Source organism: Pseudomonas sp. Kh14, assembly GCF_900291005.1.
Lineage (GTDB): Bacteria > Pseudomonadota > Gammaproteobacteria > Pseudomonadales > Pseudomonadaceae > Aquipseudomonas > Aquipseudomonas alloputida.
The window spans coordinates 114033-171703 of sequence record NZ_OLKJ01000034.1 but is presented as its reverse complement, the minus strand read 5'-3'; the positions used below and the strand labels follow the sequence as shown (position 1 = coordinate 171703).

Below are 57671 nucleotides of genomic sequence, written 5' to 3'. Positions count from 1 at the left end.
GCGAGGCCGAGTACTGGTTCTCGGGCATCAAGGTGGCAACCATCCTCGGCTTCATCGTCATTGGCCTGCTGGTGATTTTCGGTGCCATCCCCCTGAGCAGCGGGGCACCCGCACCGATGCTGAACAACCTGGTGGGCGAGTCGCTGTTCCCCCATGGCCTGTCGGCAGTGTTCGCGGTGATGATGACCGTGGTCTACGCCTTCCAGGGCTGCGAAATCATGGGGGTGGCGGCTGGCGAGACCGAGCACCCGGAAAAGAGCATCCCGCGGGCGGTGCGCAATGTGGTGTTCCGCGTGCTGATCTTCTATGTGCTGGCGATTGCCGTGCTGTCGGCGATTGTGCCGCACGAGCAGGCCGGGCTGATGGAAAGCCCGTTCGTGCAGGTGTTCGACATGGTCGGCATCCCTTACGCCGCCGACTTGATGAACTTCGTCATCCTCACGGCCATCCTCTCGGTGGGCAACTCCGGGTTGTATGCCTCCACGCGCATCCTCTGGGCCATGTCCAAGACTGGCATGGCACCGAAAAGCCTGTCGCCGCTGAGCAAGCGTGGCGTGCCGCTGCGGGCGCTGAGCATCACCCTGTGCTTTGCGCTGATCTCGCTGATGACCAGCTTCGTCGCGGCTGACACGCTGTTCATGGTGCTGATGGCGGTGAGCGGCATGTCCGGCACCGTGACCTGGATCGTCATCGCCCTGGCGCAGTACCGTTTCCGCAAGGCATGGCTGCGTGACGGCGGGCAACTGCAGGACCTGAAGTACAAGGCGCCGCTGTACCCCCTGGTGCCGCTGCTGTGCATCACCCTGTGCAGTTCGCTGTTTGTGTTCCTGGCGCTGGATGAAACCCAGCGGCCGTCGCTGTACTGGGGCTTTGGCTTCATTGCCCTGTGCTATGCGGCGTACTTCTTCGTCAACCGCCGCCGGCAGGGGGCCTTCGAGCCCAGCGCACCAGGGGTTTGACACCGCAGCTCGTCGTCGGCAGGTGTTGGTCGCTGCATTTTCAGCGCCTGTGAGGTCGAGCGCCGCCTGTGCGGTGCGCGATCTCACAGGCCATAAAGCCGTCAGGACGAACGCCCTTGTGTAACGCCAGACACCGAGTTGTGCGAAGTTGTAACAGCCCATCCCGCCTTGCTGAACACTCGTTTAGTATCTCCCTCGTCAAGCCCTCCAACACCATCACAACAACACCGAGGCCCCCCATGACCACCCCGTCGTCGTCACTGTTGAGCAAGGTCGAAGCCGGCGTTGCCTGGATCACCCTCAACCGCCCCGAGCAGCGCAACGCGCTGGACATTCCCACCCTCAAGCAACTGCACGCCTTGCTCGACAGCCATGCCGACGACCCCGCCGTACGCGTGGTGGTGCTGACCGGCAGCGGCCGCAGCTTCTGCGCTGGCGCCGACCTGGCCGAATGGGCAGCCGCCGAAGCGGCGGGCACCCTGGAAAGCTACGGCTGGACCGAAACTGCCCATGCCCTGATGTTGCGCCTGCACAGCCTCGACAAACCCACCATCGCCGCCATCAACGGCACCGCCGTGGGCGGTGGCATGGACCTCAGCCTGTGCTGCGACCTGCGCATCGCCGCCGCCTCGGCGCGCTTCAAGGCCGGCTACACCAGCATGGGCTACAGCCCCGATGCCGGCGCCAGCTGGCACCTGCCACGGCTGATCGGCAGCGAGCAGGCCAAGCGCCTGCTGTTCCTGGACGAATTGTGGGGCGCCGATCGCGCCCTGGCCGCCGGGTTGGTCAGCGAAGTCTGCGCCGACGAGCAGTTGCCTGCCGTTGCCGCCGAACTGGCCGGGCGCCTGGCCAATGGCCCGACCTTCGCCTATGCGCAGACCAAGCGGCTGATACGCGACGGTGCCCGGCGCACGCTGGCTGAACAGCTGGAAGCCGAGCGCCACGCCGGCCTGCTGTGTGGCCGCAGCCAGGATGGCGCCGAGGCCCTGCAAGCTTCGGTGGAACGTCGCGCCCCCCGTTTTACCGGCCAGTAATCCGATACCCGACCCTCATCAGGACCTTCGCAGATGAATTTCCAACTGACCCAAGAACAAGAAATGTTGGTGGAAGCGGTACGCAGCTTTGTTGCCAAAGAACTGCTGCCCCATGAGGAAGCGGTGGACCGCGCCGACGCCGTGTCACCCGAACTGGCCGCGCAGATCCGTGGCAAGGCCATCGCTGCAGGGTTCTATGCCTTCAACATGCCCGAGGAAGTGGGAGGGGGCGGCCTGGACTACCTGTCCCAGGCGCTGATCGAACGTGAGCTGTCCAAGGTGTCCTGGGCGCTGCATGTCTTCGTTGCACGGCCGTCGAAAATCCTCATGGCCTGCAAGGACGAGCAGATCAACGACTACCTGTTGCCGTGCGTGCAGGGCGAGAAGATCGACTGCTTCGCCCTCACCGAACCGGGCGCCGGCTCTGATGCCAATGCCATCAAGACCCGCGCCGTACGTCAGGGCGATGACTTTGTCATCAACGGTAGCAAGCACTTCATCAGCCACGCAGGCCACGCCGATTTCGCCATCGTCTTCGCTGTCACCGACACCTACGAGCACAACGGGCGCAAGCGCAATGCGGTCACCGCCTTGCTGGTCGACCGGGGTACGCCGGGCATGACCATCCGCCGTGGTCCCAAGTGCGTGAGCAACCGTGGTTATCACACCTACGAGCTGTTTTTCGACGACTGCCGGGTGCCGGCCAGCAAGGTACTGGGCGAAGTCGGCAAGGGCTGGGAAGTGGCCAACGCCTGGCTTACCGCCGGTCGGGTGATGGTCGCCGCCAACTGCGTGGGCCAGGCCCAGCGCGCCCTCGACCTGTCGCTGCAATGGGCCGCCGACCGCAAGCAGTTCGGCCAGGCCATCGGCAGCTATCAGGGGGTGTCGTTCAAGCTGGCCGACATGGCCACGCAGATCCGCGCGGCCGAGATGCTCACCCTGCACACCGCCTGGAAGATGGACCAGGGCAACATGACCGACGGTGAGGCCGGCATGGCCAAGCTGTTTGCAAGCGAGGTGCTGGGCAAGGTCGCCGACCAAACCGTGCAGATCTTCGGTGGCATGGGCCTGATGGATGAAGGGCCGGTTGAGCGCATCTGGCGCAATGCGCGTATCGAGCGCATCTGGGAGGGCACTTCGGAAATCCAGCGGCATATCATCGCCCGCGAACTGCTGCGCCCGTTGCTGCGCTGAGCGCCAGGAGAACACCCATGTCGCAATCGATTCGTGACAACCTCAAGCGCCTGCTGGCGCCCCGACACCTGGCCTTTGTCGGCGGGCGCAGCATGGCGCGGGCGCTCAAGCGCTGCGCCGAAGGTGGCTTTGCCGGTGAGCTGTGGCTGGTCAACCCGCAGCATGAAAGCCTCGAAGGCATCCCCTGCGTGGCCCGGGTGGCCGACTTGCCCTACGCCCCGGACGCGGTGTTCATCGCCACCAACCGTGAGCTGACCCTGCAGTGCGTTGCCGAGCTGGCAGCACGTGGCGCCGGTGGCGCCATCTGCTACGCCTCGGGCTTTGCCGAAAGCGGCGAGGAGGGCTGCCAGTTGCAGCAACGCCTGCTCGACGTCGCCGGCAACATGGCCTTGCTCGGCCCTAACTGCTATGGCCTGCTCGACTACCTGCACGGTGCCGCCCTGTGGCCGGTGGCGCATGGTGGCCAGCAAGTGGAGAAGGGGGTGGCGATCCTCACGCAAAGTGGCAACTTCGCCTACAACCTGTCCATGAGCGACCGCTCCCTGCCGGTGGCCTACATGGCCTCGGTCGGCAACCAGGCACAACTGGGTGTGGCCGAGCTGATGGACGTGCTGCTCGACGACCCACGGGTAACGGCCATCGGGCTGCACCTGGAAGGCTTGAAGAACGTGCCGGGCTTTGCACGCGCCGCCTACAAGGCATTGCAGCAGGGTACGCCGATCATTGCCCTGAAGACTGGCGTTTCGCAGATCGGCGCTGAACTGGCGCTCAGCCACACCAGCTCGTTGTCCGGCTCCGATGCGTTGTACGACAGCCTGTTCCAGCGCCTGGGCGTAATCCGCGTCAGCGGCCCGGTGAGCTTTGTCGAAACGCTCAAGGCCGCAGCCTGCGGACGCTTGCCGGCAGATGGCGAGCTGATTGCGCTGGCCTGCTCAGGCGGCGATGCCGGCCTGATTGCCGACTATGCCGAACGCAACCAGTTGCAACTGCCGAAGCTCGCGCAAGGGCAGGTGGCGGCACTGGCCGAGGTGTTGCCGGGCTATGCCAACCTGGTCAACCCACTGGACTTCACCACTGCCATCTGGGGCGATGAAGCCGCCCTGCAACGCATGCTCGACAGCACCCTGAGCGGCGCCGCGGGCGCGGCGATGCTGGTGCTGGACTATCCGGCGGCGTTCACCGGCGAGCGCAAGGAATGCGACCTGCTGCTGGGGCTGTACTGCGATGCCGTTGAACGCCACGGCAAGATCGGCTTCGTCACCTCGGCTTTCCCGGAACTGTTGCCTGCCAGTGCGCGTGAGCGCCTGCATGCGCGGGGTATCGCTGCCCTGCAGGGCGTGGAAGACGGCCTGGCGGCCTGGGGCCGTATCGTCGCTTACCAAAGGAACCGCCAGCGGTTGCTGGACCAGGGCGAGGCTGCGCGGGTACCGCTGTGCCCGCAGGCCGTCACGGGCGAAAGCCGACTGTTGGACGAATGGCAATCCAAGCAGGCCCTGCGCGCCTTCGGTCTGCCCGTGCCTGCGGGCGTGCTGAGTACGCCCGAACGCGCCGTGGCAGACGCTGCCCATGTCGGTTACCCCTTGGTACTGAAGGCGGTCAGCGCGCAGCTGCCGCACAAGACCGAAGCTGGCGCTGTGGCGTTGAACCTGCGCGATGCCCGCGCCCTGGAAGCTGCACTGGTGCAGATGCGCCAGTGCATCGCTGCCTACGCCCCCCAGGTTGCGTTTGATCAGGTGCTGCTCGAGCCCATGGCCGAGCAGCCCTTGGCCGAGCTCATAGTGGGCATCAAGCGTGAACACGACTTTGCCCTGGCCTTGGTGATCGGTGCCGGCGGCGTGCTGGTCGAACTGCTCAAGGACAGTGTCAGCCTGTTGCTGCCCACTACCGACAGCGCCATCCGGGCAGCGCTGCTGAACCTGCGCAGTGCCAGCCTGCTGCAAGGCTTCCGTGGCCGTCCGGCCGCCAACCTCGATGCCTTGGTCTTGGCCATCCGCGCAGTCGCCGATTACGCCTGCGAAAACGCCGGGCAGTTGCTGGAGCTGGATGTGAACCCATTGATGGTCGGTGCCAATGGCACCACCGCAGTCGACGCGCTGATCCGCCTCGGCCAGACGCAAGGAGAACGACATGAATGACCTTACCCTGACGGCCGGCCAGGCCCTGGTGCGGTTGTTGGCCAACTACGGCGTTGAGACTGTGTTCGGCATCCCCGGCGTGCACACCCTGGAGCTTTACCGTGGCCTGCCGGGCAGCGGCATTCGCCATGTATTGACCCGCCACGAGCAAGGCGCCGGCTTCATGGCCGACGGTTACGCGCGGGTCAGTGGCAAGCCCGGAGTGTGCTTCGTCATTACCGGCCCAGGCGTAACCAACGTCGCCACCCCCATCGGCCAAGCCTATGCCGACTCGGTGCCGATGCTGGTGATCTCCAGCGTCAACCACACCGCCAGCCTGGGCAAGGGCTGGGGCTGCCTGCACGAAACCCAGGACCAGCGCGCCATGACTGCGCCGATCACCGCGTTCTCGGCCGTGGCGTTGCGCGGCGATGACCTGCCCGAGCTGATCGCCCGCGCCTGGGCCGTGTTCGACAGCGAACGACCGCGCCCGGTGCATATTTCGGTGCCCCTGGACGTGCTGGCGGCACCGGTCAGCCGGGACTGGAGCGGTGAGGTGGTACGCCGTCCCGGGCGTGGCCAGCCGCGCCGCGAAACCCTCGAGCAGGCTGCCCTGAAGCTTGCCGCCGCCCAGCGGCCGATGATCATTGCCGGGGGGGGCGCGTTGCACGCGGCTGAGCAGTTGCAGCAACTTAGTACACGGCTGGCAGCGCCTCTGTTCACCAGCGTGGCCGGCAAGGGCTTGCTGCCGCCAGACGCGCCACTCAATGCCGGCGCCAGCCTGTGCGTCGAACCCGGCTGGCAGTTGATCAGCCAGGCTGATGTGGTGCTTGCTGTAGGCACCGAAATGGCCGACACCGACTTCTGGCGCGAACGTCTGCCGATCCGCGGCGAGCTGCTGCGCGTCGACATCGACCCGCGCAAGTTCAACGATTTCTACCCCTGTGCCATTGCCCTGCAGGGCGATGCCCGGCAAACCGTGGACGGTTTGCTCGAACACCTGCCCGCACTTCAGCGTGACCCGGCCCAGGCCAGCGCGGCGGTGGCCACCCTGCGCCAGGCCATCCGCAATGGGCATGCCCCGTTGCAGGCCACGCACCAGGCCATTCTGGACCGTATCGCCGCCGTACTGCCCGACGATGCCTTCATCAGCAGCGACATGACCCAGCTGGCCTATACCGGCAACTACGCCTTCTCCAGCCGGGCACCACGTAGCTGGCTGCACCCCACCGGCTACGGCACCCTCGGCTACGGCCTGCCGGCTGGCATCGGTGGTATGTTCGCCAGCGACCACCGCCCCGGCCTGGTACTTGTGGGTGATGGCGGCTTCCTGTACACCGCCCAGGAACTGGCAACTGCCGTCGAGGAGCTGCACCGGCCGCTGGTGGTGTTGCTTTGGAACAATGACGCCCTCGGCCAGATCCGCGACGATATGCTCGGTCTGGATATCGAGCCGGTCGGCGTGCTGCCGCGCAACCCGGATTTCATCGGCCTGGCCCGCGCCTTCGGCTGCACCGTGCACCAGCCACGCGACCTGGACGCATTGCAGGCCGACCTGGCCAGCGGCTTCGCCACCCCCGGCGTGACGTTCATCGAACTCAAACACACCTGCGTCTGTTAAGGCGCGCACAACGACAAGAACACGAGTAACCACCATGCCCTTTCGCCGTACCCTTCTGGCTGCATCCCTGGCACTTCTGATCACCGGACAGGCCCCCCTGTATGCGGCCCCCCCGTTGTCGATGGACAACGGCACCAACACCCTGACCGTGCAGAACAGCAACGCCTGGGTTGAGGTCAGTGCCAGCGCTCTGCAACACAATATCCGCACCCTGCAGGCCGAGCTGGCCGGCAAGTCCAAGCTGTGCGCTGTGCTCAAGGCCGATGCCTATGGCCACGGTATCGGCCTGGTAATGCCATCGATCATCGCCCAGGGCGTGCCCTGCGTGGCGGTGGCCAGCAACGAGGAGGCCCGCGTGGTCCGCGCCAGTGGCTTCACCGGGCAACTGGTGCGGGTACGCCTGGCCAGCCTCAGCGAGCTGGAAGATGGCTTGCAGTACGACATGGAGGAGCTGGTGGGCAGCGCGGAATTCGCCCGCCAGGCCGATGCCATCGCCGCGCGCCATGGCAAGACCCTGCGCATTCACATGGCGCTCAACTCCAGCGGCATGAGCCGCAACGGAGTGGAGATGGCCACCTGGTCCGGCCGTGGCGAAGCGCTGCAGATCACCGATCAGAAGCACCTCAAGCTGGTCGCGCTGATGACCCACTTCGCCGTGGAGGACAAGGACGATGTCCGCAAGGGCCTGGCAGCCTTCAACGAGCAGACCGACTGGTTGATCAAGCACGCGAAGCTCGACCGCAGCAAGCTCACCCTGCACGCCGCCAACTCGTTCGCTACGCTGGAGGTGCCGGAAGCGCGCCTGGACATGGTGCGAACGGGGGGCGCGCTGTTCGGCGACACCGTGCCGGGGCGCACTGAGTACAAGCGTGCGATGCAGTTCAAATCGCATGTGGCGGCGGTGCACAGCTATCCGGCTGGCAACACCGTGGGCTATGACCGCACCTTCACCCTGGCCCGTGATTCGCGTCTGGCCAACATTACGGTCGGGTACTCCGATGGCTACCGCCGGGTATTCACCAACAAGGGCCATGTGCTGATCAACGGCCACCGTGTGCCGGTTGTGGGCAAGGTGTCGATGAACACGCTGATGGTCGATGTCACCGACTTCCCTGATGTGAAGGGGGGCAACGAAGTGGTGCTGTTTGGCAAGCAGGCCGGGGGCGAAATCACCCAGGCCGAGATGGAAGAAATCAACGGCGCGTTGCTCGCCGATTTGTACACCGTATGGGGCAGTTCCAACCCGAAGATGCTCGTCGACTGAAATTGCCATTGAAAGGAGATTGCCATGCGCTACGCCAAGCTCACCCAACGCATCGCCGGCGACGGCGCTGCGGCCTGGGACATCCACTACCGCGCCCTGGCGCTGCAGGCCGAGGGCAAGGACATCCTGCTGCTGTCGGTGGGGGACCCGGACTTCGACACTCCCGCGCCTATCGTCGAGGCGGCCATCGACAGCCTGCGCGCTGGCCATACTCATTACGCCGATGTACGCGGCAAGCTGGCGCTGCGCCAGGCCATCGCCAACCGTCACCGGCAGCGCAGTGGCCAGGCGGTGAGCGTCGACCAGGTGACCGTGCTGGCGGGTGCCCAGTGCGCGCTGTTCTGCGTAGCCCAGTGCATACTCGACCCAGGCGATGAGGTGATCGTTGCCGAACCGATGTATGTCACCTACGAGGCTGTGTTCGGTGCCTGCGGCGCCAAGGTGGTGCCGGTACCGGTCAAGCCCGAGAATGGCTTTCGCGTGTGCCCGCGTGACGTCGCCGAGCGCATTACCCCGCGCACCCGCGCGCTGGCCCTGAACAGCCCGCACAACCCTTCAGGGGCGAGCCTGCCGCGCGCCACCTGGGAGGCGCTGGCCGAACTGTGCGTTGCCCATGATCTGTGGCTGATCTCTGACGAGGTCTACAGCGAGCTGCTGTATGAAGGTGAGCATGTCAGCCCCGGCAGCCTGCCGGGTATGGCCGAGCGGACTGCAACGCTGAACAGCCTGTCCAAATCGCATGCCATGACTGGCTGGCGCATGGGGTGGGTGGTCGGCTCGACAGCACTGGCCACGCATCTGGAAAACCTCGCCCTGTGCATGCTCTACGGCTTGCCGGACTTCGTCCAGGATGCCGCCGTGGTGGCGCTGGAGCACCCGTTGCCCGAACTGGACGCCATGCGCGAAGCCTACCGCCAGCGGCGCGATCTGGTGTGCGAGCAGCTGGCCGGCTGCCCGGGTTTGAAGGCGTTGAAGCCCGATGGTGGCATGTTCGTGATGGTCGACATCCGTGAAACCGGCCATAGCGCCCAGGCTTTCGCCGACTACCTGTTGGATAGCCAAGGCGTGTCGGTGCTCGCTGGCGAGGCATTCGGCCCTAGCGCTGCCGGGCATATCCGCCTGGGCCTGGTGCTGGGCAACGAGGCGCTGGTCGATGCCTGCCAGCGCATTGCCCGCTGCGCCGGCGAACTGATGCGCGGGCAGACGGATGCGTGAACACACCGTCCAGCGTACGCGTTGCCCGGGCCAGGAGGACGGCGCGCGCTGCTGAACCACTGCGGCAAGATAACCTGTTTTGTGTGAGGAGAATGTTTGTGAATGTACTGATCGTCCACGCTCACCCCGAGCCGCAATCGTTCACGGCAGCCCTGCGTGACCAGGCTGTGGAAACCTTCCGCGCCCAAGGCCATCAGGTGCAGGTCAGTGACTTGTACGCCATGGGCTGGAACCCGGTGGCCAGTGCCGATGACTTTACCCAGCGCGAGAACCCCGAGTACCTCGTGTATGCGCTGGAGCAGCGTCAGGGCGTCAAGCGTGGCGCCATTGCCGCGGATATCCAGCAGGAGCTGGACAAGTTGTTGTGGGCCGACTTGCTGGTGCTGAACTTCCCGATCTTCTGGTTCTCGGCCCCGGCCATGCTCAAGGGCTGGATCGACCGGGTGCTGGTGTCGGGGGTGTGCTATGGCGGCAAGCGCTTCTACGACCAGGGCGGGTTGGCCGGCAAGAGGGCGCTGGTGACCGTGACCCTGGGCGGGCGAGAGCACATGTTTGGCGACGGCGCGATTCACGGGCCGCTGGAAGACATGCTGCGGCCGATCCTGCGGGGCACGCTGGCCTATGTCGGGTTCGAGGTGCTGCCGCCGTTCGTGGCGTGGCATGTGCCGTACATCAGTGCTGATGCGCGACAGGACTTTCTGCAGCAATACCGGCAGCGTCTGGAGCAGCTCTCGGACGACCAGCCACTGGTGTTCCCGCGCCTGGCGCAGTTCGATGAAGCGTTGTACCCGCTGACGTGACCTTTCTCCTGTACTGAACACTGGGGCCGCGTTGCGGCCCTTTCGCGACACAAGGCCGCTCCCAGGATTACCGTCAGCTTCGAAGGCTGCGCCGTCCTTGTGGGAGCAGCCTTGTGTCGCGAAAGGGCTGCAAACCTTCCAGCGCCACCTGCCAAAAAACGACCACCCACACATTCGGGGTATGTCACCCCTGGACCAATCCACCGATAGTGAACCCATCGGCTCGATCCGGAGCACTCACACGATGGAGTTGCCATGCGCAAGGTACTGAAGGTGATTGGCGGTCTGCTGCTGGCGTCTGGCGCCAGCCTGGCCCAGGCGGCAGAGGTGGACAGCGGTAACACGTTACGGTTGTACAACTGGACCGACTACATCGGTGAAACCACCCTGGCCGACTTCGAGAAGGCCACCGGCATCAAGGTCATCTACGACACCTTCGATGGCTACGAAACCGTGCAGACCAAGCTGCTCACCGGCCGTTCCGGCTACGATCTGGTCATGCTCAACGCCTCGCTGGTACCCCCGCTGATCAGCGCCGGTGTGTTCCAGGCCCTGGACAAGCAGCAACTGCCCAGTTGGCACAACCTCGACCAGCAGGTGGTGAACGACCTGCAGGGCTACGACCCTGGCCTGAAGTATTCGGCGCCCTACACCTGGGGCAGCTCGGGGGTCACCTACAACGTCGACAAGATCACCGCGCGCATGCCCGACGCGCCGATCGGTTCGCTGGCCATGCTGTTCGACCCCAAGATCGTCTCGCGCTTCGCCGACTGCGGTGTCACCCTGATGGACGCGCCCACCGAGGTCATCCCGCTGGCCTTGCAGTACCTGGGCAAGGACCCACGCAGCGCGTCGCCGGCCGACCTCAAGGCGGCCGAACAACTGTTACTGGGCATCCGCCCCTACATACGCAAGTTCGATTCGGTGAATTACCTCACCAGCCTGCCCAATGGTGATGTCTGCCTGGCGCTGACCTGGTCCGGTGACTATGCCACCGCCCAGGCCCGCGCAGTGGAAGCGAAGAAGGACATCAAACTGTCGTTCTTCATCCCCAGGGAAGGTTCGCTGATCTGGTTCGACAACCTGTACATCCCCAAGGATGCGCCGCACGCGGCCAACGCGCACCGTTTCATCGAGTTCTTGTTGCAGCCGCAGACCATGGCCAAGGTCACCGACTACATCCACTACGCCAACAGCAACGCTGCCGCTACCGCGCTGGTGCGTGATGACATCCGCCAGGACCCGGCCATCTACCCCGACGCACAAACCCGTGAGCGCCTCTTCGCGCAGAAAACCCAGAGCCCCAAGGACATGCGCGCCATCACCCGGGTCTGGAGCACGGTCAAGACCGGTTTCTGAACACTGCCCAAAAATTCCCGCCAAGGAGCTGCCCATGGCCACCCCAAGCAAAGCATTCGCCATTGCCCACGACCCGCTGGTGGACGCCGACAAGGCCCACTACATGCACGGCTACCATGTGTTCGACGAACACCGCGAGCAAGGTGCGTTGAACATCGTCGCCGGTGAAGGCGCCTACATTCGCGACACCCACGGCAACCGTTTCCTCGATGCCGTCGGCGGCATGTGGTGCACCAACATTGGTCTGGGCCGTGAGGAAATGGCCGTGGCCATCGCCGACCAGGTACGCCAGCTGGCCTATTCCAACCCGTTCTCCGACATGGCCAACGACGTCGCCATCGAACTGTGCCAGAAGCTCGCGCAGCTGGCGCCGGGTGACCTGAACCATGTGTTCCTCACCACGGGCGGCTCGACCGCGGTCGATACGGCTTACCGGCTGATCCAGTACTACCAGAACTGCCGAGGCAAGCCGCACAAGAAGCACATCATCGCCCGTTACAACGCTTACCATGGCTCCACCACCCTGACCATGTCGATTGGCAACAAGGCCGCCGACCGGGTGCCGGAGTTCGATTACCACCACGACCTGATCCACCACGTCTCCAATCCCAACCCGTACCGCGCGCCAGATGACATGGACGAGGCGGAGTTCCTCGACTTCCTGGTGGCCGAGTTCGAGGACAAGATCCTCTCGCTGGGTGCCGATAACGTGGCGGCATTCTTCGCCGAGCCGATCATGGGCTCGGGCGGGGTGATCATTCCGCCCGAGGGGTACCTCCAGCGCATGTGGCAGCTGTGCCAGACCTACGACATCCTGTTCGTCGCCGACGAAGTGGTGACCTCGTTCGGGCGCCTGGGCACCTTCTTCGCCAGCGAGGAACTGTTTGGCGTCATCCCTGACATCATCACCACCGCCAAAGGCCTGACCTCGGCGTACCTGCCGCTGGGTGCGTGTATTTTTTCCGAGCGTATCTGGCAAGTGATTGCCGAGCCAGGCAAGGGCCGTTGCTTCACCCACGGTTTTACCTACAGCGGCCACCCGGTGTGCTGCACGGCGGCGCTGAAGAACATCGAGATCATCGAGCGCGAGCAACTGCTCGATCATGTCAAGGACGTGGGGGGTTACCTTGAGCAACGCTTGCAGAGCCTGCGCGATCTGCCGCTGGTGGGGGATGTGCGCTGCATGAAGCTGATGGCCTGTGTCGAGTTCGTCGCCAACAAGGCCAGCAAGGCACTGTTCGCCGATGAGGTGAACATCGGCGAGCGCATCCACAGCAAAGCGCAGGAAAAAGGGTTGCTGGTGCGCCCGATCATGCACCTGAACGTGATGTCGCCACCATTGATCATCACCCATGCGCAGGTGGACGAGATCGTCGAGACCCTGCGCCAGTGCATCCTCGAAACCGCGCGTGAACTCACAGCGCTTGGCCTGTACCAAGGCCGATGAACCTGGCGCAAAGGGCTGTGCGCGGGCGTGCCTGGCAGGCTAGACTGCCGGGCATGACCCAAGCCTCCCCCGATACCCCGCTTACCCTCACAATGGGCGCGCTGCAGCAGTGGCACGCGGCGTTGCAGCGCGCCCTGGCCCATGGCGAAACCGCCGAGGCGCTGGAGTATGTGGCCGCAGCCATCGGCCAGTTGGTGCGGGTGGAGTCGATGATGATCAGCCTTGAGTGCCAGGGGCGGGCGCCGCAGTTGCTGTACCAGCAAGGCATTCCCGAACGGCATCGGGCTGCCGTGCTGGAGCGCTATTTCAGCGCCGGCTACCTGCTGGACCCTTTCTGCCTTGCCGTGCAAAGCGGCCTGGCCGAAGGCTTTTACCACCTGCAGGAAATCGCCCCCGACAACTTCTTCGACAGCGACTACTACAAGGCCTATTACCTGGGTACAGGTTGCAGTGAAGACAGCTACTACATCGTCGACATCAGCGCAGGCCGCAAGCTGTCGCTGAGCCTGTTCCAATGCTGCAGCGGCACGCGTCTGAACGCCGGGCAGGTCGACCTGTTGCGTGCGCTGGAGCCGATGGTGCGCGAACTGCTGGTGCGCTATGCCCGGCACAACCTGGAACCGGGCACTGCATCAACCGAGCGCGGCAGCCTGCAGGCAGCGTTCGACAGCTTTGGCTGCCAGGTGCTGACCGACCGCGAGCGGGAAGTGGCGCACATGATCCTGCGCGGGCACTCGGTGAAATCTACTGCGCAGGAGCTGGGTATCTCGCCGGAGACCGTGCGCATGCACCGCAAGAACCTGTACATGAAGCTTGGTATCAACTCGCAATCGGAGTTGTTTGCACGGTTTATCGACTGGTTACGCGGTGATCAGCTGGAAATCCATAGCGTAACGCGGTGAACAATACCCAATGGCTGACGTACATGCCGTCGGGCGTTTCCCAAGGCGCACCGGCAGCGACTGCACAGCACCAACCCGCTCGAAGGACAATGGCATCTTCTGCGCTGCTCAGCCCTCGCGGAACAATGTCCGGCTGAGGGCCTTTCTTGGCTACTTGGAGTCACTCGTCGCCTGCCCTGGCTAGTGGCGCTATAGTGGCTAAGCTGAGCGTTTAGCACTCTGCTCAACTGAGCAATCTGGTGCGCAATTACAAGGACGAAGTCATGGACGCTGAAAGGGATAGCAGAAACATTACCGGTGTCATTCGGGCCTACGGCGGGAGCGCGTTGTCGTTGTCTCCCGGTCAAAATGCCGGGGTACAAAGCCCGGGCATCTATGTGATCTATTTTGTCACGGACAGCAGGCAGGGCACTTGTCTCCCCTTCTACTGCGGGTTCACTTCGCGCTCAATCAGGCAAAGGCTTTATGAACACTCCCAGCCTGGTGGCCAGATCTACAAAATGCGTACTCTTGGCGGGGTCGAGACTAACAACGGCCTAGAGATTGCGACTGCTGGAGGCGAGGTCTATGTTGGCTACATCGAATGCCAAGGCATGCTTGGGAAATTGATCGAAAGCAGCTTGCTCCTAAACTACGACTTCTTACTCAACGCGTCGGAAAATGGGCAACGGCGCCTACTCGATGTCACCGGGCTTCTGGATACCGAGTCCACCTGGGCTGCGCTCACGGATACCGATGTTGCCAGAGCTGCGATTGGTGATGACTGGAATGACGGTGTTGAGAATACTGTCAACGAAGCTATCGATGATGCGAGGATGATGAGGCTTTACCTGGAACAATTCAGGGGCCTTGCGTGAGTGTGCGAGACCCGATTGCGAAATATGGTGTGCTCCGGCACCTCCCGCAGAGCTGCTCGCAGGAGGCGATATCGGTCCGACTGGCGGAGGGCTGTAGCCTCTGCGACCAGGGGGATTATGAGGCCGCTGAGACCTGCTTTCGCGCCATTGTGCAGCAGATCCCTGACTCGGCTGCTGGCCACAACAATCTTGGTTGGGCCTTACAGCAGTTGGGGCGCAATGAGGATGCGATTTCGAGCTACAAAGTTGCGATCAGCCTGCAGCCAACGTTCAACCTGGCCAGGGCTAACTTGGCTTTTCTACTTGCAACACTATATGGCTACATAGGGCAGCATGACTCGGCCCGAGCAATGTGGAGGATGCTCGAAGAACTGTACCCGCGCGATCCAGAAATCCTGGATAACCTCGTCAGCACCTCATTGCGGGCTCACGATCTTGTCGACGCGGGTGTGTGGGCCGCGCACTATGCCACTGCAACTCGCGGGGTTGAGCGGACGTTATCTCAACCCGACACTTCCCAGCGTTCTGATGTTCCTCCTAGGGCTTCGCGGGCGAAGCTGGCCCACGACCTCGAGCAGTTACGCTATTTGCGAGACCATGGGCTGATTGGTCCGCAGCTTGTGGCGGAAATTGGCGCGTATGAGGCAGTTCTCCAACGATACGATCAAGCTGACAATTCTTTGAGGCCACCGGTCGTGGACGCGCCACTGCCAGCGTCCTACGGGCGGAATGTCCACCAACTGAACGCGCCGCGCCTGCCCGAAGGGGCCTTGAACCTGAGCCCGGCTCTGCTCCAGGCAGAGCGGGATTACCAGGAAAGCCCGCTGGGCCTTGTCGTGATCGATGACTTTCTGTCAGTAGATGCGCTGGCGCTCCTGCAGGCGTTCTGTTTGCAATCCACCATCTGGCACACCGACCGCTATGCACATGGTCGACTAGGGGCGTTCTTCAGGGATGGCTTCAACTGCCCGCTATTGCTGCAGGTCGCAGAGGAAATTCGGCGTTTCTTCCCCGAACTGATAGGCGTGCATCACCCACTCCTGCAGATGTGGGGATTCAAGTACCAGCATGATCAGCCAGCGACAAACCCACACGCTGACTTCGCCGCGGTGAACGTGAACTTTTGGATTACACCTGACGAGGCCAATCTTGATCACGATTCTGGAGGGCTTGTGATCTACGACGTCCAAGCGCCCCCGGACTGGGACTTCGAAACCTACAATCGGCACGGTGACCGGATTGTGGCGTTCCTGGAAGAGTCTGGGGCTCGCCCAGCGTTCATTCCCTACCGTTGCAATAGAGCGATCATCTTCAATTCCGACCTGTTCCACGCGACCGCGCCACTGGCTTTTCGCACGGGCTACGTCAACCAACGGGTGAATGTGACCCTGCTCTATGGCGAGCGTGACCGATCATTGGGGCACTGAGACTGCCGAGCCCGGTTGGGGAGGGCACCGGGCTGGCAGTTTCGGTCATTCGCTTTGTGTCTCGATCTTCACCTGCAGACTACCCTGGTTGTCTTTTAGGCCTGCCCCATAAATCCCGTTGATGTCATCGTTGATACACAGCAGCAATGGACCAGACTGTCCTGCCGGCACTTTGATCTGCGGTCCAACCAAGAACGGAGCGTTGGTCCCGAGGCGACCGATCAACGCCCCCTCGAATGCACCGGGCAACGTGTAGCCTTCTTTTGCGCGGTAGCTAGTGTTGCCAGCGGGGCCTACCTTCCCTGTGGCAGGGTTGGCCGTCCAGGAGCCCTGCGCAGTTATCAGGGTGACTTGACGACCTGTCAATGTGACTCCAGTTTCCTGCCAGGCTTGGTTAGCCTGGATGGTCACGGCGACCGGGTACAGGATGTTGACCGCATCGCTGACGCTCTCTGCGCTGAAGCCTGCTTTCGTGAGTGCTTCAGTCATCTCAGTAGCCGGAGTGGCTGGCAAAACCTTTGGGCTGAGAATGGTCGTCCCGACCTCAAGTGCGGTCATGGCGGGATAGAGCGAATGCAGGATGGTTGCCAGCTGAGTCGCGGTCAGGGGGGAGAAGACTTCAATCACGGCTTCAGCCACGGTGGTACTGTCCTCGGTTGATCCAAGGGCCCGAGACTGCGACTGGGGCTGGGAAAGAGCGGTTCTTATCGCATCTAAAGGGCTCAGGCCTTGCTGTTTCAACGACTGCAGGATGCTGATCAAAGACTCGATGCTCATGTTGGATTCCTTTCGTAGACACTGACTGGGTGAGTGATGCATGTGAACGGGTAGATCCTGTTGCTCGTTGTAGCGATACAGCGGTGCGCATGAATGCTCAGGAGCGTCAAAAGCTCCCGCCTTTACCGATATGCGCTGACTAGCGCAGTTGATAGCTCCGCGGGCGAGATGTCGCTGAAGGCAGCCCTGAGTCCGGTTGCCGTGTCTGTCACGAGGTAGCCTGCTTTTGCCATAGCGCTTGCCAGTTCTGCAGCGCCAAGGTGGGGGAATGCTTTCAACAGATTGACTGCACACGCTTCACCCATGATGCCTTGGGCATACTGAGAGGCTGCAAACTGCACCGGGTCCGGGTACGCCAGGGCAAGCGCAGCTGCCAACTCAAGCGGGGGGGTGCCCGGCCATACAGCGAGCAGTGCCTTACTGGTTTCTAAGGATGTGTATCCACCTTGGGCCAGGGCATTGGCCAATGAACTCAGCGTGAGGGATTTGAACCTCTGCACCAGCTGACTCGCGCACTCAGTAGCTGGAACACCCTGGGCGAACATGCGTCGCGCCCAGTCCACTGGGCCGGAGTATGCGAAGGCCAATGCCGCGGCAAGGTCCGAGGGTGAAGTCTTTGGCCAGACGGCAATCAGGCCCTGGCTCGTGTCTTGCGCAGCGTAACCGCCTTGTGCCATTGCGCTGGCCAAAGTGTTCGGGGTGAGCGCCGGGAACGCCGCGAGCAACCGAGTGCCGCATTGGCTGCCTTCGATATGGAGGGCGTTGAGCGCTGCCGCCATTTCTGCTGCGGTCGAATAAGACGTGATCGTCACGTCGACTACAGCCGATGGCACACCCGCGACGTAGTCGACCTGGCCGGCGCCGGGCAGGGCCTGGACCTGCAGATGATAGACAACAGGGGTGTTCGACACACTGGCCAAGGCGAACTCGGCATGCACTACGCCACCTTCGTCGCGGGTTTGCAGATCGATGACCAGAAGAGAAGATCCCTCCCTCTTGGCCAAAACCTGGTAGCGGAATACTTGGGCCACGGCGCGCCAGCGCAACACTACGCTGCTGCCGGCACTGCTGGCTTGCAGCTCCTGAGGCTGATCTGGACGAACCAGTGTCAGCGTCTGGCTGTCAGGGCTGTCTACGGACGTATTCCCGCCTTGTGCCGCAACGCTGAAACCGTAATCACCTGCCGGCGAAGCCTCGTTGAAAATGAACGCGTATGTCGTGGGCGGAAGGGGCTGTTGCTGGTCAGGCCTGATTGGTTCTTTTTCGATTCCGCTTCCTGGTTGGGTAATTGAAAGCTCGTAGGACGAGGCACCCGCAACGGCAGGCCAGTTCAGTTGCACGCCGTAATCCGGCGCATTGACGGCTGGGTTTTGTTGAGCGCGTGGTTGGTCTGGCGCAGTCAGTCGATTGAATGGGGCCCCCGCCCAATCGGTGGCTGATTCACCACGAACACCTTGGACCTGTGCTTTGTAGGGGCCGGACGGCCACTGCACGTCAAACTCGAACGCACTATTGCGGGTGGCGCCATCTAGGCCCGGTCTATCGAGCAGGACCTTCGCAGCGCTGTCGAGCAATTGCGCGTGATAGCCTGCGTTGCCTTGGCCTCCACCCCAGGTCAGGGTAACGACGCGATTGCTGATGCTGACTCGCGGATTGTCGGGTGGGCTCTGTGTCGCGGTACCGGTACCGGTACCGGTGCCAGTCCCAGTCCCAGTCCCAGTGCCAGTGCCAGTGCCAGTGCCAGTGCCAGTCCCACCGAAGAAACTGGTGACAGCGGCTACAGCGCCGGCCACCAATGCTCCGGCTGCGGCGCCGCCGGCCTCGGCGGCCGTGGCCGCTGCAAATGCCTCGGCTGCGGTCGCAACAACGGCATCTGCTGCTGCGCCGTCTATCAATGACTGGCATGCAAGGGTGGCCGCATAGGACGCTGCGGCCTTGCCCGCCGTCAGGCCGATGACGGCAGCAATGGCCTCACGGTTCTTCAGCAGGCCTCGGACAAATGACTCTGCTGCTGACGCAAGCGCGCGCTCTATGTAGTCGCCAAGTTCCGAGAACTCAATTGTGTTTGGTAGGGGGAAGCTCACGATCTCAGGAAAGGGTATTGCCACGGCGGTGAGTGAGGTATCCGCGACGGAAAGGGTGTAGGTCCCGTTGAGTAGCAGGTTCACGCCCTTATCATTCTCCTGAGTACTGAACGAGACACTCATCTTGAATTTTGACTGCAGCAACTTCTCGAATGCGAATCCGACCAGCTTGCCGCAACCGGGGCTGCCTTCCTTGGACAGTTCTTGTAAGGTCTTGATGAAGTCGATGGCTTTGGTCAGGTACTCGAAGCTCGGCCAGTTCGTGACCTGGAAACCTCCGTCCTTGCTGTATCGAAGCCCTAGGGAAGTGCCCTTGGGCAGAAACGGCGAATGATCGGACAGGGCCGTGAGCGCGCAGTCGATCTGTGAGTTGCCCTTGGCATTCTTGATGGTCTTCACACTGACGTCGACACCGAATGGCGCCTGCATGAACCAGATGCTGCCGACGAACCCCATCGATGACTTACCCTCGACTGTGGACAGCTCGAAGGCCGGCCCGCCGCTGGGTTCGCTGGCGTGTGCGGCAGCGATGGTGACGATGAAGAGGTTGATGGGCTTCCCTAGGCCGATGTCGGCAGTGACGCCATCCTTACCAATCTGGATAGTGCCGATCACTTCCAGGGTCTCGACCAGCTTCAGTTCGAACAACGCTCTGATGTTGAACCCGTTCTGATAGTCAATGCTGCTCGCGAGGGGGGCTGAGGGAAGTTCACCTGTGGCAGGGCAGGCGAATGTCTCCAGCCTTTCAGGCTGCTTGTCGCTTGCTAAGCGGTAGTACAGCTCGGTGCCCGCCATGAATGTGATGTCGATGAGGGAAGTGGGCCACAGCGCTCCGGGGATGCATTGGTTGAACACATCGCCGATCGACAGGGTCTTGTCGACCTTGACGCTGGCCACCTGGGGTTTGCCGTTCTGTAGGTAGATGTACCCGGTAAGCTGGGCGGAGCCGACCTGAACTGTACCCTGCACCTGGATGCTTCTCTGCGCGTCGGTGCTGCCATACTTGGCGAACACCCCGAAGACCAGGCGCCGGAACGAAATACCGCGCATCTGGCCATCGAAAAGCCGGGGGACGCTTTCGTCTGGCTCGACGCTCTGCAGGCAGGCCGAGAACGTCTTATTGACATCGTCTGAAATCAGCGCCCCTTGGAACAGATACTCCTTCTGATCGAAAAGTGATACACGCAGCAAACCTTTGACAGCGAGCTGTCTGGCAGTGCTGAAGCGGTAACGGACCTCGACGTTCTCGAAGCCGAAAATCTTGAACAGGCGGATGTTGGGCAAACTTGCCGAATAGATGGCCTCTTTGACTGCGGTGCCGGCAACGGTCCCTTTGGACAGCACCGCCGACAGTGAAAGCTTGTCCCCCGCGCCTGCTGGCGAGTCGTAGCCGATTTCAATCAGACTACCGAATAGCTCGATGTCCTTTAGGCTAACCGTCAGCCAAAAGCCCGCGGTATTGTCCATCGGCGCGGTGGTCCCGGATACGCTGGATGGGACCGGTGACTGCGGGAAAATACTATCCAGGTAGGTTTTAGGGGGGGGCGATCCTTCGCCGAAGTGGCTGAAGGTAAAAAAACCGGCATCGTTGACCCGTAGATGCCCGGTGGGAAGGTCAGTTTTGAAGGCTCTGTTTATTACGGCCAAAACATCCCATCCCTCTGCTAACCCTGTTCCCAAGTCTGCATAGATCAGGCTGTACTGACGTGACAGGTCAAGCTGGCACTTGCTCTGGGTGGCAAACATGCCACCAAAAATCTCCGACCAGGCAAAGTGCGCCGTAATGCGGATATCCATGGGCAAGGTGCCCTCCCGCAGGCTGGTGAATCAAAGCGGTGGGGCACAGAAGTATGCCCCACCGAGAAGGGTCAAGGCGTGACGACGAATTTCCCGTCTTTGTAGGTGCCTTCGGAGACTTCCACGTTCAGCGCCTGAACGACCTTGGCGTCACCGCCAATGGCATCAGAGATGAGGTCCATTGGTGGTGCAACTGCAACGTATACCTGGTTAGTGGCACCCACAGCGACTTCGAGAAGCTTCTGCTCTACCGCCCCTGCTTCAGGGCCCTTCGAGGTAACAGTGAAAGTGAACGGCTTATCGGCAGTGGGTGCGGAGTCAGGGATGGTGAGCGAAGCCTCGTAGGTCTTCTTGTCGATCAAAAATTCAGCGTTAACTTTGGCACTGATAGCCATTCTGAGAACTCCATTCTGCATTGATTGGCGGGTATGAGGGGCCACCTTCCTGGTGACACGATGGCGGCGCTCAAAGAATCTAGTAGGCATTGGGAGATGTAGCAAATGGCCATGTTCATTTTGACAATGATTGCAAGCTCATTGGCCCCAAAACCTCATTGACCGCCGAAGCCTTGAAATTGCGCTGCCCGTGTTCGCGGGCGCGCCCGCGAGGGGCATGGTGTGTTCATATGGCCTGTTGCCCGATCAACGCCAGGCACCGCTGCACGATCGGGCTTACATCACCCTTGCGCCGGCTGAGGATGATGGGGCTGACGGCGCCGCTATCAAGCAGGCCGACATACTCGATATCGGTACGGTGCTGCTGCTGTACCGATGCTGGCACCAGGGTCACCCCGACGCCAACCGCTACCAGGCCGATGGCGGTCTGCAGTTCGTTGGCCCATTGGCTGACACGAATGCTCATGCCGTGGTGGGCGAACAGCGCCAGCACGTGGTCGGCATAGCTGGGCCGGGGATTGGCTGGGTAGAGGATGAACGCTTCGCCAGCCAGCTGGGCCAGAGTGAGGGGGCTGCCCGCCAGGGGGTGGCCCTTGGGCAGCACGGCCACCAGCGGGTCCTCGCACAGCACCTGCTGGTGAATCACCGGGTCGTCGATGCGAATGCGCCCGAAGCCAATGTCGATACGCCCGCTTTTCAGCGCCTCCACCTGTTGCAAGGTGGTCATCTCGTTCAGGCCCAGTTCCAGCTCGCTGTCCTGGCGCAGTTCGCGGATCAGCTCCGGCAGCACGGTGTACAGGGTAGAGGGCGCAAAGCCGATGCCCAGCCACTGGCGTTGGCCCTGGCCGATGCGGCGGGTGTTGTCGCTGATGTTCTGCAACTGCTGCAGCACGGTGCAGGTCTGCTCGTAGAAGAAGCGGCCGGCTTCGGTCAGCCGCAGCGGACGTTCGCGCACCACCAGCAGGGTGCCGAGCTGGTCCTCCAGCTGGCTGATCTGCCGGCTCAGGGGTGGCTGGGCGATGTGCAGCAGCTCGGCGGCGCGGGTGAAGTTCAGGGTCTCGGCCAAGACTTTGAAGTAACGCAGGTGGCGCAGCTCCATCAGACCTCCAGGGTATGGTGGGAGATTCATTTGATATTGGACGGTCGTCAGGGTCTCGCGCAATCCTTCAACAATCAAGTAAACGCATCACACGGGCCTGCGACTGGAAGCCCGACCTGACGGGACCTGGCAACAATGACAAGCGCGCTGATTGAACACATAGATGCAATTATCGTCGATCTCCCGACCATTCGCCCGCACAAGCTGGCGATGCACACCATGCAGCAGCAGACCCTGGTGGTATTGCGACTGCGCTGCAGTGATGGCGTGGAAGGCATCGGTGAAGCCACCACCATCGGTGGCCTGGCGTATGGCTACGAAAGCCCCGAAGGCATCAAGGCCAACATCGACGCGTACCTCGCCCCGGCGCTGATCGGCCTGCCGGCAGACAACATCAATGCCGCCATGCTCAAGCTGGACAAGCTGGCCAAGGGCAACACCTTCGCCAAGTCCGGCCTCGAAAGCGCCTTGCTCGACGCCCAGGGCAAACGCCTGGGCCTGCCGGTCAGCGAACTGCTGGGTGGCCGCGTACGTGACAGCCTGGAGGTGGCCTGGACCCTGGCCAGCGGCGACACCGCCCGCGACATCGCCGAAGCTCAGCACATGCTGGACATTCGCCGGCACCGGGTGTTCAAGCTGAAAATCGGCGCCAACCCGGTGGCGCAGGACCTCAAGCACGTGGTCGCGATCAAGCGCGAGCTGGGTGACAGCGCCAGCGTGCGGGTCGACGTCAACCAGTACTGGGACGAGTCCCAGGCCATCCGCGCCTGCCAGGTATTGGGCGACAATGGCATCGACCTGATCGAGCAGCCGATTTCGCGTATCAACCGCGGTGGCCAGGTCCGCCTGAACCAGCGCAGCCCGGCACCGATCATGGCCGATGAGTCGATCGAAAGCGTCGAGGACGCCTTCAGCCTGGCCGCCGACGGCGCCGCCAGCATCTTCGCCCTGAAAATCGCCAAGAATGGTGGCCCGCGCGCGGTGCTGCGCACTGCACAGATCGCCGAGGCCGCTGGCATCGCCTTGTACGGCGGCACCATGCTCGAAGGCTCGATCGGCACCCTGGCTTCGGCCCATGCATTCCTAACCCTGCGCCAGCTCACCTGGGGTACGGAGTTGTTCGGGCCGCTGCTGCTGACCGAGGAGATCGTCAACGAACCGCCGCAATACCGCGACTTCCAGCTGCACATCCCCCACACCCCAGGCCTGGGCCTGACGTTGGACGAACAGCGCCTGGCGCGCTTCGCCCGTCGCTGATCAGCAAGCAAGGAGATAACCATGTTGTTCCACGTGAAGATGACCGTAAAGCTGCCGGTCGACATGGACCCGGCCAAGGCCGCCCAGCTCAAGGCCGACGAAAAGGAACTGGCCCAGCGCCTGCAGCGCGAAGGCACCTGGCGCCACCTGTGGCGCATTGCCGGGCATTACGCCAACTACAGCGTGTTCGATGTGCCCAGCGTCGAGGCATTGCATGACACGCTGATGCAGCTGCCGCTGTTCCCGTACATGGACATCGAGGTCGACGGCCTGTGTCGGCATCCCTCGTCTATTCACAGCGACGATCGCTGATTCGCACCTGTATGCCTGACAAGAACAATACGAGGTAAGCACGATGACCGTGAAAATTTCCCACACTGCCGACATTCAAGCCTTCTTCAACCGGGTAGCTGGCCTGGACCATGCCGAAGGAAACCCGCGCTTCAAGCAGATCATTCTGCGCGTGCTGCAGGACACCGCCCGCCTGATCGAAGACCTGGAGATTACCGAGGACGAGTTCTGGCACGCCGTCCACTACCTCAACCGCCTGGGCGGCCGTAACGAGGCAGGCCTGCTGGCTGCTGGCCTGGGTATCGAGCACTTCCTCGACCTGCTGCAGGATGCCAAGGATGCCGAAGCCGGCCTTGGCGGCGGCACCCCGCGCACCATCGAAGGCCCGTTGTACGTTGCCGGGGCGCCGCTGGCCCAAGGCGAAGCGCGCATGGACGACGGCACTGACCCAGGCGTGGTGATGTTCCTTCAGGGCCAGGTGTTCGATGCCGACGGCAAGCCGTTGGCCGGTGCCACCGTCGACCTGTGGCACGCCAATACCCAGGGCACCTATTCGTACTTCGATTCGACCCAGTCCGAGTTCAACCTGCGCCGGCGTATCATCACCGATGCCGAGGGCCGTTACCGCGCGCGCTCGATCGTGCCATCGGGGTATGGCTGCGACCCGCAGGGCCCAACCCAGGAATGCCTGGACCTGCTCGGCCGCCATGGCCAGCGCCCGGCGCACGTGCACTTCTTCATCTCGGCACCGGGGCACCGCCACCTGACCACGCAGATCAACTTTGCGGGCGACAAGTACCTGTGGGACGACTTTGCCTATGCCACCCGCGACGGCCTGATCGGCGAACTGCGTTTTGTCGAGGATGCGGCGGCGGCACGCGACCGCGACGTGCAGGGCGAGCGCTTTGCCGAGTTGTCATTCGACTTCCGCTTACAGGGTGCCCAGTCGCCTGACGCCGAAGAGCGAAGCCACCGGCCGCGGGCGTTGCAGGAGGGCTGAGTCCGAGGTTTTGTCACTGTGATTTTGCCTGGGGCTTTCCGTGCGGGGAGGTCCCGGGCTTTTTGCTGCAAGGGCCTGGTGATCTAGAATCGTCTTTTTGCTCAGGCCCCACACCATGCTCCCCCTCGCGCTGCTGCCAACCACCATCGACCAGGCTCCGCTGATCCGCAACCTCTACCAGTTCTATTGCTACGAGTCCTCCGACTGGGAGCAGGAAGACGTCGAGGCGGACGGCCGTTTCTACATCCACGAGGAGCACCTGCACCGCTACTGGCAGGACGACGGCTGGGGCGCGTATCTGGTGCTGGTGGACGGATTCATCGCCGGCTTCGTGCTGGTCGAGCGCAGCGAACTGCCTGGCATCGATGCGCACGAGCTTGCCGACCTGTTCATCTTGAAGAAGTACCGTCGCCAGGGCATCGGCCGAGCGGTGGCGTTGCAGTTGCTGGGGGGGGAGGGTGACTGGCTGCTGCGTTGCTACGCACAGGATCTGCCCGCCGTGGCTTTCTGCAATGCCGTGCTGGCGAGCCTGCCGCGGCCGGCGCAGGCTATCGCCTTGGGGGATGAGCCGGACTTGCTCAATTTTCTGGTGACCGGCACCCGCCATTGAGGGGGGGCGCCTTTTCGTGGGGTGGATAAGGGATAGCGCCATTTTTGTGATGTGCTTCACAAAACGCTCGTGAGCGGCATAATGCCACCATCGCTTTCCAAGACCCGGCCGCCGCGTGCCGGGGTCCGTTTTCATGCGCTTCGAAGGTTCAGGTAAAGTTCATGTCGCTCGCAGCAAACCCCGACATCATGTACCGGCTGTTGATCCAGAGCGTGGTGGATTATGCCATCTACCTGCTCACCCCTGAAGGTATCGTCGCCAACTGGAACCCCGGCGCCCAGCGCGCCAAGGGGTACCGTGCCGAGGAAATCGTCGGTCAGCATTACTCGTTGTTCTACACCGATGCCGAGCGCGTAGCCGGGTTGCCGGCGTTAAACCTGGAGCAGGCGCGCAGCACCGGACGCTTTGAAGAAACGGGCGCACGCCTGCGCAAGGACGGGACGGTCTTCCACGCCCATGTGGTCATCGAAGCGGTTTACGACGATGCCGGGCAACTGGTGGGTTTCGCCAAGGTCACCCGCGACATTTCCGAACGTCACCGCCAGGAGCTCGAACTGCTGCAGGCCAAAGAGCTGGCCGAGCAGTACAGCCAGGAAATGGCCAAGCTTTCGCAGTTTCTCGATTCGGTGATTGCCAACATTCCCGCGAGCGTCATCGTCCAGGACCTGGAAACCCAGCGCATCCTGTTGGCCAATCAGCAGGCCGAACGTCTGTTCGGCGGGCCTCAGCGCAGCATGATCGGCCAGTTGCCCAGGGAATGCCTGGCACCGGCTGCCGGTGACTACCTGGAACAGCAACTTGTGCGTGGTGCCCGCAGTACCAAAGGGCACGCCGCCGAAACGCGCGTCGACACCGCCCGTGGCCCTCGCACCCTGCGCAGCCGTACCCTGCTCAGCCAGAGCCGCGAGGGGCAGGCCGATTACGTGTTGTTCGTGGCTGAAGATGCCACCGAAGAGCTGGCCGCCCATGCGCAGATCCATCACATGGCGCACCATGACGCGCTCACCGGGCTGCCCAACCGTACGCTGTTCCACGAACGGCTACGCCAGGCCCTGTTGCGCGGCAGCGAAAACGCCAAGCTGACGGCTGCCCTGTGCCTGGACCTGGACAACTTCAAGAACATCAACGACTCCCTGGGCCATGCCTTTGGTGACAAGCTGCTACGCGAGTTGGGCAAGCGTCTGCGCCGCGAACTGCGTGAGCACGACACCTTGGCCCGCCTGGGTGGCGACGAGTTCGCCGTGGTGCTGACGGGCCTGGAGGGGCGGGATGCCGCGTGTAATACCGCCCAGCGCCTGATCAAGGCCATCAGCCCGCCATTCCAGATCGAAGGGCATCAGTTCGTGGTGGGGGTGAGCATCGGCATCGCCATCGCGCCTGATGACAATGACCAGGCAGAGCAACTGTTGGGTTACGCCGACATGGCCCTGTACCAGGCCAAGCGTAACGGCCGTAATCGTTATGAATGCTTTGATGTCGAACTGGACGTTGCTGCCCGTCAGCGCCGCCTGGTGGAAACCGACCTGCGCACAGCGTTGCACCTGGGGCAGTTGCAGCTGCACTACCAGCCGGTAGTCGATCATCAGACCAGCAGCGTTACCGGTTATGAGGCGCTGCTGCGCTGGGAACACCCGACCCGTGGCATGGTCATGCCGATGGACTTCATCCCCATTGCCGAAGAAACCGGGTTGATCCACGAGCTGGGCAACCGTGCGCTGAATCTGGCTTGCCAGGAGGCGGCCAGTTGGGACAGTGAGCAGACGGTGTCGGTCAACCTGTCGGCGGTGCAGTTCAAGAACGGCGACCTGGTGCATTCCGTCGCCCTCGCGCTGGCCGACTCGGGCCTGCCGCCGCAGCGGCTGGAGCTGGAAATTACCGAGTCGGTACTGCTGGGCAACAGCGAGGAAAACGTGCGTACCTTGCGCGCACTGAAAGACCTGGGCGTGTCCATTTCACTGGATGACTTTGGTACCGGCTACTCATCGCTGGGCTACCTGCGTTCATTCCCGTTCGACCGGATCAAGATCGACAAGTCGTTCGTGCATGACATGTGCGACAGCCGCGAGGCCATGTCGATCATTCGCGCCATTACCGAGCTGTCCAACAGCCTGATGATCAAGACCACGGCCGAAGGCGTGGAGTCGGAGGAGCAGATGCGCCGGCTCGCGGCGGAAGGCTGTTCGCACTTCCAGGGCTACTTTTACGGGCGGCCGGCACCGGCGGGCGAGCGGTTGAAGCAGGTCATCACCCAAGAACAATGACTAGCGCGGCGGCCTCAGCTGTTCCAGTCCGGGGCAAACGGCGGGCTAACCACGCGTTGGTCTTTCGGCAGCCCGGCAATGGCTGCGCGGTCTTCGTCATCCAGCTGCACGGTCAACGCGGCCAGGTTGGCCAGCTGGTTATCGCGGCTGCTGGCTTTGGGGATCGCCGCCACGCCGTCCTGGTCCAGCAGCCATTTCAGCGCCACCTGGCTGGGCAGCACACCATGCTTGCGGGCAATTGCCTGGATCACCGGCTGGGCCGCTGCCTGGCCGCGTGCCAGCGGGGTGTAGGCGGTGAGCAACAGGTCATGGCTGCGGGCGAAGTCGAGTAGCGGTTGCTGGCTGAGCAGAACATGGTATTCCACCTGAATCGCCGACAACGGCGCGCCCAGGGTTTCCACCACCTGGCGCAGTAACCCCAACGGGAAGTTGGCCACGCCAATGTGGCGCGCCTTGCCTTCGTCACGCAGCGCTACCAGGGTGTCGATGCTGCGGGCCAGGTCCCAGTCCGTGCCTGGCCAGTGGATATGGAACAGATCGACCTGTTCGGTACCCAGCGCGCGCAGGCTGTCTTCCAGCGACTGACGCATGGCGTTGGGCTCCAGGCGGTCCCACCAGACCTTGGTGGTCAGGTGGATCTGCTCGCGTGGCACGTCGCTGTCACGCAGCGCCTGGCCAACGGCCGCTTCGTTTTCGTAGGCGGTGGCAGTGTCGATGTGCCGGTAACCCACGTCCAGTGCCTGGCGCACGGCCTGGGTGCATTCACTGCCGGTCATTGGCCAGGTGCCCAGGCCGATGGCGGGCAGGTCCAGGCCGGTGCGGGTGCTGAGCCTTTGCATGTAAATTCCTTGTAGGGTGTGCAGGGTCGGTCGATGGTCGGCGATCAACCGTGCACGGACCATGCAGACAACGTGGAAAGTGGTCGATCAGCGAACAGAAATTGCACTTGGCCGGGTCAAGCGGCAAATGAACTTCCTTATTCTGCGCCATCTCTTCTAGAATCCCAGCTGTTACATCCGCCAGGCAATGCCTGCGCGGCCTTCCTTGGGCGGGGCATGCTGCCGCGCCGTCATCGAGAGAGCCATGAGTTCCAGCACACCGCTGTCCGGCGTCAACCAACCTCTGCGCGGCATCGCGTTGGTGGTGGTGGCGACGTTCCTGTTCGCCAGCCACGATGCCTTGTCCAAATTCCTGGGTGGCCTGTACCCGATAGTCATGGTGGTGTGGGCGCGTTATGTGGTGCACACGCTGCTGATGGCCGGTATCTTCCTGCCCAAGTCTGGGCTCAATGTATTGCGCACACGCCGGCCGGTATTGCAGACCTTGCGGGCCCTGAGCCTGCTGAGCACCAGCCTGCTGTTCACGACCGGTTTGCAATACCTGCCACTGGCCGAGGCCACGGCCGTCAACTTCCTTGCCCCGGTGCTGGTCACCGCGCTGTCGGCGCCGCTGCTGAAAGAGCGAGTGACAGTGGGGCAGTGGGTGGCGGTGGTGATGGGCTTTATCGGCGTGCTGGTGGTGGTGCACCCTGGTGGGGCGATGTTTACCCCGGCCATTCTGTATCCGTTCGGTTCGGCATTGGGCTTCTGCTTCTATCAGTTGCTGACGCGGATTCTGGCGGCGCATGACAGCCCGACCACCAGCAACTTCTATGCGGGTTTGTGCAACACCTTGGCAATGAGTGCCCTGGTGCCGTTCTTCTGGGAGGTGCCGCGCTGGGACCATGCCCTGTTGATGCTGGCACTGGGCGGCTTTGGCATGACTGCGCATCTGCTGTTGACCCAGGCCTTCCGCCATGCAGCGCCGGCGTTGCTGGCGCCGTTCAGCTATTGCCAGATCGTCTTTGCCGGGTTGCTTGGCTTCGTGGTGTACAGCCAGGTGCCGGATACCCTGAGTCTGGTGGGGATTTCGGTGATCTGCCTCAGCGGGCTTGGCGCCGCGTGGATGCAGCGGAGCAAATAGCAGCCGCGTACTTCAGGCCGTACGACCCGCAGGAGCAGCGTTGCGCTGCGAGAGGGCATCACTGCGTGGCCATGAACTGCAGGATGCGTTCGCGCAGCCAGCGCTCGGCGGGGTCGTTGTCCTGGGCGCCGCTCCAGACCATCGACAGCTCGGCCTCGGTGATGTCGAACGGCGCCGGGTCGGCGCGCAGGCTGCCGTCGTCGGCGAGGGCACAAGCGGCATAGTCCGGCACCGTGGCGATCAGCTCGGTGTTGCGCAGCAGGGCGCGCAGGCTACCGAACTGCGGCACCGCCAGCACCACCTTGCGGCAACGCCCGATGCGTGCCAGGTCGAGGTCGATGTTGCCGCTCATGTCACCGGAGAACGACACCATCACGTGCGGGCGGGCGCAGTATTCGTCGAGGGTCAGCGGCCCCGGGCGGTCGTCGGCGCGCAGCACCCGTACACCGATGTCGCGCAGCTTGCGGCGCTTGGCGGTGGCCGGCAGGTCGGTGGTATAGCTCACACCTACCGAGATCTCGCCGCTGGCCAGCAGGCCAGGCATCAGCAGAAAATTGGCCCGCCGCACGACCACGCTAATGTCCGGGGCCTCTTCACGCAGGGCCTGTAGCAGGGCCGGAAACAGGCCGAACTCGGCATCGTCGGAAAGGCCCAGGCGGAACACGTTGCAGCTGTTGGCCGGGTCGAACTCGCGGGCGCGGCTGATGGCGGCGGAAATCACGTCCATGGCCGGGCCAAGCTCAGCAAAGATCTGCATGGCCCGTGGGGTGGGTTCCATGGCCCGGCCGCTGCGGATCAGCAGCGGGTCGTCGAACAGCTCGCGCAGGCGGGCGAGGGCGGCGCTGACGGTGGATTGGGTGATAAACAGTTTTTCACCCACTCGGGTCAGGTTGCGTTCGATCATCAGGGCTTCGAACAGCACCAGCAGGTTCATGTCGACGCGGCGCAAGTCGTTGCGGTTCATGAGGGCTCGGCGTCCTGGGCAAAGGGTATGGCTGTGTATTGAAGCATGGTGCAGGGCCTTGTGCCTTGTATGGATGTGCCGGCCTCATCGCGGGCCTGACCACGATGCGGCCAATACAGGCCTGCGCCTGACAGAGTCAGCCTATCAGGCACCAACAGCCACTCTATTAGAACTCTGCCCAAGCTCGGCTAGTCTTTCTCGTGGCCCCGCGAATTCCGCGACAGGGCAGCGCGTCAGCACCTGCGTGCAAGACCGTGCCCCCCCGCCGTGACAGCTTCGCAAGCCCCGTGTACACCTGATGAGGGGTAGTACGAGCCCACCCGCTCGGCTGAAAGAACACTGGCATAGACCGGAAATCTGGATAACCGACCCAAAGGTACCCGCAGATGTCGAACGAATCGAAATGCCCGTTCCATCAAACCGCAGGTGGCGGCACCACCAACCGTGACTGGTGGCCTGACCAGCTCAACCTGAGAATTCTTCACCAGCATTCCTCCAAGTCCAGCCCCGACCCGGACTTCGACTATGCCAAGGCGTTCAAGAGCCTCGACTTCCAGGCCCTGAAGAAAGACCTGACCGCCCTGATGACCGACTCGCAGGATTGGTGGCCGGCCGACTTCGGCCACTACGGCCCGCTGTTCATCCGCATGGCCTGGCATAGCGCCGGCACCTACCGCATTGGTGATGGCCGCGGTGGTGCGGGCTCTGGCCAGCAACGCTTCGCCCCGCTCAACAGCTGGCCGGACAACGTCAGCCTGGACAAGGCCCGGCGCCTGCTGTGGCCGATAAAGCAGAAGTACGGCAACAAGATTTCCTGGGCCGACCTGATCGTACTCACCGGTAATGTTGCCCTTGAGTCCATGGGCTTCAAAACCTTCGGCTTCTCCGGCGGGCGTGCCGATGTGTGGGAGCCGGACGAAGACGTGTACTGGGGGTCGGAAAAGGTCTGGCTGGGCGGCGATACCCGTTACGGCAAGGACCAGGTCAAGGCGCAGCCGCCGGGGCAGGGTGACCTGGTGGCCGAGCCGGCCAAGCATGGTGAAGAGCAGAATCGCGACCTGTCGGCCGAGCGTAACCTGGAAAACCCGCTGGCCGCCGTGCAGATGGGCCTGATCTACGTGAACCCGGAAGGCCCGGAAGGTAACCCCGACCCCGTGGCCTCGGGCAAGGACATCCGTGAAACCTTTGGCCGCATGGCCATGAACGATGAAGAAACCGTGGCCTTGATCGCCGGTGGCCACGCGTTCGGCAAGACCCATGGTGCCGGCCCCGCCGACAACGTCGGCCCCGAGCCGGAAGCGGCAGGCCTGGAGATGCAGGGCCTGGGCTGGCACAACACGTTTGGCTCCGGCAAAGGCGGGGATACCATCACCAGTGGCCTGGAAGTGACCTGGACCTCCACCCCGACCCGTTGGAGCAACGAGTACCTGAATAACCTGTTCGACTTTGAGTGGGAGCTGACCAAAAGCCCGGCCGGCGCGCACCAGTGGCGGCCGAAAGATGGCAAAGGCGCAGGCATGGTGCCCGATGCACATGATCCCGGTAAAAGGCACGCACCGTCGATGTTGACCTCCGACCTGGCATTGCGCTTCGACCCCATCTACGAGCCGATCGCCCGCCGTTTCAAAGAAAACCCTGAGCAGCTGGCGGATGCTTTTGCCCGTGCATGGTACAAGCTGATCCACCGCGACATGGGCCCGCTGGCGCGCTATCTGGGCCCGGAAATGCCCAATGAAGAGTTGCTGTGGCAAGACCCGTTGCCCAAAGCCGACCCATCCACGATCAGCGAGCAAGACATCGAGGCCCTCAAATCCAGGGTCCTGGCCTCGGGTTTGAGCGTGGGCGAACTGGTCTCCACCGCCTGGGCATCCGCGTCGACCTTCCGCGGCTCCGACAAACGCGGTGGTGCCAACGGCGCACGTTTGCGCTTGGCGCCACAGAAGGACTGGGCTGCAAACCAGGGCGTGGACAAGGTGCTGGCGGCATTGGAAAAGATCCAGGGCGAGTTCAACAACGGCGGCAAAAAGGTTTCCCTGGCCGACCTGATCGTGCTGGCCGGTACCGCGGCAGTCGAAAAAGCTGCCAAGGATGCGGGTTACAGCGGCAGCGTAGGGTTCCGCCCGGGACGAGTTGATGCGTCCCAGGAGCAGACCGACGTCGAGTCGTTCGCCGTGCTGGAACCACTGGCCGATGGCTTCCGCAACTTCACCAAGGCACGCTACAGCATCAAGGCCGAGAAACTGTTGTTGGACAAGGCGCAGTTGCTGACCTTGACCGCGCCGGAGCTGACCGTGCTGATCGGTGGCCTGCGGGTGCTCGGTGCCAACCATGGTGGCAGCAAACTCGGCGTGTTCACCGACAAGCCGGGGACGCTGAGCAACGACTTCTTCCGCAACTTGCTGGATATGAGCGTGGAGTGGAAACCGACCTCGGCGGACAACGAGACCTTTGAAGGCCGCGACCGCAAGACCGGGCAGGTGAAGTGGAGCGGTAGCCGGGTAGATCTGGTGTTTGGTTCGCATGCCCAGTTGCGGGCGTTGAGCGAGGTGTATGCCAGCAGTGATGGCGGTGACAAGTTTGTCCGCGACTTTGTGGCCGCCTGGCAGAAGGTCATGGAGCTGGACCGCTTTGATTTGAAATAGCGTTACCTGGCGGGGGGCGCATAGCGTCCCCTTGGCCAGTGGTTATCCCGCCAATTCCAGGTCGGATAGATACAAAAGTGTCCTCGTCGGTTCTGTTGCAATGCTTCTCAGGCGGCCGGCCTGAACAGCGTGCTCACAACGACAAGGAACCCCGACCATGCAAATGCCCAAGACCCTGAAAATCCGCAATGGCGACAAGGTACAGCCAACCTTCTCCGCTCAGGAATACGCTGCTCGCCACGCCCGGTTGCGGGCCTATATGGCCGAGCAGGACATCGAGGCGGCAATCTTCACCTCGTATCACAACGTCAACTATTACAGCGATTTCCTCTACTGCTCGTTCGGCCGCCCTTATGCGCTGGTGATTACCCAGGACAAGGTAGTCTCGATCAGCGCCAATATCGACGGCGGGCAACCCTGGCGGCGCACGGTGGGCACTGACAACATCGTCTACACCGACTGGCAGCGCGACAACTATTTCGTCGCCATCCAGCAGGCGTTGCCGCTGGCCTCGCGCATCGGCGTGGAATACGACCACCTGAACCTGCAGAACCACGGCAAATTCGCCGCCTGCTACCCCAAGGCCGAGCTGGTGGACATCGCTGCGCCGTGCATGCGTATGCGCATGATCAAGTCGGCCGAGGAGCAGTCGCTTATCCGTCACGGTGCACAGGTGGCCGACATCGGCGGAGCGGCAGTGGTCGAGGCCCTGCGTGAGCAGGTGCCCGAGTACGAGGTGGCATTGCACGCCACCCAGGCGATGGTGCGCGAAATTGCCAAACGCTTCCCCGACGCCGAGCTGATGGACACCTGGACCTGGTTCCAGTCCGGGCTCAACACCGATGGCGCACACAACCCGGTCACCAGCCGCCGTGTGGGCAAGGGCGAGATCCTCAGCCTCAACTGTTTCCCCATGATCGCCGGCTACTACACCGCGCTGGAGCGCACCCTGTTCCTTGACCACTGCCCGGACGAGTACCTGCGTCTGTGGCAGGCCAACGTCGAAGTGCACGAAGCCGGGCTGCAACTGGTGCGCCCAGGCATGCGCTGCAGCGATATCGCCCGCGAACTGAACGAGATCTTCCTGCGCCACGACCTGCTGCAGTACCGCACCTTCGGATATGGCCATTCGTTCGGCACGCTCAGCCATTACTACGGCCGCGAGGCGGGGCTGGAGCTGCGCGAGGACATCGATACCGTGCTGGAGCCGGGCATGGTGGTGTCGATCGAGCCGATGATCATGCTGCCTGAAGGGCGACCGGGGGCGGGCGGTTATCGCGAGCATGACATTCTGATCGTCAACGACAGCGGCGCCGAGAACATCACCAGGTTCCCGTATGGGCCGGAGCACAACATCATTCGCAAATAAGCATCGGCGTCGGCTGCTTCGCGGGCAAGCCCGCTCCTACAAAGATTTCACCGTTGTCGTAGGAGCGGGCTCACCCGCGAAAAGGCTGGCCCAGACAACAACAAGATCCCTGTATGACCACCAGACCCTGCCTCCAATTAAAAGAACCAGAGGGTACCCGTCATGTCCAGCACCACCCTAGACCCATCCGCCATCGCCGGCCCCGCGCACAACGCCGAACGCCAGGCGCTGCGCAAGGCCGCCCGGGCCAGCTTCATGGGCAACTTCGTCGAGTGGTTCGACTACGCTGCCTACGGCTATCTGGCCACCATCATCGCCGCCACCTTCTTCCCGCAAACTGACAAGACCACCGGCCTGCTGGCTACCTTCGCGGTATTCGCGTTGTCTTTCCTGGTACGCCCGCTGGGCGGCATTGTCTGGGGCCATTTCGGCGACCGACACGGCCGGCGCAACGCGTTGTCGTGGTCGATCCTGATCATGTCGGTATCTACCTTTTGCATCGGCTTGTTGCCGGGCTATGCGCAGATCGGGCTGTGGGCACCGGCCTTGCTGTTGCTGATCCGCCTGGTACAGGGGTTTTCCGCCTCGGGTGAGTACGCCGGGGCCGCTGCGTTCCTGGCCGAGTACGCGCCGCCTGGGCGGCGTGGCTTGTACACCAGCATCGTGCCGGCCAGCACGGCGGCGGGGTTGTTGTTCGGTGCGGCGTTCGTTGCGGTGCTGCATGAGCTGCTCAGCAGTGAAGCCCTGCATGAGTGGGGCTGGCGCCTGCCGTTCCTGCTGGCGGCGCCGTTCGGCCTGGTAGGGCGCTATATCCGCATGAGCCTGCAGGACACGCCCAAGTTCCTGGAGATGGAGCAGCGCCTGGAAACCAAGGCCGGCATGGCCACGACGCCGCTGCGCGAACTGCTGGGCCAGCACCGGCGCAGCCTGGCGATCGGCATGGGTGTCACCTGCCTGAATGCGGTTGCGTTCTACCTGTTGCTCAGTTACATGCCGACCTACCTGTCCAGTGAAATGGGCATGAGCGAGCGGGACTCGTTCATCGCCTCGACGGTGTCGCTGGCCACCTATATCGGCTTGATCTTCCTGATGGGGCGGCTGTCCGACCAGTTTGGTCGCAAGACCATGCTGGTGGTGGCCTCGCTGTTGTTCCTGGGGTTGACCGTGCCGTTGTTTCGCCTGCTGGACGGCCAGCCGCTGCTGGTGATTCTGGCAATCCAGATCCTTTTCGGTGCGATGCTGGCGATGAACGACGGGACCTTGCCGTGCCTGCTGGCCGAAATCTTTCCGACCCGGGTGCGCTTCAGCGGGTTTGCCTTGAGCTTCAATGTGGCCAATGCGCTGTTTGGCGGGACTGCGCCGTTCATTGCCACCTGGCTGATTCAGGTGACGGGCAGCAAGCTGGCCCCGGCAGGATACTTGCTGGCGGCAGCACTGGTGGCGCTTGTGGCCATGCTGATGTGTCGGGAGACGGCGCACGCGGCCCTTGAAGATTAGTTGACCTGCACTGCCCTCTTCGCGGGCAACCCCGCGCCTACGACGGCCTGTGCCGGACCACCGATGTGCATCCATTGTAGGAGCGGGCTTGCCCGCGAAGAGGCCAGCCAAGCCAGTACAGGACCCCATTCAATGGAGAGAGGCCTGCCGCCGCTCCCCTAAAGGCGACAGCCCGAAGAACCGGCTATAACTCTTGGAAAAATGCGCAGGCGAACTGAAGCCGCAGGCCAGCGCTACCTCACGCACTTGCACGTCGCTGCGCAGCAGTAACTCCCGCGCCCGCGACAGCCGCAGCTCCAGGTAATACTGGCTGGGCGTGCGCTGCAGGTACTTGTGGAACAACCGCTCCAATTGGCGCACGGTCACGTCGTTGAGGCTGGCCAGTTCCTCCAGCCCCAGCGGTTCCTCCAGATTGGCCTCCATGATCGCCACCACCTGGCTCAGTTTGGGCTGAGCGCTGCCGAGCAGGGTGCGCAGCGGTACACGCTGGCGCTCACGCTCACCGCGTACGCGGTCGCACAGCAACAGCTCGGCGGCCTTGGCCGCGATGTCCTGGCCGCCAGTATCCCGGGCCACCAGTTGCAGCATCATGTCCATGGCTGCCACGCCGCCTGAGCAGGTGTAACGGTCGCGGTCCAGTTCGAACAGCTGGCTTGAGATCACGATACCGGGGAAGTGTGCCTGCAACGTCGGCAGGTCTTCCCAGTGGATGGTGCAGCGGTAACCCTTGAGCAATTCGGCCTTGGCCAGCAGGTAGCTACCGGTGCAGATACCGCCCAGTGGCAAGCGCTGGCGGGCCAGTTGGCGCAACCAGTCGATCAATGGGCGGTTGCTACGGCTTCGGTCAATCGGGTTGGCGCCGACCACCAGCAAGGCATCCAGCGCGGGGGCGTTGGCGATGTTGTAGTCGGGCAGTACGCGCATGCCGTTGCTGGCTACCACCGGCGCGTCGTCTGCAGCGATCAGCACACTGCGATACAGCGGCTTGCGCGCGGCCAGGTTGGCCATGCGCAGGGTCTCCACCGCCGACGCAAGGCCGATGGTGGTGAAATTGGGCAAAATAAGGAAGCCAAAGGTCTTTGCCGAACAATTCTTTACACTAGACGGCGATAGGTTTGCAGAAGCGGGGTGGACCATTGCGCTGTTCCTGTGCAAGCTGAGGCCTGGTTGGTCAGGGGCAGTGAGAAAGCAGAGCCTCGCGTGGTTCTTGTTGTTATGGGTCGTTGCCGGGTCGATCATACACCCCGGATGCAGCGGCCAGGAATGGCCCCGCCGGCTGGCTGGGCCGACAGTGATTGACAGAGAAGGTGAGCGTCAGTGAACCCCGAAACCATGCTGGCGGGCTTGCCAGGCTACGCCATGGCCCCCGAAGCGATCCAGGTGCTGCCCGATGCCAGGGCTTACCGCGCCTGCCTGTTCGAGCGCATCCGTACGGCGACTCGGCGCATCGTTATCGTTGCGCTGTACCTGCAGGAGGACGAGGCCGGTCAGGAAGTGCTGGATGCCTTGTACCAGGCCAAGGCCGCGCGGCCAGGCCTGGAGATCACCATCGTGGTCGACTGGTTCCGCGCCAGGCGCGGGCTGCTGGGGGCCGGGCGTCAGCCGGGCAATGCCGCCTGGTATCAGGCCCAGCGCCAGTTGCGTGGGCTGGACATCGCGATCCATGGGGTGCCAGTGCAGACCCGCGAACTGTTCGGGGTGTTGCACCTCAAAGGCAGCATCATCGACGATTGCGTGATCTACACCGGCGCCAGTCTGAACAACGTCTACCTGCATCGTTTCGACCGCTATCGCCTGGACCGCTATCACCTGTTCCAGTCACCGGCACTGGCCGATGCCATGGTCGGCCTGGTTCAGCGGTTGCTGCACCATACCGCCACACCGCGCCTCGACCTGCCGGCGCCACCCTCTACCCGCAGCTTGCGCGGTGACATTCGGCGTTTGCGCGCACGGCTGCGGCGCATGGCCTACGAGGTACCGGCCAGCGTGACGGGGCAGGGCTTGCAGGTAATCCCGCTGCTGGGGGTGGGCCGTGGCAATCCACTGAACCGGGCGCTGTGCGCCTTGCTGGCAGTGGCGCGCGCGCAGATCATCATCAGTACACCGTATTTCAACCCGCCACAGGTCGTGATGCGCGAACTTGACCATGCCCTGGCGCGGGGGGTTGGGGTGGAACTGATTGTCGGTGACCGCACCGCCAACGACTTCTACATCGCCCCTGGCGAACCGTTCAGTGCCAGTGGTGCATTGCCCTATCTGTACGAGGACAACCTGCGCGCCTTCGCCCGCCGCCGCCACGCCGCGATTGCCAGCGGCCAGCTGCAAGTACGCATCTGGAACGACCCGGGACATACCTTCCATGCCAAGGGCGTGTGGATCGACCAGCGTTATTCGCTGTTGACCGGTAACAACCTGAACCCGCGCGGGTTCAACCTGGACCTTGAGAACGGCCTGCTGATCGACGACCCGCAGGGTCAATGGCTGGCGCCACGGGAAGCAGAGTTGACCGAACTGCGGCGCTTTGCGCCGAGAATCGATTCGGCAGAGGCGCTGGGGGAGAAGGCCGAACATCCCAAGCAAGTACGCAAGTTTCTGCGTCGATTGCGCTATAGCCGGTTGGAACCGTTGATCAAACGGGTGCTCTGACATCGCCTGTACTGGCCCTGTCGCCGGCAAGCCAGCGACAGGGCCAGAGTGGTGCGAACGGTGCATTGATGTCATTATGATATTGCTACCCACGGCCCTTTGTCTGGGGCTGGTTTACAATGTGCAGGCAACCGTGCAAGGCCCCTCTGAACGTGATCACGATCGCATACAGTCGGGCCTTTTCCCGTTAACCAGACAGGCCAATGCGTATATGGCGTTAGATCCACCCACGATGCTGACTATTTCAGTCGCTTTGGCTGCTGCGGCCGCCTTGTACCTGGCGATTGAATGGCGCAGCGTGCGCGAAACCTCGTTGCTGTATTGGAGTGCGGGTTTCGCCACGATTACGGTTGGTAGCATCCTGGCATTGTTGCGCGGGGTCGGCTTTCTGTTCATCGGAATCTGGTTCGCCAATGGCTTGCTGGTGGTGGCCCACGTGTTTTTCCTGATCGGCGTGCTGCGCTTCACTCAAGAGCGCTTGTCACGTGCGTGGTTGATGATTGTGCTGGTCTGGTTCGCCTTGCTGCTGCTGCCCGTGGGCCCGCAGTGGTCGAAGGTGATACTGATGGTCAACTCGTTGTTGGTGGCCTCGCTGACGCTCAAGGCCAGTTTCCTACTGCGGCCACATGGCAAATCGCTGAGTGTCGGGGCTGTGCAACTGCGCTATGTGTTGCTGATCCATGGGCTGTTCTATGTGGCCAAGGCGGCCATCGCGATCATGCCAGGCACGCTGATTGACCTGGCGACCTTTGGCGGGCTGATCATTCAGGTTTCGCTGGTGGAAGGCGCGATGGCGATCATGCTGATTGCCTTGTCGATGACCGGCACCGTACGTTACCGGCGTGAAGAGCGGATTGCCCGGCTGGCAGCCCGTGACCCGCTGACTGCGCTGTACAACCGGCGTGCACTGGAGGTGCGGGCGGGGCATTTCTTCAAGGACGTGAGCCCGGCGCAACCCGGGGCATTGCTGTTGATCGACATTGATAACTTCAAACTGGTCAACGACCTGCACGGGCATATCGCCGGCGACCGTTTGCTGATTGCCTTGAGCGAGATGATCCGTACGACGCTGCCCGAGCGCTCGCTGGCGGCGCGATTGGGCGGGGATGAATTCGTCATCTTGCTCAGTGGCGCGAGCAGTGAACGGGTCATGGAACTGGGTAGTGGGCTGCGTGAGCAGTTCCAGCAGTACGCCGACAAGACCGTGCCTACGCCCCATGCGGTTACCTTGAGCATTGGTGCCAACGTGTTCGATCAGCCGCCGGCGAGCCTGGCGGCGTTGATCGAGCAGGGGGATGTGGCGTTGTACCAGTCCAAACGTGGGGGGCGCGACAGCATTCGGTTTTTCGAGCGGGCGATGGTTGAACTCCGGCAATGAGCGAATCACCTAGGTGGGTGAGCTTTCATGTAACCCATGTGGGTGATCCGTACAGGCGCTCCCGTCACTCGGCCCCCGCGTTTGACGGGCATCCATGCCCGTCATCGGCAAAACAGCGTGGTCAGGTTGCAACCTGATAGCACGGTACATACTCGGCGCCGCCGGGCAGCTTCATCCGGTGCTGGTCGACGAATGCCTGCAGCAGCCGGCCCAGCGGGTCCAGTACGGCGCTGTCACCATGGATCTGATACGGCCCGTGTTCCTCGATCAGGCGGATGCCTTTGTCCTTGACGTTGCCTGCGACAATCCCGGAAAACGCCCGGCGCAGGTTGGCCGCCAGTTCATGGGGCGGGAGCTCGCGGCGCAAGTCCAGGTCGGCCATGGCCTGGTGGGTCGGGTCGAACGGTCGCTGGAAGCTCTCCTCGATCTTCAGCAGCCAGTTGAAGTGGAAGGCATCGTTGCGCTCGCGGCGGAACTGCTTGACCGCTTTGAGGCCTTCGACCATGTGCCGGGCGACTTCCGCCGGGTCATCAATGATGATTTCGTACAGGCGATGGGCCGCTTCACCCAGCGTGGCGCCGACGAAAGCGTGCAACTGTTGCAGATAAGGCTCGGCGCTGCGCGGGCCGGTGAGCACCACCGGGAACGGCAGGTCGTGGTTGTCCGGGTGCATGAGGATGCCCAGCAGGTACAGGAACTCCTCCGCCGTGCCGGCACCGCCCGGGAAGATGATGATGCCGTGGCCGACACGCACGAAGGCCTCCAGGCGCTTCTCGATGTCTGGCAGGATCACCAGTTCGTTGACGATCGGGTTGGGCGCTTCGGCGGCGATGATGCCGGGCTCGGTCAGGCCCAGGTAGCGGCTGCCATGCATGCGTTGCTTGGCGTGGGCGATGGTGGCACCCTTCATCGGGCCTTTCATCACGCCCGGGCCGCAGCCGGTGCAGACATCCAGCTTGCGCAGGCCCAGTTCGTGGCCGACCTTCTTGGTGTACTGGTATTCCTCGGTGCTGATAGAGTGGCCGCCCCAACACACCACCATCTTCGGCTCCACGCCCGGGCGCAAGGTACGCGCGTTGCGCAGCAAGTGGAAAACGTAGTCGGTGATGCCCTGGGAGCTTTCCAGGTCGATGCGCTGGCTGGCCAGCTCGCTTTCGGTGTAGACGATGTCGCGCAAGGCGCTGAACAGCATTTCACGTGTGCTGGCGATCATTTCACCGTCGACGAAGGCGTCGGCTGGGGCATTCAGCAGCTCCAGGCGCACGCCGCGGTCCTGTTGGTGGATACGCACCTCGAAGTCTTTGTAGGCCTCAAGGATAGTCTTGGCATTGTCGACATGGGCGCCAGTGTTGAGGATTGCCAGGGCGCACTGGCGGAACAGTGTGTAAAGGCTACCGGTACCGACTTCACTCAGTTGCTGCACTTCACGTTGTGACAGCGTCTCCAGGCTGCCTTTGGGGCTGACGGATGCATTGATGACATGGCGTTGAGGCATCTAAGTCTTTCCTGTGCGGGTAAAACATCCTTCTTTGACACCACCATACCGAGAAATGTGGACGGCAACGAGGGGGGCGTGGAAAAACCTTGAGACCGGGTGGCCTGCTTCGCGGGTAAACCCGCTCCTACAGGGGCCTTGCCGTCTTCAGGGCAGCACCCACCTGTAGGAGCGGGTTTACCCGCGAAGCAGCCGACTCGGTCTCCAGTCAGCCCAACAGCTTCTGCACCCCCAGGGTAATCGCCAACCCCCCGCCAACCAGCCACAGGTTGAGGATCGCCCCGGTGGCCAGCGCCCGTGGCCCAGCCTGGCGAATCTGGCTGAAGCGGGTCTCCATGCCCAACGCCGTCATGGCCATGGTCAAGGCAAAGGTGTCCAGGCTGTTCACGGCCTGGGTCACGCTGCCAGGCAGCACTTGCAGTGAATTCACCAGGACCAGGGCCAGGAAGCCAAAAGCGAACCAAGGCATGGCAATGCGCCCGTTGCCCTGCGCCTGGCCAGCCTTGCGCGAACGGCTGATCCACAGGCCCACCACCAGCAGTACCGGCACCAGCAGCATGACCCGGGTCATCTTGACGATGGTGGCGACATGCGTGGCTTCGGGGCTGACATTGCTGGCCGCGCCAACCACCTGCGCCACTTCGTGGACAGTGCCGCCCAGCAACAGCCCGGCGCCCATGGTATCCAGATGCAGCCAGCCGGCATTGATCGCCAGTGGGTAAAGGAACATCGACAAGGTACCGAACAGCACTACGCTTCCGACTGCCATGGCGCTTTTATGGGGGGCGCTGCGCAGCGCCGATTCGAATGCCAGCACGGCGGCGGCGCCGCAGATGGCGCTGCCGGCGGCGGTCAGCAAGGCGGTATCGCGGTCGAGCTTGAACACTTTCATGCCACACCACAGACCGATCAGCAGGGTACTGGTGACTACCAGCACCGAGACGATAAGCCCCGACCAGCCGACTTCGGCAATTTCCTGCAGGCTTACCCGCAGGCCGAAAAATGCCACGGCAATGCGTAACAGGCCGCGAGCGGAAAAGTTGATGCCCGCTGCCCAGCTTGCCGGTACGCCGTCACGCAGCGCGTTGCCATACAAGGCACCTGCGACGATACCCACGATCAGCGGGCTGATGCCCAGGTTGGCGATAGCGGGCAGGGCCGCCAGTTGCGTGACTGCGACCGCGAACAGCGCGACGAACAGAATGCCATTGAGCCGCCCTCGGGTGGAGAGGGTAGGGGCAAAGGCAGGGTTGGACGGAACCGTGGCCATGTGAGTCCTCCGGAAAAGGTGTTTCGACAAGGCCTACGTTAATCTGGTTATAAGCTTATAAAAAATCGTAATTTAGGATGGCAAATATCCGCAAAACTGATATTTTTCAAAAATGACCCCAGAACAGCTGATAACATTCGCCACGGTTGCCGAACACGGCAACATCAGCCATGCCGCTCAAGCCCTGCACCTGTCGCAGCCGGCGGTGTCCGGCCAGCTCAAGCTCTTGCAAGAGGCGTTTGGCGAACCCCTTTACCAACGTGCCGGCCGCGGTGTGCGGCTGACAGCGGCCGGTGAGCAGTTGCTGGCGCATGCCGAGCGCCTGCGCGAAACCTTCCGACAGGCGCAAGCATTGCGCGAGGCCATGCGCGGGCTGGAGCGCGGCACCTTGCGCATCGGCGCCAGTACCACGCCTGCCAGTTACCTGCTGCCTTACCTGATCGCCGATTTTCACGGGCGTTATCCGGATGTGCTGGTCACCACCTCGCATGGCAACACGGCAGAGATCGTCGCCGCCCTGGACAGTGTTGATATCGCCCTGATCGAGGGGCCGCCCGGGCAGGAGTTGCCGTTGGGTACGCAAGTGACGCCGTGGCGCGAGGACGAGATCGTGGCGATTGTGCCCCGCGGGCATCCGCTGGCAGGCAGTGACCAGCAGACGCTGGCGGCGCTCGGCGCCTACCCCTTGGTACTGCGTGAAAGCGGCTCGGGTGTGCGGCAGATCGTCGAGCGGGCGTTTGCCCGTGATGGCGTGGCGATGCGTGTGGCGCTGGAGATCGCGGGCGTTGAAGGGGTAAAAGAGGCGGTCCGGGCCGGGATGGGGGTTGGCTTTGTGTCGGCGATGTCCATTCGTCATGAGGATGGGGCGCTGCACCGGCTGCAGGTAGCGCCGCAGGCGCTGGTGCGGCGTTTTTCCATTCTGTTGCCGCATGCGGCTACGCCTTCGCGGGCTGCCTCGCGGTTTCTTGAATTGTGTGTTGCCATGCAAGAGGTGGGTTGACTGTACTGGTCTCTTCGCGGACGTGCCCGCCACAGGTACAGCACAGATTTTTGAAGACGGTGCTGTATCTGGACTGCCCCCAGGAAGTTGGACGCCAATTCAACCCTTGGTGGCTTCTGAACATAGGGTATTGGCTATATGGATCGGCGTGTATGCTTTGCAAGGCAGCCTTCGGTATCGAGTTAGCAACGGAGCCCCAGATGGAGTTTTCTGCCTACAAAGGCACCACGTCGATCAGCCTCGTGCGGGACGCACTTCAAGGAGCAGAACTGCGTGGCCTGGATGTCGCTACTGTGCTCAGCCACGCGCATATTGATCCACTTCTGCTGGACCAGCGCTATGCCAGGGTACCTGCTGGTACGTTCTCCAGATTGTGGATTGCGTTAGCGGATTTGCTCGACGATGAGTTTTTTGCGGCAGACAGTCATCCCCTTCGCAGAGGTAGCTTCAAGCTGATGGCGCAATTGGCCCTCGGCTGCGACACCATTGGGCAGGCGCTCAAGCGGATTCTGGCGTTTCTCAGGACTGCCCTTGATGACATCTACGGGTCGGTGGAATGCGAGGGAGAGCATGCTGCAATTATCATTCATGATCATGGTGAGTTGCGAAGGGTGTTTTGTTACGGTGCCTGGCTGGTGCTCGTGCACGGCCTGCTTTGCTGGCTGTGCGACAGGCGCATTCCTATTGTGAAGTTATCGATGCGTCCTCCTCAGCCGGTGGACGACAGCGACTATCGAATGCGCTTTTGTGAGGAAATCGAGTGGAGGGCCGATAGAACCTCCGCTGTGTTCGAGAAGAGCTTTCTGGCGTACAAGGTTTGCCAAACGCCCGCTTCTCTTCCTGCCTTTCTAAAAGGCACGCCAAGTAACTTCCTTGTGAAATACCGTAACGACGACAGTACGAGCATTATGATCCGGCGGCGATTAAAACTGCTCTCTCCACACACGTGGCCTGAACTCGATGAGCTCGCCCGCGACTTGAGCATGTCCAGTTCCACCTTACAGCGAAGGCTCTATGCTGAGGGTTTCACCTACCAACGGCTCAAAGATAATCTAAGGCGGGATATTTCCATCAGTCTGCTGTGCCGGGCAGGTATGACGGTGGATGGCGTTGCGTCAGAGGTTGGCTTCATTGAGACCAGTGCGTTCCACAGGGCATTCAAGAAATGGACGGGTATCACCCCTGGTGCTTACAGACGCTCGTTGCGTAGCCCTCGAGGGGACTAGTCCGCTGCGCTTGGGCTGATCGCTTCTGTTCGAAGCTATCTGGTTTTTTCCAAAACTGCCCGTTCCGGTCAAGCAGAATGATGCCATTGGGCATGGTTGGCGCTTGCCATAAGGCCTACGATTTTTCTCGGGCGCCGTCTAGCTGGTGCCTCTCAACTCTCCCGACTCACACGCGGAACCATGCGTACCTGTGCGTGTGGTCGAGTTGTGCCAGATCGCTATACGTATGTGGACTTCAAAAACACAACAATAAGATTGAAGGAGACACGGTATGAGTTCTTTGAATATGTACACGTTGACCGAAGAGTCGAAGTTTAACCGCTTTCATGGACTTATTCTGTTCTGGTGCGTGTTGATTCTGATTATCGATGGTTACGACTTGGCAGTGGTGGGGGCTGCCCTGCCAGCCATCATGGCCGATATGCAAATTGACGCAACCAGCGCCGGGGTAATGGCTGGCTCAGCATTGTTCGGGACAATGCTGGGCGCGATTTTTTTAGGCACATTGGCAGATCGAATTGGCCGGCCGAAAATGATCGCGATGTGTGTCGCGCTGTTCAGCATTTTCACCGCTGCGGCAGGGTTCACTGACAGCCCGCTGACCTTCAGTATCATGCGCTTTATCGCCGGCTTGGGAATTGGCGGTGTGTTGCCCATCTGTACGGCGCAGATGGGTGAGTTCTCGCCCTTGAAAGTTCGCACCCGGCTGGTGACCATCGTTTTCGCAGGCTATTCGGTGGGCGGAATTCTGGTAGCGCTGACGGGTAAACAACTGATCGAAAGCTACGGTTGGCAATACGTGTTTTACGTGGCAGTCCTGCCAGTGGTATTGATTCCTTTCATTCTCAAGACAATGCCCGACTCTATCGGCTTTATGTTGAAGCAGGGGCGACAAGACGAGTTGAAAGTCATCGCGCGTCGCCTTCGTCCTGACCTTGTGATCAAGGATGACACGCAATTCGTTGGCAATCCGCAGATTATCTCTGCTCAAGACAAGCCGGTACGAAGCCTTTTCCTGGAAGGCCGTGGATACAGCACGGTCATGATCTGGATGGCATTCATGACCGGGCTGTTCATGGTGTATGCGCTCAATTCGTGGCTCACCAAGTTGATGGCCATGGCGGGCTTCAGCCTCGGTTCAGCCCTGAATTTCGTCATCGTGTTCAACCTCGGTTCGATCTTCGGTGCAATTCTGGGTGGATGGCTTAGCGATAAATTCAGCATCAAGCACGTCTTGGTGGTGTTCTATGTAGTGGGCGCGGTCGCACTCACGTTGCTGGGGTATACCCGCTCCACCGAACTGCTCTTTGTCGTCGTGTTCATCGTGGGGGCCTCGACCCTTGGCACACAGCTTCTGGCCTATGCATACGCCGGCGATTTCTATCCCTCCACCATCCGCTCGACTGGCGTCGGTTTTGCATCGGGGGTCGGTCGCGTCGGGGCGATTGTCGCACCTGTTTTGATTGGTGCCTTGGTGTCGATGGCGTTGCCGCTGGAGCAGAACTTCATGGCAATCGCGCTCGCCGGCCTGGTAGGGGCTGTTGCAGTGACCATGATCAACCAATCCCGCTCGGACTCGGCTGTAGTGAGGAAGAAGGCCACGGTTGCCCACGAGCTGACCTGACCGTAATTCTGAGAGACAGGTGCCAAGTATGCTTATTGATCGCTTGCGCGAATCACCGGTAGGTTCGGACGAAACAGCCCGTTTGATCGACTGGGCAATTGTCTCACGTCGGAGCATCAGGTCGTTCCTCCCAACCCCAGTTCCGCTAGAGGAAATCGAAGCGATGCTGAACGTTGCTCGCTTTAGCGCAACAGGCGTCAACCTGCAGCCCTGGAATGTGCATGTTGTTACCGGTGATATGAAGGCACGGTTGTCCGCAGCACTTGCTGAGGTTGATGACCATCCGGCTGATGACCAACGCTTTTCTGATCCCTACGCGTATTACCCCAGGGAGTGGACGTCTCCCTACATCGAGCGGCGCAGGGAGGTGGGGTGGGGGCTCTATAGCTTGTTGGGCATCAGTCGAAGCGATAAACAAAGGATGCATGAGCAACACGGCCGGAATTATCGCTTCTTCGGGGCGCCTGTTGGCCTGTTCTTCACGATTGACCGCGTGCTTCAGGAAGGGAGCCTGCTGGATTATGGCATGTTCCTGCAAAGCCTCATGATTGCCGCACGGGGAAGAGGCTTGCACACCTGCCCACAGGCAGCATTCCTTAAATATCACAGCATCATCACTGAAATGCTGGAAATACCGAAGAGCCAAATGCTCGTCTGTGGGATGAGCTTGGGTTATGCCGATGATGGCAGCATTGAGAACACGTTGGTTACTGGCCGTGAACCCGTGCGTGCATTCACTACCTTTCACTCAGAATAAAAAACCTGGCGTGCGCTCTGTGCAAGTTTGGCGTCGGGCAGGGTGATACTGTTTCGATCATTCCGCTAAAGCGGGCCTTAACCCATTTGTAGGACTGGCATTGCATGGGGCGCTTAGCGGCGGACCATGCTCAAGCACACAACAAGAACAAGGTGCCTGTGATGTCTATTGCTTTTAAAAAAACGTTGGCTTGTTCAGCAACACTGCTAGTCGCGCCTTATGCTTCTGCCGCGTTCGTGGAAGACTTCAAAGGCAGTCTCGAACTCCGTAACTTTTACTATAATCGGGATTTTCGCAATGATGGCGCCACTCAGTCCAAGCGCGATGAGTGGGCGCAAGGTTTTATTTTGAACCTGCAATCCGGTTTTACAGAAGGGCCAGTGGGCTTCGGTATTGATGCGATGGGCTTGCTGGGGGTGAAGCTTGATTCCAGCCCGGACAGAACGGGATCAGGGCTGCTGGCCTACGATTCCGACAGGCAGGTTGAGGATGAATACGGTAAGTTCGTGGCCACCGCCAAAGCGAGGATGGGTAAGACGGAGTTGAGGATAGGGGGGGTAAACCCTCTGATGCCTCTACTCTGGAGTAATAACAGCCGCTTGCTGCCTCAGATCTTTCGCGGTGGTTCGCTGACCGTCAACGATATCGATAAATTGACGGTAACAGCTACAAGAGTCAACGCAGTGAAGCAGCGTAATTCCACCGATTTCGAATCACTCACAGCCACTGGCTATGCCCCGGTTGAGGCGGATCACTACAACTACCTGGCATTTGACTTCAAGCCTGCGAAGGACATGACCTTCAGTTTGCACGCCGCCGAACTTGAAGATCTTTATAAATCCTACTTCGCCGGCATTAAAGTCATCAAGCCATTGTGGGAAGGCAATGTGATCGCGGATGTTCGCGTGTTCGATGCCAGCGAGACGGGCTCCAAAAAACTGGGTGAGGTGGACAACAGAACGCTGAGTAGCTACTTCGCCTACAGCATCAAGGGACACACCATCGGTGGCGGTTACCAGAAGGCCTGGGGCGACACCTCGTTTGCGTTCGTGAACGGCACGGATACCTATCTGTTCGGCGAATCGCTGGTCAGTACATTCACTGCCCCTGAGGAGCGAGTGTGGTTCGCAAGGTACGACTTTGATTTCGCCGCGTTGGGTGTACCGGGCTTGCTGTTCACCACTCGGTACATGAAAGGTGATGATGTCAATCCTGATCTGCTGACGAGCCGCCAAGCTGCTTCACTCCGCCTCAACGGGGAGGATGGCAAAGAATGGGAGCGGGTCACTGATATCTCTTATGTTATTCAGAGTGGTCCGGCGAAGGGTGTTTCGTTCCAGTGGCGTAACTCCACGAACCGCTCGACTTACGCTGACAGCGCTAATGAAAATCGCCTGATCATGCGCTACACCTTCAACTTCTAAATAGCGAAACGGGCCGGCCTTCTGAAGCCGGCCCATTTTTCGCCATTTATTCCCAATCGAAGGGTTCGCTGTTTTCCGCCTGAATTGCACCAGGCGTTCGGACGCCTGCACCCAGCCGTTTCATCTTTTGCTACGAAAGGCCAGTACCGATTAAGCCACTGCTGCCAGCTTGGCGCTGGTCTGCCGACGACGGTAGGCACTGTCTCGGCTCGCCAGCCACCAGTACAGCGGCGAGGTGATCGCCAACCCTACCAGCCACGACAGGTCAGCCCCGTTGATGTGCTCGGAAATCGGCCCGACGTACAGCGGGGTGTTCATGAACGGTATCTGCACCACGATACCCACAGCGTAGGCGATCAGTGCCTGCGGGTTGTAGCGCCCGTAGATCCCACCATCGACCTGGAAGATCGACTGGATGTCGTAATCACCTTTGTGAATGGCGTAGAAGTCGATCAGGTTGATCGCCGTCCACGGTACCAGCACCACCAGCAGTACCAGCACCATGTCAACGAAGTGGCCGATGAAGTCTGCCGAAGCGAACACCGCTACCACGCAGCAGGCCGACAGCACGATCAGCGACAGCACTGCCCGGCTTTTGGCGGTGGGGATCCAGCGGTAGGCGAACGTTTGCACCAGGGTGATGATCGACAGCACCGCGCCATACAGGTTGAGAGCGTTATGGCTGATCACACTGAGCAGGAACAGCACCAGCATGATCGGGCCCAGCGTGCCGGTGGCCAGCTTGACCGCGTCCATGGTGTCCATGCCGGCCGGAATCGCCAGCACGGCCACGGCGCCGAAGATGAATGACAGGCTCGAGCCCAGGGCCGAACCCAGGTAGGTGGTCCAGAAGGTCGAGCTGACTTTGACATCTGCCGGCAGGTAGCGCGAGTAGTCCGACACATAGGGCGCAAAGGCGATTTGCCACAACGCCGCCAGCGAAACGGTGGCCAGCCAGCCGGCCAGGTTGAAGCTGCCACGGGTGAGGAAATCGTCGCTTTGTACATGGGTGAAGATGTAGCCGAAGCCGACCACGATACCGATGCCCAGTACCCAGGTGCCAATGCGATTGAGCACGTGGATGAAGCGGTAGCCGATGATGCCGATGATGCCTGAGCCCAGCGCACCGATGACGATGCCCACCGGTACCGGAACGGCGTCGACCACGCCATGCAGTGACTTGCCGGCAAGGACGATGTTGGAAGCGAAGAAACCGATGTACATGACGCCGGCGATCACCACCACCAGCAGCGCGCCGAGGGTGCCGAACTGGGCGCGGCTCTGGATCATCTGCGGAATGCCCATTTGCGGGCCCTGGGCTGAATGCAGGGCCATCAGCACCCCGCCGACCAGGTGACCGACGAGGATGGCGACGATGCCCCATACCAGGTTCAGGTGGAACAGCTGCACACCCAGCGCGCCGGTGACGATAGGCAATGGCGCGATGTTGCCGCCGAACCAGAGTGTGAACAGATCCCTTACCTTTCCATGGCGGTCTTGCGGGGGCACGTAGCCGATCGTGTGTTTTTCTATCAGGGGTGCCGAATTGGCTGCACTGGTCATGACTGACTCCAAGGCAAGGTAGGGCATTGGGAACTGCCCGGGGGCGTGCCGGCGGTGGGCGACGCGTTCTTGTTGGAGCGATGATGAGGGGCGCGGGGATAACGAGAAATTAGTAAATATGTACCCATAAGCGTTAAAAAAACTAAGGCTGACAAAAGCTTAAGCAGGTGACGGTAGCAAGGAGAGTGCCAGCTGGCTGAAGGCCTTGGAGTAGAGGGGCGGCGGGTTGGCAACCGGATCACGGTGGGCTGGGTTGGTGCGATGTGCGCGTTTTCAGGGCAGATGAAAGGTTGCCTGGGCCGACCTCTTCGCGGGTAAACCCGCTCCTACAGCAGGAGCGGGTTTACCCGCGAAGGGGCCGGCACAAGAGGAAACAGCTACATGGGGAGCAACCGATCCTGAATCACTTCCTTCATCACCAAGGTCGAGCTCAAGCGTTTCACATTGGGAATACTGGTCAGATGCTCGTCATACAGCTTCTGAAACGCCGGCAGGTCCTTGGCTACCACATGCAGCAGGTAATCCGGGTCGCCAAACAGCCGCTGCGCTTCGACAATCTGCGGGATCTGCGCCAGTGCCGTTTCAAAGTCCGCCACCGGCTGGCGGGTCACCTCGCGTAGCGTCACGAACACCAACGCGGCAAAGTTCAGCCCAAGGGCGCTTGGCGCCAGCCGTGCGTGATAGCCCAGAATGGCTCCGGACTCTTCCAGTGTCTTCAAACGCCGATGGCAGGGGGACAGGCTGAGCCCTACGCGGTCGGCCAGTTCGGTTACCGACAGGCGCCCGTCTTTTTGCAGCTCGGCAAGGATTTTTCGATCAGTTCTATCCATTGGGAAGAATCTTCCAATTCATGAATGCTAAGGGGAAATATACGAAAGAATATCCCCGAACGAAATCCGTAATCTTTCGACATCCCAATGCAGTAGATAAGGAAGATTCAAGTGGCTATCAGTGTGCTGACGGCGTTCTGGGCTGTGTCGATGCTGTTCGTGATTACCCCGGGTGCAGACTGGGCCTATGCCATCTCTGCAGGCATGCGCGGTCGCTGGGTGATGCCAGCCGTGGCGGGTATGTTGTCGGGGCATTTCCTGGCCACGCTGGTGGTGGCGGCCGGGGTTGGCAGCCTGCTGGCTGGTCACCCGTTGGCGCTGACCTTGCTGACCCTGGCGGGGTGCACCTATTTGCTGTGGCTGGGTGGCAACCTGTTGCTCAGCCCATCCTTGCCGGCGGCCGGGCAGGGCGGCGCGGGGGAGTCGGGCTCGCGCTGGGCGTTGAAGGGTTTTTGCGTCAGCGGCCTGAACCCCAAGGTATTCCTGCTGTTCCTGGCCCTGCTACCGCAGTTCACCGACCCGCAGTCGAGCTGGCCTGTGCCATTGCAGATCTTGTTGTTGGGGCTGGTCCACCTGTGCAGTTCGCTGGTGATCTACACGCTGGTCGGCTATGGCGCCAAAGCGGTGCTGAGCACTCGGCCGGGTGCGGCAAAGCTGGTCGGGCGGGTGTCTGGGATGGCGATGATTACCGTGGCCCTGGGCCTGATAGCCGGGCAATTGACCTGAATTTACCGGTTCAGAATGACTTCAGATACACTCGCTGCACCCTAATGCACAACCAGGAAGTGCGCCATGCCCGAAACCTCGCAACTGCTCACGTTCGCCCTGATCTGCCTCGGCATGGTCCTGACCCCAGGGCCGAACATGATCTACCTGATTTCCCGCTCGATATGCCAGGGCCGCAAAGCCGGGTTGATTTCGCTTGGCGGTGTGGCTCTGGGCTTCGTGATCTACATGCTCTGCGCGGCAATGGGCATCACGGCGCTGGTGATGGCAGTACCCTTTGCCTACGACGCGCTGCGCATCGGTGGCGCGCTGTACCTGTTGTACCTGGCCTGGCAGGCGCTGCGGCCGGGTGGCCGTTCGCCGTTCCAGCTCCGTGAACTGCCCGCCGACAGCCCGCGGCGGTTATTCACCATGGGGTTTGCCACCAGCCTGCTCAACCCCAAGATTGCCGTCATGTACCTGTCGCTCATGCCGCAATTCATCGAACCGGGCCACGGCAGCGTGCTGTTGCAGTCGCTGGTGCTGGGTTCAACGCAGATCGCCATCAGCGTTACGGTCAACGCGCTGATTGCGATCATGGCCGGCTCCATCGCCGTGTTCCTGGCTGGCAGGCCGCTGTGGCAACAGGTTCAGCGTTGGTTGATGGGAACGGTGCTGGCGGGGCTGGCGGTGCGCATGCTGTCAGAAGGGCGCCGTTGATCGCCCATTGCGATGCAAGGTATCAGTGGCCGAATACTTTGCCGAGTATCTGGCACACCTGTTCTGCCGAGTAGGGTTTGGCCAGGAAGGTGAACCCTTGGTGCCCGCCTTCGGCAATCGCCTCGCTATAGCCCGAAGTAAGGATCACCGGCAACTGCGGGCGCTGGCGGCGAAGTTCGCGGGCCAGTGCCAAGCCACCCATGCCGGGCATGACCACATCGGAAAACACCGCATCAAAATCACCTGACGGGCCAGTCAACTGCGCCAGCGCTTCTTCTGCCGACCGCGCATAGCTGATTTGGTAGCCGTGGTCCTCGAGGAGCTGAGCCGTGAAGCTGCCCAGGTCGGGGTTGTCTTCTACCACCAGTATTCGTCGCCGCTCGCCCTGTACCTGTGGCTGGCTGCCGGCCGAGGCGTCTTCGGGCGAGGCCGCAGCTGGGGCCTCCTGCGGCAGATACAGGGTAAAGGTGGTGCCCTGGCCGGGGATGCTGTTCACCTGTACATCGCCCCCGGATTGCTTGGCGAAACCGAACACCTGCGACAACCCGAGCCCGGTACCTTCACCTGGGGCCTTGGTGGTGAAGAACGGGTCGAAGATGCGCTCCAGCAACTCGGTGGCGATACCGACTCCGTTGTCGCTCACCGATATCGCCGCGAACGGGCCTGGCTGTGAAGGCTGACCGCGCAAGGCCGGCAGGCACTGGTCGGCCTGCAGGCGCAGCTGCAAGGCACCTTCGCCAGCCATGGCATCGCGGCCGTTGAGCATCAGGTTGATCACCGCGGTTTCCAACTGGCTGAGGTCGGCGCGGATGTGGCAGGGCGCTTGCGGTAACTGCAGTTCGACCCGAATGCGCGCGCCAGTGACGGTGTCGAGCATGTCGGCCATGGCCTCCAGCCGAGGCCCGGCCTCGAACACCTGTGGGCTGAGGGCCTGGCGGCGGGCGAAGGCCAGTAGCTGACCGGTCAGTTTGGCACCACGGTCGACCGTGTCGGACATGGTCTTGAGGTAGCGTTCGCGGCGCTCCTCGGCCAGGTTGGGGCGCTGCAGGAAGTGCAGCGACGAGCGGATGATGGTCAGCAGGTTATTGAAGTCGTGGGCTACGCCGCCGGTCAGCTGGCCAATGGCTTCCAGCTTCTGGGCTTGGCGCAGCACGGCCTCGGTGTGCAGCAACTGAGTGGTGCGTTCTTCGACGCGATGTTCCAAGTTGGTGTTGAGCGCTTCAAGGGCCGCCATCGCTTCGCGCACTTCGGCATGGGCCTGGGCCCGTTGTATGTGTGCCCAGCATCGCTCGGTCACTTCGCTGATCAGTGTTTGCTCGTAGTCGGTCCATGCCCGGGGTACGCGGTCGTGAATCGCCATCAGCGCGGTCAGCCTGCCACCCTTGATCAGTGGCATGCAGATGGTGGCCGTAATGCCGATGGCCTGAAAAGTCGCCGCCTCGTCAGTGGCCAGTTCGCGCAGGTTGTCGTTGATCACCAGGGTCAGGCCGCTGCGCAGGCGACTGACCGCCAGGCGGCCGAAGTCATGCAGGTGATAGTGGCCCAACAGGCGTGGTGAGCCGGGTGTCACCGCATCGCCGCAAATGGTGAAACCGTCCTCGTCGGGGTCCATCACCGCATAGGCGCAGCTGGACAGGCCGAGGTGCTCGACCAGCATGCGGGTGGTGATGGCCATGATCTGGTCCGGGTCGGTTGCCTCGGTCACGGCTCGCCCGAGGGTATCGAGAAAGTTCAGGCGCTGGTTGGTGAGCACGCTGGCGGTGGTTTCGGTGACCGTGTCGAGCATGCCCAGTATCTCGCCATCATGGCCGCGAATCGGGCTGTAGCAGAAGGTGAAATAGGCCCGCTCCAGGCCGCCGTTGCGGTCGATCATCAGCGGGAAGTCTTCGATGTACACCGCTTCACCTGCCAACGCACGGTCCGCCATGCTGCTGATTTCATCCCAGGCTTCGTGCCACACGTCGCGGAAGGGTATGCCCAAGGCCAGGGGCTTGCGACCGAGAATCGGAGTGAAGGCATCGTTGTACAGGGTGATCAAGTCCGGGCCCCACAGCACGGCCTGCGGAAAGCGCGAGGCCAGGCACAGAGACATCGTCGTTTTCAGGGCGTCGGGCCAATGTTCCAGCGGGCCCAGGGGAGTGCTGGCCCATTCGTGGTTGCGGATGCGTTCGGCCATTAGCCCGCCGCCGTCTAGCCATCTAGCCATGTGCTTTGCCGGTCCTCTTTCTCAAGGCCCTTAGGGTGCACCGAGAATAGACCGTTGGCGAGGGTTTTGTGAGGGGCTGTGCCACTGCACTAGCCTCCGTAACTGCGCGATCCGGGTGAGTGCAGGTTCACCCGCGAAGAGGCCGGACCGGCTAGCGCATGAAGTGCACCTTGCCGGTGTCATCATTGCCCATGTAAATGCCATACACTCCGGCCTGCCGCTCAAGGATGTAGCGCTCGAGAATTTGCCGGATGGCCGGGTAGTAGATTTCATCCCACGGGATTTCGTCCGGCTCGAAGAACTTGTACGCCAGCGTCTCAGGCCCGTACTGCCCGGTTTCTTCGGTGACGATCGCTCGGAAGATGATGTAGACCTCGCTGATCTTTGGCACGCTGAAGATCGAATACGGCGAGACGATGTCTGCACGTACGCCGCTTTCTTCCCATACCTCGCGCAGCGCCGCCTGTTCGGTGGTTTCGCCAGCCTCCATGAACCCCGCAGGCAAGGTCCAGGTGCCGGGGCGCGGCGGGATGGCGCGCTGGCACAGCAGGTACTTTCCATCGCGCTCGATGATGCAGCCGGCGATGATCTTGGGGTTGATGTAGTGGATGTAGCCGCAGCCGGCGCAATGCAGGCGTTCGTGGGTATCGCCTGTGGGAACGCCCCGGGCCAGTTCCTTGGTGCAGTGCGGGCAGTAGCGCGGGGCATTGGGCATGATCAGCGACCTATGCGGGGTTCCTTCAGGGCCAAGGGTTCGACAATGTCGCGCACCTTGGCGTTGTCATCCTGCTTCTGGCGCAGGTAGTCCAAGGCCACCTTGGCGGCGGCGCGGACGTGGTCGACCGAGGCCTGGTGGGCTACCAGCGGGTCACCGCCCTTGATGGCCTCGACGATCTTTTCCATTTCGCGGTTGCTGGCGCCGCGGCGGTTTTCCTGCGATACCGAGGTGGCGCGCAGGTAGCTGATGCGTGCCTGCAACTGGCGCAGCTGCTGGGCCGCCACCTGGTTGCCAGAGCCTTCCAGCAGCACATCGTAGAAACCTTGTACCGAATCCAGCACCTGTTGCAGCTCACCTTCTTCCAGTGCTTCGCGGTTCACTTCCAGCGCGCGTTCCAGCGCACGGATGTCCTTGGCCTTGGCGTTGAGGGTGAACAGTTGCACGATCAGGCCTTCGAGCACACAGCGCAGCTCATAGATGTCACGTGCGTCTTCCAGGGTGATGATGGCCACGCGCGGGCCTTTGGCGTCGGCGAACTCGACCAGGCCTTCGGACTCCAGGTGACGCAGCGCTTCACGTACCGAAGTGCGGCTGACGCCGAGGCGGTCGCACAGGTCGCGCTCGACCAGGCGGTCGCCGGGCAGCAGATGAAAGTTCATGATTGCGGTGCGCAGCTTGTCGAGCACGATTTCGCGCAGAGTAACGGGGTTGCGGTTGACCTTGAAGCTGTCGTCGAGTGGCTGGCGTTTCATCAGGTGCGCTCTTTATGAGGCTGTTGCGCCAACATCGCGGAATGCCCCGAACCGAGGCTTTCCATGCAGTGGTTCGAACAGCCCGTTGTTAACGGGTTGGCTCCGCATCGGCTTCGGCAAACGCTTCACGGGCCAGGCGGAAACTGTCCACCGCCGCGGGTACGCCGCAATAAATGCCGACCTGGAGCAGGATTTCGCGAATTTGTTCACGGCTCAGGCCATTGCGCAGGGCACCGCGAATGTGCAACTTGAGCTCGTGGGGCCTGTTGAGCGCGGAAATCATGGCCAAGTTTATCATGCTGCGCTCTTTCAGCGACAAGCCTTCGCGGCCCCAGACGTGACCCCAGCAATACTCGGTGACCAGCTCTTGCAACGGTTTGGTGAACTCATCTGCGTTCTGGATTGAGCGGTTGACGTAGTCCTCGCCCAGCACCTGGGTGCGGATTTTCAGACCCTTTTCGTACTTTTCATTGCTCATGTGCAGTACTCCGGCATAAAACAGGGGCCGCAATCGAGGGTGAGACGATTAGCGCGACCCCTGAAAACAGTGGCATCGGGGTTGGCTTCTTCGCGGGCTTGCCCGCTCCCACAGCTTCCAGGATCTGTGCGATACCTGTAAGAGCGGGCAAGTCCGCGAAGAGGCCAACACCGAGTTCAAGATGTATCAGCCAAGCGGCGGCAGGGCGCCGAGCTTGCCCTTGTGGTACACCATCGGGGTCATCGGCTGCTCAGGCAACACCAGGTTCTTCACCGCGCCGACAATGATCGCGTGGTCACCGCCGTCGTACTCGCGCCACAATTCGCACTCGATGATCGCCGTGGCCTTGGCCAGCAGGGGGTTGCCCAGCTCGCTCAGGTGCCACTCGACGCCCTTGGCCTTGTCCTTGCCCTTGCCTGCGAAGGCATAGGCCTCGGCGGTCTGGTCGGCGGACAGCAGGTGGATGGCGAACTGCTTGCTGTCGCGCAGGATCGGGTAGGTGTCGGAGGCATAGTTGGGGCAGAACAGCACCAGCGCCGGGTCGATCGACAGCGCGCTGAACGCACTGGCGGTAATGCCGACGATGCCGCCGTCGGCGTCCAGGGTGGTCACTACCGTGACGCCTGACGGGAAGGAGCCCATCACGTCTTTGTAGATGCCGGGTTCGATCATCTCGTGTTC

The 57671-nt window shown here is 61.9% G+C and carries 47 protein-coding genes (1 of these 47 only partly in view); 31 read left to right on the top strand and 16 right to left on the bottom strand.

Going from position 1 to position 57671, the window contains the following annotated elements; translation table 11 throughout:
• From FQ668_RS17825 to FQ668_RS17765, 13 genes are all read left to right on the top strand, one after another.
• Positions 1–959: the 3' portion of an amino acid permease gene (locus FQ668_RS17825; RefSeq protein WP_014590549.1), read on the top strand. Its footprint begins 448 nt before the window's first position; 959 of the gene's 1407 nt are visible here — the last part of the coding sequence; the start codon falls outside the window, past its left edge; its stop codon occupies positions 957–959.
• Between the two features lie 239 nt (positions 960–1198).
• The gene (locus tag FQ668_RS17820) at positions 1199–1993 is read left to right on the top strand and encodes an enoyl-CoA hydratase/isomerase family protein (RefSeq protein WP_019438340.1); all 795 of its coding nucleotides are present in this window, start codon (positions 1199–1201) and stop codon (positions 1991–1993) included.
• Positions 1994–2026: 33 nt separating this feature from the next.
• The gene (locus FQ668_RS17815) at positions 2027–3187 is read left to right on the top strand and encodes an acyl-CoA dehydrogenase family protein (RefSeq protein WP_019438339.1); all 1161 of its coding nucleotides are present in this window, start codon (positions 2027–2029) and stop codon (positions 3185–3187) included.
• 17 nt (positions 3188–3204) lie between these two features.
• On the top strand, positions 3205–5322 hold the full coding sequence (locus FQ668_RS17810; RefSeq protein ID WP_019438338.1) for an acetate--CoA ligase family protein: 2118 nt from the start codon (positions 3205–3207) through the stop codon (positions 5320–5322).
• Entirely contained in the window at positions 5315–6922 is a 1608-nt protein-coding gene (locus FQ668_RS17805; RefSeq protein WP_014590553.1) for a 5-guanidino-2-oxopentanoate decarboxylase, read from the top strand. Before FQ668_RS17810 ends, FQ668_RS17805 begins: the two co-directional genes overlap by 8 nt.
• A gap of 34 nt (positions 6923–6956) precedes the next feature.
• Complete coding sequence (gene alr, locus FQ668_RS17800; protein WP_019438337.1) at positions 6957–8186, top strand: alanine racemase; 1230 nt, start codon at positions 6957–6959, stop codon at positions 8184–8186.
• 24 nt (positions 8187–8210) lie between these two features.
• Complete coding sequence (locus FQ668_RS17795; protein ID WP_014590555.1) at positions 8211–9401, top strand: pyridoxal phosphate-dependent aminotransferase; 1191 nt, start codon at positions 8211–8213, stop codon at positions 9399–9401.
• Positions 9402–9499: 98 nt separating this feature from the next.
• A complete protein-coding gene (locus FQ668_RS17790) occupies positions 9500–10201 on the top strand; it encodes an NAD(P)H-dependent oxidoreductase (RefSeq protein WP_014590556.1) in 702 nt (233 codons plus the stop codon).
• Between the two features lie 255 nt (positions 10202–10456).
• A complete protein-coding gene (locus FQ668_RS17785) occupies positions 10457–11560 on the top strand; it encodes a polyamine ABC transporter substrate-binding protein (RefSeq protein WP_019438335.1) in 1104 nt (367 codons plus the stop codon).
• A gap of 34 nt (positions 11561–11594) precedes the next feature.
• Positions 11595–13007, top strand: a complete 1413-nt coding sequence (locus tag FQ668_RS17780) for an aminotransferase (protein WP_144180430.1) — start codon at positions 11595–11597, stop codon at positions 13005–13007.
• 53 nt (positions 13008–13060) lie between these two features.
• Positions 13061–13909, top strand: a complete 849-nt coding sequence (locus FQ668_RS17775; RefSeq protein ID WP_144180428.1) for a helix-turn-helix transcriptional regulator — start codon at positions 13061–13063, stop codon at positions 13907–13909.
• Positions 13910–14148: 239 nt separating this feature from the next.
• Positions 14149–14766 (top strand): hypothetical protein, encoded by a 618-nt coding sequence (locus tag FQ668_RS17770; RefSeq protein WP_144180426.1) that lies wholly within the window; start codon positions 14149–14151, stop codon positions 14764–14766.
• Positions 14763–16193 carry a tetratricopeptide repeat protein gene (locus tag FQ668_RS17765; RefSeq protein WP_023389381.1) on the top strand — a complete coding sequence of 477 codons (1431 nt, stop codon included), beginning with the start codon at positions 14763–14765 and terminating at the stop codon, positions 16191–16193. The genes FQ668_RS17770 and FQ668_RS17765 overlap by 4 nt, the downstream gene beginning before the upstream one ends.
• 45 nt (positions 16194–16238) lie before the next feature.
• Here FQ668_RS17765 and FQ668_RS17760 read toward each other — a convergent pair whose 3' ends face one another.
• The 4 genes from FQ668_RS17760 to catR all read right to left on the bottom strand — a co-directional run bounded on the left by FQ668_RS17760 (position 16239) and on the right by catR (position 22345).
• Entirely contained in the window at positions 16239–16970 is a 732-nt protein-coding gene (locus tag FQ668_RS17760) for a hypothetical protein (protein WP_019438331.1), read from the bottom strand.
• Positions 16971–17092: 122 nt separating this feature from the next.
• Positions 17093–20851 carry a hypothetical protein gene (locus tag FQ668_RS17755; RefSeq protein WP_144180424.1) on the bottom strand — a complete coding sequence of 1253 codons (3759 nt, stop codon included), beginning with the start codon at positions 20849–20851 and terminating at the stop codon, positions 17093–17095.
• Between the two features lie 71 nt (positions 20852–20922).
• The gene (locus FQ668_RS17750) at positions 20923–21246 is read right to left on the bottom strand and encodes a hypothetical protein (RefSeq protein ID WP_014590562.1); all 324 of its coding nucleotides are present in this window, start codon (positions 21244–21246) and stop codon (positions 20923–20925) included.
• Between the two features lie 226 nt (positions 21247–21472).
• Positions 21473–22345: an HTH-type transcriptional regulator CatR gene (gene catR / locus FQ668_RS17745; protein ID WP_014590563.1), complete on the bottom strand. Its 873-nt coding sequence runs from the start codon at positions 22343–22345 to the stop codon at positions 21473–21475.
• A gap of 135 nt (positions 22346–22480) precedes the next feature.
• On the opposite strand from catR, the gene FQ668_RS17740 reads away from it, so the two are divergent.
• From FQ668_RS17740 to FQ668_RS17720, 5 genes are all read left to right on the top strand, one after another.
• Positions 22481–23602, top strand: coding sequence for a muconate cycloisomerase family protein (locus FQ668_RS17740; RefSeq protein ID WP_014590564.1), 1122 nt, complete (start codon positions 22481–22483; stop codon positions 23600–23602).
• A 21-nt stretch (positions 23603–23623) separates the two neighbouring features.
• A complete protein-coding gene (gene catC / locus FQ668_RS17735) occupies positions 23624–23914 on the top strand; it encodes a muconolactone Delta-isomerase (protein ID WP_003256111.1) in 291 nt (96 codons plus the stop codon).
• Positions 23915–23957: 43 nt separating this feature from the next.
• On the top strand, positions 23958–24893 hold the full coding sequence (gene catA / locus FQ668_RS17730) for a catechol 1,2-dioxygenase (protein ID WP_019438329.1): 936 nt from the start codon (positions 23958–23960) through the stop codon (positions 24891–24893).
• A 115-nt stretch (positions 24894–25008) separates the two neighbouring features.
• The gene (locus tag FQ668_RS17725) at positions 25009–25503 is read left to right on the top strand and encodes a GNAT family N-acetyltransferase (protein ID WP_014590566.1); all 495 of its coding nucleotides are present in this window, start codon (positions 25009–25011) and stop codon (positions 25501–25503) included.
• A 161-nt stretch (positions 25504–25664) separates the two neighbouring features.
• A complete protein-coding gene (locus FQ668_RS17720; RefSeq protein ID WP_019438328.1) occupies positions 25665–27764 on the top strand; it encodes a bifunctional diguanylate cyclase/phosphodiesterase in 2100 nt (699 codons plus the stop codon).
• Between the two features lie 14 nt (positions 27765–27778).
• Here the strand turns inward: FQ668_RS17720 and FQ668_RS17715 are convergent, their stop codons facing one another.
• Positions 27779–28603: an aldo/keto reductase gene (locus tag FQ668_RS17715; protein ID WP_014590568.1), complete on the bottom strand. Its 825-nt coding sequence runs from the start codon at positions 28601–28603 to the stop codon at positions 27779–27781.
• Between the two features lie 244 nt (positions 28604–28847).
• Here FQ668_RS17715 and FQ668_RS17710 point away from each other — a divergent pair, with 244 nt between their 5' ends.
• Positions 28848–29726, top strand: coding sequence for a DMT family transporter (locus FQ668_RS17710; protein ID WP_019438327.1), 879 nt, complete (start codon positions 28848–28850; stop codon positions 29724–29726).
• Between the two features lie 58 nt (positions 29727–29784).
• Here FQ668_RS17710 and FQ668_RS17705 read toward each other — a convergent pair whose 3' ends face one another.
• Positions 29785–30690: a LysR family transcriptional regulator gene (locus tag FQ668_RS17705; protein ID WP_019438326.1), complete on the bottom strand. Its 906-nt coding sequence runs from the start codon at positions 30688–30690 to the stop codon at positions 29785–29787.
• Positions 30691–31076: 386 nt separating this feature from the next.
• Here FQ668_RS17705 and katG point away from each other — a divergent pair, with 386 nt between their 5' ends.
• The 3 genes from katG to FQ668_RS17690 all read left to right on the top strand — a co-directional run bounded on the left by katG (position 31077) and on the right by FQ668_RS17690 (position 36198).
• Positions 31077–33332, top strand: a complete 2256-nt coding sequence (gene katG, locus FQ668_RS17700) for a catalase/peroxidase HPI (RefSeq protein WP_019438325.1) — start codon at positions 31077–31079, stop codon at positions 33330–33332.
• Positions 33333–33489: 157 nt separating this feature from the next.
• Positions 33490–34701: a M24 family metallopeptidase gene (locus tag FQ668_RS17695; protein WP_014590572.1), complete on the top strand. Its 1212-nt coding sequence runs from the start codon at positions 33490–33492 to the stop codon at positions 34699–34701.
• A 162-nt stretch (positions 34702–34863) separates the two neighbouring features.
• Positions 34864–36198, top strand: a complete 1335-nt coding sequence (locus FQ668_RS17690; protein WP_010954505.1) for an MFS transporter — start codon at positions 34864–34866, stop codon at positions 36196–36198.
• Between the two features lie 129 nt (positions 36199–36327).
• Here FQ668_RS17690 and FQ668_RS17685 read toward each other — a convergent pair whose 3' ends face one another.
• Complete coding sequence (locus FQ668_RS17685) at positions 36328–37335, bottom strand: GlxA family transcriptional regulator (RefSeq protein WP_014860028.1); 1008 nt, start codon at positions 37333–37335, stop codon at positions 36328–36330.
• Between the two features lie 180 nt (positions 37336–37515).
• On the opposite strand from FQ668_RS17685, the gene pssA reads away from it, so the two are divergent.
• Complete coding sequence (gene pssA, locus FQ668_RS17680) at positions 37516–38844, top strand: CDP-diacylglycerol--serine O-phosphatidyltransferase (protein ID WP_019438324.1); 1329 nt, start codon at positions 37516–37518, stop codon at positions 38842–38844.
• A 232-nt stretch (positions 38845–39076) separates the two neighbouring features.
• Positions 39077–40222 (top strand): GGDEF domain-containing protein, encoded by a 1146-nt coding sequence (locus tag FQ668_RS17675; protein WP_026031929.1) that lies wholly within the window; start codon positions 39077–39079, stop codon positions 40220–40222.
• Positions 40223–40343: 121 nt separating this feature from the next.
• Here the strand turns inward: FQ668_RS17675 and ppnN are convergent, their stop codons facing one another.
• Positions 40344–41717, bottom strand: coding sequence for a nucleotide 5'-monophosphate nucleosidase PpnN (ppnN, locus tag FQ668_RS17670; protein WP_014590577.1), 1374 nt, complete (start codon positions 41715–41717; stop codon positions 40344–40346).
• Positions 41718–41925: 208 nt separating this feature from the next.
• Positions 41926–42987: a YeiH family protein gene (locus FQ668_RS17660; protein WP_014590578.1), complete on the bottom strand. Its 1062-nt coding sequence runs from the start codon at positions 42985–42987 to the stop codon at positions 41926–41928.
• A 112-nt stretch (positions 42988–43099) separates the two neighbouring features.
• Here FQ668_RS17660 and FQ668_RS17655 point away from each other — a divergent pair, with 112 nt between their 5' ends.
• The 5 genes from FQ668_RS17655 to FQ668_RS17635 all read left to right on the top strand — a co-directional run bounded on the left by FQ668_RS17655 (position 43100) and on the right by FQ668_RS17635 (position 49018).
• Positions 43100–43987, top strand: a complete 888-nt coding sequence (locus FQ668_RS17655; RefSeq protein WP_019437196.1) for a LysR family transcriptional regulator — start codon at positions 43100–43102, stop codon at positions 43985–43987.
• Positions 43988–44187: 200 nt separating this feature from the next.
• Positions 44188–45213: an AraC family transcriptional regulator gene (locus FQ668_RS17650; RefSeq protein ID WP_026031838.1), complete on the top strand. Its 1026-nt coding sequence runs from the start codon at positions 44188–44190 to the stop codon at positions 45211–45213.
• 271 nt (positions 45214–45484) lie between these two features.
• Entirely contained in the window at positions 45485–46837 is a 1353-nt protein-coding gene (locus FQ668_RS17645) for an aromatic acid/H+ symport family MFS transporter (RefSeq protein ID WP_064493012.1), read from the top strand.
• Positions 46838–46865: 28 nt separating this feature from the next.
• Positions 46866–47594, top strand: a complete 729-nt coding sequence (locus tag FQ668_RS17640; RefSeq protein WP_019436941.1) for a nitroreductase — start codon at positions 46866–46868, stop codon at positions 47592–47594.
• 104 nt (positions 47595–47698) lie between these two features.
• The gene (locus FQ668_RS17635; RefSeq protein WP_019436942.1) at positions 47699–49018 is read left to right on the top strand and encodes an OprD family porin; all 1320 of its coding nucleotides are present in this window, start codon (positions 47699–47701) and stop codon (positions 49016–49018) included.
• 150 nt (positions 49019–49168) lie between these two features.
• On the opposite strand, the gene FQ668_RS17630 is transcribed toward FQ668_RS17635, so the two are convergent.
• Positions 49169–50581, bottom strand: a complete 1413-nt coding sequence (locus FQ668_RS17630) for a cytosine permease (RefSeq protein WP_014590635.1) — start codon at positions 50579–50581, stop codon at positions 49169–49171.
• A gap of 377 nt (positions 50582–50958) precedes the next feature.
• Positions 50959–51411: an Lrp/AsnC family transcriptional regulator gene (locus tag FQ668_RS17625; protein WP_014590636.1), complete on the bottom strand. Its 453-nt coding sequence runs from the start codon at positions 51409–51411 to the stop codon at positions 50959–50961.
• A 111-nt stretch (positions 51412–51522) separates the two neighbouring features.
• Here FQ668_RS17625 and FQ668_RS17620 point away from each other — a divergent pair, with 111 nt between their 5' ends.
• Positions 51523–52137, top strand: a complete 615-nt coding sequence (locus tag FQ668_RS17620; RefSeq protein ID WP_014590637.1) for a LysE family translocator — start codon at positions 51523–51525, stop codon at positions 52135–52137.
• 66 nt (positions 52138–52203) lie between these two features.
• A complete protein-coding gene (locus tag FQ668_RS17615; protein ID WP_014590638.1) occupies positions 52204–52836 on the top strand; it encodes a LysE family translocator in 633 nt (210 codons plus the stop codon).
• Between the two features lie 22 nt (positions 52837–52858).
• On the opposite strand, the gene FQ668_RS17610 is transcribed toward FQ668_RS17615, so the two are convergent.
• The 5 genes from FQ668_RS17610 to FQ668_RS17590 all read right to left on the bottom strand — a co-directional run bounded on the left by FQ668_RS17610 (position 52859) and on the right by FQ668_RS17590 (position 57662).
• Positions 52859–55042, bottom strand: coding sequence for an ATP-binding protein (locus tag FQ668_RS17610; protein ID WP_144180422.1), 2184 nt, complete (start codon positions 55040–55042; stop codon positions 52859–52861).
• A gap of 151 nt (positions 55043–55193) precedes the next feature.
• Entirely contained in the window at positions 55194–55757 is a 564-nt protein-coding gene (locus FQ668_RS17605; RefSeq protein WP_014590640.1) for an NUDIX hydrolase, read from the bottom strand.
• A gap of 2 nt (positions 55758–55759) precedes the next feature.
• Complete coding sequence (locus FQ668_RS17600) at positions 55760–56512, bottom strand: GntR family transcriptional regulator (RefSeq protein ID WP_010954490.1); 753 nt, start codon at positions 56510–56512, stop codon at positions 55760–55762.
• Positions 56513–56600: 88 nt separating this feature from the next.
• Positions 56601–56990: a carboxymuconolactone decarboxylase family protein gene (locus FQ668_RS17595; RefSeq protein WP_003256073.1), complete on the bottom strand. Its 390-nt coding sequence runs from the start codon at positions 56988–56990 to the stop codon at positions 56601–56603.
• A gap of 186 nt (positions 56991–57176) precedes the next feature.
• On the bottom strand, positions 57177–57662 hold the full coding sequence (locus tag FQ668_RS17590) for a flavin reductase family protein (protein WP_014590641.1): 486 nt from the start codon (positions 57660–57662) through the stop codon (positions 57177–57179).
• Between the last annotated feature and the right edge of the window lie 9 nt (positions 57663–57671).

Coding starts and splice junctions, on each gene's coding strand:
- FQ668_RS17820 (WP_019438340.1), top strand. CDS start 1,199: ATGACCACCCCGTCGTCGTCACTGTTGAGCAAGGTCGAAGCCGGCGTT.
- FQ668_RS17815 (WP_019438339.1), top strand. CDS start 2,027: ATGAATTTCCAACTGACCCAAGAACAAGAAATGTTGGTGGAAGCGGTA.
- FQ668_RS17810 (WP_019438338.1), top strand. CDS start 3,205: ATGTCGCAATCGATTCGTGACAACCTCAAGCGCCTGCTGGCGCCCCGA.
- FQ668_RS17805 (WP_014590553.1), top strand. CDS start 5,315: ATGAATGACCTTACCCTGACGGCCGGCCAGGCCCTGGTGCGGTTGTTG.
- alr (WP_019438337.1), top strand. CDS start 6,957: ATGCCCTTTCGCCGTACCCTTCTGGCTGCATCCCTGGCACTTCTGATC.
- FQ668_RS17795 (WP_014590555.1), top strand. CDS start 8,211: ATGCGCTACGCCAAGCTCACCCAACGCATCGCCGGCGACGGCGCTGCG.
- FQ668_RS17785 (WP_019438335.1), top strand. CDS start 10,457: ATGCGCAAGGTACTGAAGGTGATTGGCGGTCTGCTGCTGGCGTCTGGC.
- FQ668_RS17780 (WP_144180430.1), top strand. CDS start 11,595: ATGGCCACCCCAAGCAAAGCATTCGCCATTGCCCACGACCCGCTGGTG.
- FQ668_RS17775 (WP_144180428.1), top strand. CDS start 13,061: ATGACCCAAGCCTCCCCCGATACCCCGCTTACCCTCACAATGGGCGCG.
- FQ668_RS17760 (WP_019438331.1), bottom strand. CDS start 16,970: ATGAGCATCGAGTCTTTGATCAGCATCCTGCAGTCGTTGAAACAGCAA.
- FQ668_RS17755 (WP_144180424.1), bottom strand. CDS start 20,851: ATGGATATCCGCATTACGGCGCACTTTGCCTGGTCGGAGATTTTTGGT.
- FQ668_RS17750 (WP_014590562.1), bottom strand. CDS start 21,246: ATGGCTATCAGTGCCAAAGTTAACGCTGAATTTTTGATCGACAAGAAG.
- catR (WP_014590563.1), bottom strand. CDS start 22,345: ATGGAGCTGCGCCACCTGCGTTACTTCAAAGTCTTGGCCGAGACCCTG.
- FQ668_RS17740 (WP_014590564.1), top strand. CDS start 22,481: ATGACAAGCGCGCTGATTGAACACATAGATGCAATTATCGTCGATCTC.
- catC (WP_003256111.1), top strand. CDS start 23,624: ATGTTGTTCCACGTGAAGATGACCGTAAAGCTGCCGGTCGACATGGAC.
- catA (WP_019438329.1), top strand. CDS start 23,958: ATGACCGTGAAAATTTCCCACACTGCCGACATTCAAGCCTTCTTCAAC.
- FQ668_RS17725 (WP_014590566.1), top strand. CDS start 25,009: ATGCTCCCCCTCGCGCTGCTGCCAACCACCATCGACCAGGCTCCGCTG.
- FQ668_RS17720 (WP_019438328.1), top strand. CDS start 25,665: ATGTCGCTCGCAGCAAACCCCGACATCATGTACCGGCTGTTGATCCAG.
- FQ668_RS17715 (WP_014590568.1), bottom strand. CDS start 28,603: ATGCAAAGGCTCAGCACCCGCACCGGCCTGGACCTGCCCGCCATCGGC.
- FQ668_RS17710 (WP_019438327.1), top strand. CDS start 28,848: ATGAGTTCCAGCACACCGCTGTCCGGCGTCAACCAACCTCTGCGCGGC.
- FQ668_RS17705 (WP_019438326.1), bottom strand. CDS start 30,690: ATGAACCGCAACGACTTGCGCCGCGTCGACATGAACCTGCTGGTGCTG.
- katG (WP_019438325.1), top strand. CDS start 31,077: ATGTCGAACGAATCGAAATGCCCGTTCCATCAAACCGCAGGTGGCGGC.
- FQ668_RS17695 (WP_014590572.1), top strand. CDS start 33,490: ATGCAAATGCCCAAGACCCTGAAAATCCGCAATGGCGACAAGGTACAG.
- FQ668_RS17690 (WP_010954505.1), top strand. CDS start 34,864: ATGTCCAGCACCACCCTAGACCCATCCGCCATCGCCGGCCCCGCGCAC.
- FQ668_RS17685 (WP_014860028.1), bottom strand. CDS start 37,335: ATGGTCCACCCCGCTTCTGCAAACCTATCGCCGTCTAGTGTAAAGAAT.
- FQ668_RS17675 (WP_026031929.1), top strand. CDS start 39,077: ATGCTGACTATTTCAGTCGCTTTGGCTGCTGCGGCCGCCTTGTACCTG.
- ppnN (WP_014590577.1), bottom strand. CDS start 41,717: ATGCCTCAACGCCATGTCATCAATGCATCCGTCAGCCCCAAAGGCAGC.
- FQ668_RS17660 (WP_014590578.1), bottom strand. CDS start 42,987: ATGGCCACGGTTCCGTCCAACCCTGCCTTTGCCCCTACCCTCTCCACC.
- FQ668_RS17655 (WP_019437196.1), top strand. CDS start 43,100: ATGACCCCAGAACAGCTGATAACATTCGCCACGGTTGCCGAACACGGC.
- FQ668_RS17650 (WP_026031838.1), top strand. CDS start 44,188: ATGGAGTTTTCTGCCTACAAAGGCACCACGTCGATCAGCCTCGTGCGG.
- FQ668_RS17645 (WP_064493012.1), top strand. CDS start 45,485: ATGAGTTCTTTGAATATGTACACGTTGACCGAAGAGTCGAAGTTTAAC.
- FQ668_RS17640 (WP_019436941.1), top strand. CDS start 46,866: ATGCTTATTGATCGCTTGCGCGAATCACCGGTAGGTTCGGACGAAACA.
- FQ668_RS17635 (WP_019436942.1), top strand. CDS start 47,699: ATGGGGCGCTTAGCGGCGGACCATGCTCAAGCACACAACAAGAACAAG.
- FQ668_RS17630 (WP_014590635.1), bottom strand. CDS start 50,581: ATGACCAGTGCAGCCAATTCGGCACCCCTGATAGAAAAACACACGATC.
- FQ668_RS17625 (WP_014590636.1), bottom strand. CDS start 51,411: ATGGATAGAACTGATCGAAAAATCCTTGCCGAGCTGCAAAAAGACGGG.
- FQ668_RS17615 (WP_014590638.1), top strand. CDS start 52,204: ATGCCCGAAACCTCGCAACTGCTCACGTTCGCCCTGATCTGCCTCGGC.
- FQ668_RS17610 (WP_144180422.1), bottom strand. CDS start 55,042: ATGGCTAGATGGCTAGACGGCGGCGGGCTAATGGCCGAACGCATCCGC.
- FQ668_RS17605 (WP_014590640.1), bottom strand. CDS start 55,757: ATGCCCAATGCCCCGCGCTACTGCCCGCACTGCACCAAGGAACTGGCC.
- FQ668_RS17600 (WP_010954490.1), bottom strand. CDS start 56,512: ATGAAACGCCAGCCACTCGACGACAGCTTCAAGGTCAACCGCAACCCC.
- FQ668_RS17595 (WP_003256073.1), bottom strand. CDS start 56,990: ATGAGCAATGAAAAGTACGAAAAGGGTCTGAAAATCCGCACCCAGGTG.
- FQ668_RS17590 (WP_014590641.1), bottom strand. CDS start 57,662: ATGATCGAACCCGGCATCTACAAAGACGTGATGGGCTCCTTCCCGTCA.